This window comes from Paraburkholderia sp. CNPSo 3076, from assembly GCF_026343935.1.
GTDB classification, from domain to species: Bacteria; Pseudomonadota; Gammaproteobacteria; order Burkholderiales; family Burkholderiaceae; genus Paraburkholderia; species Paraburkholderia nodosa.
Window position 1 is genome coordinate 226,943 of record NZ_JAPMAL010000005.1, and the last position, 52,827, is coordinate 279,769.

The window sequence follows — 52,827 nt, forward strand, 5'->3', positions numbered from 1 at the left end:
ACGCTCACCACGAGGCCGGCAATGAGCATCATGCGCGACGGTAAATCCCACCACGGCGGCGTCAACCGCACCGTCCTTGCCGGCTTGTTGGGAATCAGGTTGAGCGCGAGAGCGATGGCCAGAATGGCGAAGAGATAAAGACCGTTGGCAGGCAGCGCGCTCCATTGCAGCACGAGGGCCACGAGAGCGAACGTCGCGCCTGCACCCGCCAGCGCCAACTTCCACCCGCGCGTCGCGAGCCGGCAATAGACGACGCAAAATGCCGCCTGCGCAGCTGTTGCGACGAGGGAACCCGCCGTGGCTTGCGCGGCGAACGCCGCTCCGTGCTCGAGCGCGAGAAAAACCGAGACCGGCCCCGAGGTGAGCGGCAGCCCCACGAGCAAGCCGCCAACCGCTTCGCCCCAACGGCGAGCAGCGAGACTGGCGGCCAACAGCAACAACGGCGTAAAGACGAGTTTGAAAAGCAGAAGATCCATGAGGAGCGACGCAATGCGGAGAATGCCAACTGTCAGGAATGCGCCGCGGGCATAGCACTGGTTACGTTACGTCCTGCGGCTTTATGCCCATATTGAATGCCGTCAACGTGTCTGACAAACCATTTGTCGTCATATAATGTGTGAGCAAAACTCACACGTGCGTCACGCACCCAGCTCCATGTTCGACCGCCTTCCCCCGCTGCAAACCCTGCGCGCCTTCGAAGCCACCGGGCGGCTCCTCAGCATGACGCTGGCGGCGCAGGAACTGCACGTCACGCATGGCGCGGTGAGCCGGCACATCAAGACGCTCGAAAACCATCTGGGCGTGGCGCTGTTCCAGCGGCTCACGCGGCGCATCGTTCTGACCGAGGCAGGCGCCGAGTTCCTGCTGGCCGTGAACCGCGCGCTCGCTGAATTGACCAAGGAGTCCGAGCGCCTGCGCACGCACGACAGCGTCACGCGTCTGAAGATCAATGCCAGCGTGTCCTTCGCGAACCGCTGGCTCGCGCCGCGCCTGCATCGCCTCAAGACACGCCATCCGGAACTCGACGTCCACCTCGACGTGACCGACAAATACGTCGATCTCAACGACTCGGATGTCGATGTGGCGATTCGCTACGGCAGCGGACGCTATCCGCGCGTGCTGGCCGAGCGCATTCTGGACGAGACCGTGACGCCGGTTTGCAGTGCTGACTATCGGGCGAAGATCGGCGGCATGGCATCGGTAGAGAGCCTCGCGCGCTGCACCTTGCTGCACGAGGGCGGCATGCTCGCGAACTGGGAGCAATGGCTGGCGCTGGCGGGGTTGAGCGGCGTGCGCAGCGATCGCGGCACGGCCTACAGCCATGGGAGCCTCGCAATCGAGGCGGCAATCCGCGGAGAAGGCGTCGCGCTGGGGCGCAGCGTGATCGTGGCGGACGATATCGCGGCCGGCCGGCTGGTCGCGCCGTTCCCGCAGTTGCGTCTCGAGTCCGAGCGCGGCCATGACCTCGTCTACCGCATCGGCAGCCGCGACGACCCCAAGGTGCGTGCCGTGCGCGACTGGCTCGCCGACGAAATCCGCCTCTTTCTCGCCCAGGCCGGTTGAGGGCAACGCGGGCGCAAGGCGCGATCCGGTCAGTAGCCGAGCGCCACCTTGGCGAGCATGCCGCACGCCACGCACACCAGAATGCCAGCGAAGCCCATCTGCGTATGCCGCGAGGAAACGCGGTGAGAAACGTGACGCCCCAGCATCATGCCGGCGACGGTCGCGACGCTGAACCACAGTGTGAGGTCGAGCCGCAGCGGCACGCCGTGCAGCACCGTCGCCACCACGCCGCCGGAGCCCACGAGCGCGATGACCATCAACGACGTCGCGACGATGCCGTGCATGGAGATGTTCGTGAGCTTGCGCAGCATGGGCACGATGATGAAGCCGCCGCCCACGCCGAGCAGGCCCGTCATCAGTCCCGTCAACGCGCCGGTAGACGCCAGCGCGAGCGCCGTCGCCTTCGACCACACGAGGCGGCCGGTGTCGGGATTGACGCGGCCCACGCAAAGCGGCGACGCTTCGGGCAGCGCGCGCTTTTTCCCGATGGTCTGACGCAGCAGCCGCCCGGCTACGAACAGCATCACGCCGGCGAAAAGCGCGAACAGCAGGCGTTGCGGCATGGCTTGAGCGAGGCGCACGCCGAGCCACGTGGTCGGCACGCCCGCGAGCGCCATGCAGAACGCCGCGCGATAGCGCACGAGACGGTTGCGGAAGGCTTCGAGCGCGCCGATGCCCGCGCTGCTCGCCACGGCGATCAAGGCGACCGGCGTGGCCTGCTGCATGGGCCAGCCCATTCCCACCACGATGGCCGGCACGGCGAGAATGCCGCCGCCGGCGCCCGTGAGTCCCAGCAACGCGCCGATCATGGCGCCGAGTACGAGTGAAACGATCATCGGGTTTCGATGTTCATCGTGACCTTGACCGCCGGGATCAAGCGGGCACAGCGGCCGCTGCGGCCGGCAGACACGGCGCCACAGCACGACGAATGCAGTCCACCGCGAAATCGACGTCTTCCGGCTTCGTGAAGCGCCCGAGGCTTAAGCGCACCGTGCGGTTTGCCGCCTCTTCGCCAACCCCGATGGCCGTGAGCACGTGCGAAGGCGTACCCGCAGCCGAGTTACAGGCCGAAGTCGACGAGATCGCGAGGTCGCCGGTCAGCAGGAACGGGAAGAAGCCCGGCAGATCGATCGTGAGGCTCAGCGTATGGGGAATGCGCGTGGCGCGCGCGGCGTTGAGCGTGACGCCCGGCAACGCGAGCACCTCGGCCAGCAGGCGCTCGCCGAGGTGCGCAATGCGCTCGCTGTCCGCTTGCAGCGCCTCGCGCGCAATCACGCACGCCACGCCCATGCCGACGATCTGATGCGTGGCCAGCGTGCCCGAGCGCAGGCCGCGCTCGTGGCCGCCGCCGTGCATCTGCGGCGCGATGCGCTCGAACGCCTCGTGACTCACATAGATCGCGCCGATGCCCTTCGGCCCATACACCTTGTGCGCCGACATCGAAAGGAGGTCGATGCCCATTGCTTTCACGTCGATGGGCGTCTTGCCGAGCGCCTGCGCCGCATCGACGTGCAGCAGCGCGCCGGCGGCATGGACCACGCGCGCAATCGCTGCGACGTCCGTGAGTGTGCCCAGTTCGTTGTTGACCAGCATGAACGACACGAGACCGGTGTCGGGCGTGAGCGCGGCGGCCACGGCCTGAGCCGTGATTTCGCCGTGCGCGTCCGGCGCGAGCCGCGTGACGGCCATGCCGCGCGCTTCGAGGCTCGTCATCGTGTCGAGAATGGCCTTGTGCTCGAGCTGGCTCGTGATGAGATGGCGCTTTTGCGTCGCGCGCTCCGCATAGCCCTTGAGCGCGAGATTGTTCGACTCGGTCGCGCCGGACGTCCAGACGATCTCGCCGGCCTCGGCGCCGATGAGCGCCGCCACGTCCTTGCGCGCCTGCTCGACGAGCCGCCGCGCCCGCTGGCCCGCGCCGTGCGAGCTGGAGGCAGGATTGCCGAAGTCGCCTTCCATGCCCAGACAGCCGAACATCGCCTCGATCACCCGCGGGTCCGCCGGGGTGGTCGCGGCATAGTCAAAGTAACGCAAATCGCCCTTCTCGCTCATCTTCGTTTCTCGCACACCGGAATGTCGAAAATGCTACGCGTCGGGCGCTAAAAAATGGTTCCAAAATTAAGCGGATTCTCCAAAGGACGGAGTATCCATTTCTCCTCGACCGGCCTGTCGCGAAATGAAATTCTCGACACGCGCGGCGATGCAGCGTGGCGACTCGGAGCCGATCGCACCCTCAATCGGGCATGCACACTCACGCAAGGTGGGCGACAGCGTAAGCGAGTACCGTGTCCACTGCACGCCACGCGAGTGAGAAAAACACCCGAAAAATGCGTGTCCGATGCCGTCCCGCCTCCCGCCCACCTCCGCGAGGTTCGCCATGCCGCTTTCCCGTCGCCACTTCCTCGAACTGAGCCTCGCCGCGGGCAGCACCGCCTGGTACGCGCCGCGCGGTGCGATGGCTGCGGAGATGCAGGCCATGCCCGAAGACCCGCAAGCGATGCAAACGGCCCAGCGCGGCGGGCTCTACGCGAGCCTGCGCGACTCCAACGCCACGCAGCTGCCGCCCGAAGCATTCACACAGCGCTTCTTCTACTCGAGCGCGCCGCGCGCCACGCCGCAAGGCGCGTGGACCACGGCCGCGCCCTTGCCGCTGCCGCGCAGCGAAATGGCATGGGCGACGAGCGAGGGCGAGCGCATGCATGTGATCGGCGGCTATGGCGCGGGCCAGGTCGCGCGCCCCTATCACCACGTATTCGACGCGGCGCGCGGCGCCTGGCGCAACGCCGCGCCCGTTCCGCGCGGCGCGAATCATATCGGCGTGGCGGCGCTCGACGGCGTGGTCTATGCGATGGGCGGCTTTGTCGAGCAGAACCGCATTGCCGTGCCCGACTGCTATGCCTATGTCGTGGCCGACGACCGCTGGCACGCGATTCACCCGCTTTCGCGCGGCTCGCGCGGCGCGATCTCCGTCGTGGCGCACGACGGCATGCTGCACACGATCGGCGGCCGCGACACGCGCTCGGTGGACTGGCACGAGGCGTACGACCCGCAGAGCGACGGCTGGAAGACGCTCGCGCCCATTCCCGGGCCGCGCGACCACACGGCGGCCGTCTCGCTCGCGGGCTGGATACTCGTGGCCGGCGGGCGCATGGATACGTTCGACTTCAACACCGGCATGCACGTGGCCTACGACGCGGAGCGCGACGCCTGGGAAGAACGCACGCCCATGCCCACACCGCGCTCCGGTCACGGTGGCGCGGCGTGGCGGGAACGGTTCTTCTGCATGGGGGGAGAAGGCACGCGGCGCGTATTCGGGCAGAACGAGGGCTACGATCCGGCCACCGATTCATGGCAGGCCTATGCGCCTATGCTCACGCCGCGTCATGGCATGGGCGCGGCGGTCGTGGGCGATGCGATTCACGTCGCGGGCGGCGGCCCCATGAATGGCGGCATGTTTCAGACTTCGGTGCACGAAGTGTTTTCGCTTTGAGCCTGGGCGTGCTCCGCCTTCGGCAGGCAGCGCCGGCTCACCCTTCGGGCATGGCAATGTCCGCGCGAATCAGCTCATCCGCGAGCGCGAGGGCCTGTTGCCTTGCCAGTGGCCCCGTGGCGCACGGCCCCGGACGCGGACAGCCGTCGAACGGATAGATGAGCCGCCCATCGGTCCTGCGGCGAATACGCAGCAATCCGTAGTAGCGGCCCGCGCCGTCGATCTGCTCGCCGCAGAAGACTTCGTAGTCTTCCGCGGTGGTCGGGCGGCGCACGGCCTCTTTCGGCCTTTTCTCTGGCATGTCGGCACTCCGCGTATTCCTGGGGCGAGGTATGCACATATCCAGCAAGCGCCGCGCCTGCGAGGGGCGTCGCACGGAGGTCGGCGATAACGGGCACAATACGCGCCTACGCCGCCGCGCCGGACGCTATGTTCGTGATCCGAACACGCTTTCCGAACCTGCAGCTCGATCGCTCCCGCGCCGCCGCACCGGAATCCGCCCTTTTCAAGCTGTCATGACCCACGATCTGCCCGAACGTCCAGCCGCCGCCCCCCCGGCGAACTCGCCGCGCTTCCTGCTGTTCCTGATCTGCCTGTTCGCCTCCGCCGGACAGCTCGCCATCGACATCTACGTGCCCGCGCTGCCGGCCATGGCGCGCTACTTCGCGACGTCGCCGCAGGCGATCCAGTCGAGCGTGTCCGTTTATCTCGCCGCCTACGCGCTCGGCCAGCTCATCTTCGGGCCGATTTCCGACGCCCTCGGGCGCAAGCGCGTGCTGGCCTTCGGCCTTGTGATCTATACGGTCGGCTGTCTGCTCTCGCTCGCCGCGCCGAATCTGGAAACTTTCGTGCTGGCGCGCTGCCTGCAGGGCTTCGGCATCGCCGCGACCAATCTGCTCGCGAAAGCCATCATCACCGACTCGTTCGTGGGCACCGCGCTCATGCACGCGTTCACCTACATGTCGATTACATGGGGGCTCGCGCCGATCATCGCGCCGGTGATCGGCGCGCATCTGCAGGAGCTGTTCGGCTGGAAGGCCTGCCTCGTGTTCCTGCTCGTGTATTCGCTGGTGATGTGGGCGCTGCTGTGGCGCTTTCGCGAGACCTTGCGGCAACCGGTGCATCTGGAACCGCGCACGCTCATCGCGAACGCGGGCAAGGTGCTCGCGAGCCCGGTGTTCCAGAGCTGCTTTCTGGCCCAGGGCCTGTGCTACAGCATCCTGCTCGTCTTCAACGTCGTCGGGCCGTTCATGGTGCAGAACACGCTGCACAGGCCGCCCACGTTCTTCGGCTACCTCGCGCTCGGCATCGGCCTGATGTATTTCCTGGGCGGCCTCTCGAACCGGCTCCACGGCCCGCGTCTGCCCAGCCCGGAACAACGTCTGCGTGTGGGCGCGCGCGTGATGGCGGGCGCGGCCATCGCCATGCTCGTGCTCGCGCTCACGGTGGGCCTGCGCGTGTGGACGCTTGCCACGCCGGTACTCGTGATGGGTCTGTGCGCGGGCGCGATGTATCCCACACTGATGGCCAAGGGCAATTCGCTCTTCCCGCATATTGCGGGCTTGACGAGCGCGATTCTCGGCTGCGCGCTGCTGCTCGTTTCCTCGGCGATGATGGGGCTCGCCGGCTTCGTCTCCGTGCACGTGCTCACGCCGCTCGCGGTGTTCTTCGTGCTGCTCGCGCTCACCGTCGTCGTGATGGTGACGAAGCTGCTGCGCCACCTCGCGCAGAGTCAGGCTGCCGCCGCCGCGCTCGCACCGCGCAGCGGCGAGGCGGCGTAAGCCGCTACCAGTCAAGCCATTAGCGGAGCGCGCGCGCCACGTCCTGCAACTGCGTGAAGGCGCGGTAACGCGCTTCGTGCAGCGCCGCGATCTCGCCCGTGGCCGGTGCGTAGACCTTGCTGATCTGCGACATCGCGGCCATCGCCTCGCGCACGTTGTCGTATAGCCCGCCAGCCACGGCGCCCAGCATGGCCGCGCCCAGCAATACGGGCTCCTCGGCGTGGGTGGCCAGCACGGGCTTGCCCGTTGCGTCCGCAAGCAGTTGGCGCACGAGGTCGAGCCGCCCCGCGCCGCCGCTGATCACGACCTGCTCGATCGGCGCGCCCGCCTGGGCCTGCACCTCGATGATCTGCCGCAGCCCATAGCCGATGCTGCCAATGCCCGCGACATAGAGCGCGACGAGGCTCTCCATGTCCGTCTCCATGCTGAGTCCCGCGATGACGGCCCGCGCGTGCGGATCGGCAAACGGCGCGCGGTTGCCGAGGAATTCCGGCACGACGTGCAGGCCCTGATCGTGCGCGAGTCGCACCGCGCCCGACTCACCCTGCCCGGCCTGAACCGCCAGCCCGGCAAGCATCGTCGGCAGCGACTGGCCTTCGCTCGCCGCGCGGCTCGCGGCTTGCGTGGCGAGCGGATGCATCGTGAGCAAGCGCTCGATCGCCGCGCCCGCCACCGACTGCCCGCCTTCGTTGAGCCACGCCCCGGGCACCATCGCCGCGTAGTACGGCCCCCACACGCCGGGCACGAACACGGGGTCGCGCGTGGTCGTCATCGTGCATGACGAGGTGCCGAACACATACGCGAGGCACGCCTCGGGCTGCCCTTGCGCGCCGACCGTGCCGATGCCGCCCGCGTGCGCGTCGATCACGCCCGTCGCGACGGCGGTGCCCGCGCGCAGGCCGAGCTGCGCGGCGGCCTCTGGCGTGAGCCCGCTGCCAAGCCGCGTGCCCGGCTCGACCATCGTGCGGCCGATGCGCGCGAAACCTTCGTCGGCAAGCACGCCAAGGCCTACAGTGCGAAAGTAGCTCTCGTCCCAGCGCTGCTCGTGCGCGAGATAGGTCCACTTGCACGTCACGGTGCAGGTCGAGCGCGAAAGATCGCCCGTGGCGCGCCACGTGAGGAAGTCGGTCAGGTCGAAGAACTGCCAGGCCGCGGCGAACACCTCGGGCCGGTTTTCCAGCAGCCACAGCAGCTTGGGCGTTTCCATCTCGGGAGAGATCTTGCCGCCCACGAAGCGCAGCACATCGTGGCCCGTGGCGTTGATGCGCTCGGCCTGCTCCACGGCGCGATGGTCCATCCACACGATGATGTCGCGCCCGGCCACTTCGGAAGGCCCAACGGGCAGCGGCGTGCCGCCCTCGCCCTGCACGACGAGCGAACAGGTGGCGTCGAAGCCGATGCCGGCAATCTGCTCCGGCGCGATCGCGGCCTGCGCGAGCGCCTCCTTCACGGCCTGGCACACGGCGTCCCAGATCTGCGTGCTCGATTGCTCGACGATCGCGCCGCTCTCGTGAAACACGGTGATGTCGTGTTTCGCCGACGCGACCATGCGTCCGGCGGAATCGAAAATGCCGGCGCGGGCGCTGCCCGTGCCCACATCGACGCCGACGGTATGGCGCGCGCCGCCGGCCTGGTTATTTGAGGTCATGGCTCGTTGACTGTGTGGTTAGGGCCTGTTCACGCTAATAACAAGCCCTAAAGATCGACACTGTTCGGCAGGATCACGAGGTCGCGAATGGTGACGTTGCGCGGCCGCGTGAGCATGAATACCACGCAATCGGCGACTTCCTTCGGCTGCATGAGACTGCCCTGGGCCAGCGCTTCGTCCATCTTCGCCTTGGGCCAGTCGTCGAGCAAGGCCGTGACCACGGGGCCAGGCAGCACCGCGCCCACACGCACGCCGTGCTTCGCGACCTGGCGGCGCACGGTGTGCGTAAAGGCCTGCACCGCGAACTTCGAGGCCGTGTAAATGGGCTCCCACACCACCGGCACGACGCCCGCCACCGAACTCGTGAAAACGATATCGCCCGCCTTCTGCGCGATCATGTGCGGCAGCACCGCATGCACCGAGCGAAACGCGGCGTTGATGTTCAGGTTGAGCATGCGGTCCCACTCGTCGGGATTGCCGTTCGCCACCTCGCCGCCGATATACGCGCCCGCGTTGGCATGGAAGATGTCGAGGCCGCCTGCGAGATCGAGGATCCTGGGCAGCATGGCCGCATAGTCCGCCGGGTTGAGCAGGTCCATGGCGAGCGGCAGCGCGTTGGGCCCCAGTTCCGCGCAACATTTCGCGAGCCGGTCCTCTGCGCGGTCGATCAGCACGACTTTCGCGCCTTCGTCCACGAACGCGCGCGCGCACGCGAAGCCGATGCCGGACGCCGCGCCCGTAATGGCGGCGACCTTTCCCTTGATCGATTCAGACATGGGTGACGTTCTCCTTGAATCAGGTGCCGACGCCTCAGGCGCGGCCATGCGAAACACGCGACTGGCGGGCGAGCGAATCGACGATCACCGCAATGGCCAGCACGGCGCCGGTAATCATGAAGCGCAGCGACGACGACAGGTTCAGCAGCGTCAGGCCGCTCGCAATCGACTGGATCACGATGATGCCGAGCACTGCCGACCATGCGCTGCCGCGCCCGCCGAACAGGCTCGTGCCGCCGATCACGGCTGCCGCGATGGCGTTGAGGTTGACGTCGCCGGTGCCGGCCTGCTGGCTCGCCGAAGCGAGGCGCGCCGCGGTCAGCACGCCGCCGATCGCGGCCAGGCTCGCGCACAGCACGAAGGCGCTCGTATAGATCGCGCCGACCTTGATACCCGCGCGCCGCGCGGCTTCGTGATTGCCGCCCACGGCATGCATCGAACGGCCCCAGCGCGTGCGTGTGAGCGCGTACTGCATGACGACCGCGAGACCCAGAAAGAGGCCGAACATCAGCGGCACGCCACGCCCCCGGTTGAGATAGGCCACGACAATTTCGAGGAACACGGTCAGCGCCGCCGCGCGCCCGAGCAGGCCTGCGACTGAAGGCGCCGAAAGCCTGGCCGCATGGCGGCGCGCGCGCGTGCGCATGCCGAGCAGCAGGAGCACGATACCGGGCAGCAGGGCAATCACGTGCGAGACGATCGGCGGGATCACCATCAGTTGCCCGAAATTCACCATCGCCGAGCCGTAGGGCAAATTGATGGAGCCCGTCGAGCCTAGCACGTAGAGCTGCATGCCGAGGATGGCGAGCAGGCCCGCGAGCGTCGAGACGAAACTTGGCATGCCTATCCAGTTGAGCAGCAGCGCGTACAGTGCGCCGATCACCGCGCCCACCGCAATCGCGGCGAGAATGGCCAGCAGAACGGGCCAGCCGTCGTTGACCCACAACGTGCCGACAAGCGCCGAAGCGAAGCCGCTCATCGAGCCCACCGAGAGATCGATCTGCCCGAGCAGCAGCACGCAGACAATGCCAAGCGAAATGACGCCGACCGTCGAGCAGTCGAACAGCATGTTCACGAGGTTGCCGGCGGAAAGAAACACGGGGTTCAGGCTCGTGAACACCGTCCAGATGATCACGAGCCCCGCGATGACCGGGAGCGAACCCAGGTCGCCCGAGCGCACGCGGTCGACGAACGCCGACACACTCTCGCCGACGCCGCTCGCATGCTTCACGCGCACGTCGCTGCGGTCGAGCAGCGTGGATGGCTTCGACTCGGGCTTCGATTCGGACTTCGAGGCGTCCGGGGTTTCAGGCTGCGGAGCGCCATGGATGGTCTTGCTCATGATCGTTCCTTTCACTGGACGTCCTGTTGCGCCTGGCGGCGGCCCGCGCGGCGCGACACCGCGTTTTCCGTCGCCCCGGTGATCGCCGCCACGAGTTCGGCGTTGGATGAGTCGGGATAGAAAATCCCGTTGTTACGGCCGAGGCGCAGCACGACGATGCGGTCGGCCACGGCGCGCACGTCTTCCATATTGTGGCTGATCATGATGACGGCGTGCCCGCGCTCGCGCACGCGCTCGATCAGGTTCAGCACCTCGGCGGTCTGGGCCACGCCGAGCGCGGCGGTCGGTTCGTCGAGCATGATGAGCTTCGGGTCGAGCAGCAGCGAACGCGCGATCGCCACGGTCTGGCGCTGGCCGCCCGAGAGCGAGGCGACCACGTCGCGCACGCTGGGAATGCGCGCCGAAAGCTCGTTGAGGAGCGTCCAGGCCTTCACTTCCATCGTGACCTCGTCGAGCCTGTACGGGCTCAACTCGCGGCCGAGGAAGATGTTCGCCACGACGTCGAGGTTCTCGCACAGCGCGAGGTCCTGGAACACCGTCGCGATCCCCAGGTCGAGCGCCGTGCCCGGATCGGACAGGTTCACCGGCTGGCCGCGAAACGTGATCGTTCCGGCGCTCGGCTGGTGCACGCCAGCAAGAATCTTCACGAGCGTCGATTTGCCCGCGCCGTTGTCGCCGACGAGGGCGACCACCTCGCCCGCATGCACGTCGAGCTCGATATCCGTGAGGGCCGAAACCGCACCGAAGTGCTTCGAGATGCCGCGCAGGCTCAGCACCAGCTCGCCGGGCGCGCCGCTTGTCGTAGCTCGGTCCGTGGCTCGGTCCGTGGCGCGGTTCGTTGATTCATCAGTCATGAAATGGGTACCTCTTCGTTGCTCTCAGGGCCCGACGCGCGCCGGGCCCAGCCATGCATATCAGCCGCCGATGCCGAGCTTCTTGCAGCCGTCGGCGTAACGGCCCGTGCACAGGTCCGTCGCTTTCGCGAAGCCCTTGTCCACCACCTCGGCCTTGATGTTCTTCTGCGTGATGACGACCGGCTTGAACAGTTGCGTGGGCGTCTTGAAGAGCGTCGTCTCGCCCTTCACGGGCTTGCCGTCGAGGAAGCCCACGGCCACCTTGGCCGCCGCGCCCGCCACGATCTCGCTGGGCTTGAGGATCGTGTTGTACTGGTCGCCCGCGATGATGAGCTGCAGGCCCGCGGTGGTCGCGTCGTTACCGGTGACCGGCGAAACCGGATTCACGCCCGCCGCCTTGAAGGCCGCGATGGTGCCGCCCGCCGTGCCGTCGTTGGCGGCCACGACGCCCACGATCTGCGGCCCGAAGCGCGTGATCTGCCCGCTCACCCATTGCTGCGCCTTGGGCGGCGCCCACTCCGGCGTGTCGTACTCGGAGAGCGTCTTGTAGCCGCTGCCTTGCAGCCCTTCGTGAATGCCCTTCTTGATGAGCCCAGCGGCGGCGTCGGTCGGCGAGCCGTTCACTTCGAGCACGCCGCCCTTGCTCCCCGCCACGCCCGACGCCTTCAGTTGCTGCACGAGCGACTGCGCAATGGACCTGCCGATTTCCTCGTTGTCGAACGACACGTAGTAATCGGCAGGCGTTGACGGCACGGGCCGGTCGTACGCAATGACCTTGATGCCCTGGCTCTGCGCCATATGCACGAGCGAAGCCGCCGCCGTGGAGTCCACCGGGTCGAGCACGATGACCTTCGCGCCCTGGGCGATCACCGAATTGAACTGTTGCTGCTGCTGCGAGGCATCGGCATTCGCGTTCTGGTAGAGCACCTTGCAGTCAGGACAGAGCTTGCCCATCTCGGCCTTGAAACCGGGGAAGTCGTGCTGCTCGTAGCGCGTGGAGGCCTGGTCGGGCATCAGGAACGCGACCGTGCCGCTCGGCGCGGCGTAAGCCGACGTGATGCCCGCGAGGGAAAGACTGAGCGCGGCGGCGCCGATCAGTTGGGTGTGAAGTCGGGTCATTGGGTGTCTCCGTTTTTTGGTTGAATGCCTGCTAGGGTTGCCGGTGCTGTCGTGCTGCCTTGTGAACGTGTGAGTTCGTCCTCCGCAATACCTGACATGCGCACTGCGTTTGAATGTCTCTTGCTGGGCGATCCGCTAGCCGATCGCAGGCGCGCCGTACAAGGCTTCGCTCTTGCTGGCCGCGCTCGCGGCATTGAGCCGCTGATAAGACCGCCAGCGCGACGGCGACATTTCCTTGATCAACAGGAACTGGCGGTTGAAATTCGAGAGGTTGTTGAAGCCCACCTGATAGCAGATGTCGGTAATGTTCAGTTCACCTGACATCAGCAGCTGGCACGCCAGATTGATGCGCAGCTGGTTCACGTAGCGCACGAACGACACGCCCGTATGGCGACGGAAATAGCGCGAGAACGCGCTTACGCTCTGCCCGGCGAGTTCCGCCAGCTCCGTTTCGCGCAGCTCCTGGGAGAGATTCTTGCCGATGAAGGCGAGCACGTGATTGATGCGCGTGCCCGCATAGCGGGCCGGGTCGGCGCGATACGCCTCGCTTGCGAGCGCCGCGGGCTCCTCGCTTTGCACGAGCAGATCGAGCAGGTCGATGAAGAGCGTGACACGCCGCATGCCCTGTGCGCCCAGCATCTCGCGCAGGATCGGCTCGGCGGCCGCGCCCGTTTCCTGCGTGAACAGGAGCCCCCAGCGCGACGCGTCGAGCAGCGCCTCCACGCGCCTGAATTCGGGAAACGCATCGATCGCGCGGGCGATGAAATCCGCATCGAACTGGAGGACGAGACAACGTTCGTCCACCGGCTCGTCGTGCGGCACGCTGCTCACCCAGTTGTGCGGCAGGTTCGGTCCGATCATCACGAGATTGCCGGGCGCGAAGCTGCCGATGAAATCGCCCACGAAATACTTGCCTGTGGTCGCGGTGATGAGGTGGATCTCGTACTCGGGATGGAAGTGCCAGCGCACCGTCCGATAGGGGTAGCCGTGCGACCAGACCTTGAACGACTCGTCGCGCGGCACCGCGACCAGTTCGAGGTCAGGCTGGGAATGTGTGGCGCAAGGCGCGCTCGCGCGCGCCGTGGCTGCCCCAAAGGTTTGCATCTCGACTCCTCCTGCACGGTTTTTTTCTTGTTCTGCGACGGCTGCTCGCGCATACGCTGGACCTACCCTCGGACCGCGCGCCGCCATGACTGAAAATTACCCGCCGCGGCACGCCTCCACCACTGAAAATCAGACCGCAGGCTGATACTTTCTTGCATTCGGGTTAGTCCTGGGCCGATTCCAGTGTGCCGGAAGTCAACTTTTGTGCATAGCAACAGCCCTCGCTGGCGAACCGCGAAGCAGCTCAACCACCACAAAAACGGCAAATGTTGCTGCCACTCGATCAAGCGCGAAGCCCAAGGAACGGTCAAAAATCGCCACTGCACCGGCGCGACGGGTACTCGTGATGCGCAGGCAGGGAAAGTCCCGATGCGAAATCGTCCTATGACATCGGAAACAGAAATTGACGGGACTAACTTGATCGCTCAAGCGCGCCATTCGGGCCGCGGTTCCTGACAAGAGGACGTCTTATGCGATTCGCCGAAACTTGGCATTCCCCCACGCCGGGCCGGTCCCTATGGGACGACACGTCAACTCCCGACCACGACCAGCACGCCGCCCCCACCGGCAGCGCGCACACGCTGCCACGCCGCGCCATCACCGCCGCCGCGCTGGGCAATGCAACCGAGTGGTTCGACTATGGCATCTACGCCTATGGGCTCGCCTATATCTCCGCGGCGCTGTTTCCGGGCAGCACGGCAAGCGCCACGCTGTTCGCGCTCGGCACCTTTGCCATTTCATTTCTGATTCGCCCGCTCGGCGGCCTGTTCTGGGGACCGCTCGGCGACCGCTTCGGGCGCAAGAAAGTGCTCGCGCTGACCGTGCTGCTGATGTCGGGCGCCACGCTGCTCGTGGGCCTTCTGCCAACCTATGCGAAAGCCGGCTGGCTCGCACCCGCGGCGCTCATCGTATTGCGCATGATCCAGGGCTTCTCCACCGGCGGTGAATATGGCGGCGCGGCGACCTTCATGGCCGAATACGCGCCCGACGCGCGGCGCGGCTTCTGCGGGAGTTTCCTCGAGTTCGCCACGCTGGCCGGCTTTTCGCTGGGCGCATTGCTGATGCTCGCGGCGTCGCTCTCGCTCGGCAACGACGCGATGCATGCGTGGGGCTGGCGTCTGCCGTTCCTCGTCGCGGCGCCACTGGGCTTGATCGGCTTCTATCTGCGTTCGCGCATCGAAGACACGCCGGTATTCCGCGAGATGGAAGAGAAGTTCGAGCAACAGGAGCGGGAGCGCCCGGCCATTTCGCTGAGCACGCTGCTGCGCGAGCACCGCGTGCCGCTCGTCCTGCTCGGCGGGCTCGTGGTCGCGCTCAATGTCGTGAACTACGTGCTGCTCGCGTACATGCCCACGTACATGCACAAGGAGCTGGGCGTGAGCGAGAACATGTCGCTGCTCATTCCGCTCATCGGCATGCTCGCGATGATGGCCCTGCTGCCGTTCGCGGGCCGGCTCTCCGATCACGTGGGCCGCAAGACGCTCTGGTGGTTCTCGCTGGTCGGGCTGTTCGTTGCCGCCGTGCCGATGTTCCTGCTGATGCGCCACGGCGTGGCCGGCGCGCTGATCGGCTTCGCCGTGCTCGGCCTGCTCTATGCGCCCCAGCTCGCGACCATCTCGGCGATGTTCCCCGCCATGTTCCCGACGCAGGTGCGTTATGCGGGGATGGCGATTGCCTACAACGTCTCGACCTCGCTGTTCGGCGGCACCGCGCCGATCGTGAGCGACTGGCTCGTGGACAAGACCGGCAGCCCGCTCGTTCCGGCGTACTACATGATGGCCGCGTGCGCGGTGGGCGCCATCGCACTCTTCTTCGTGATCGAGACGAAGGGCTGTTCGCTGCGCGGACAACAGGTGCCCGGCAAGGCGCAGCAGTAACGGCATGGCGGGCCGCTCGCGCCCGTCATGCTCCGCCTGCAATGCCCGACCGTGTGTCGGGCATTTTTCCTTGCAGCGACTAACGTTTGAAAATGACCTTCGTCGTCGCGGGGTCGATCGGCGAGGACGAATGCTGGTGGAAGATCTTCCAGCCGTCGCCCGTTTGCCTGAGCGTCGCGCTCACGCGATTGTCCATCGAGCGCAATTCCTCGCCGTCCGCCGCCACCGCTTTGTAGCTCACGAAGGCGTGGACCACGGCAAGGTCCTGCGAGACGGTGGTCTGCGCCTCGCTGAAATCCACGATCACGCGCTCGGCGCCCAGCGAGCCGAACCAGCCCTCCACCATGGTGCGCCATGACGCGATGCCTTCGTACGTCCAGGCGCCCCACATATCGAAGGCCAGGATGTCCGGGTCGTAGAGCGCGACGAACGCATCGACGTCTTTGGCCAGTACCGCGGCTTTGTATTGGTGCAGCACCTGCAGGATCGGATCGGCGGCTTTGTCCACTGTGTTGTCTCCTGAACCCGGTTGCGTTGGCGAATGAACGGCTGCTTATTAAAGCAACGCTGCTCGGCCTCTGTCCAGTGAATTTGCCGCCGTGCCTTTCAGGTGCGCGAAGCGTTAGCGAGCACTCGGGCGGCCTTGCCCTGCGGACGCAGCAGCAAATAAAAGGCGGCGCCATGCGTAATCGCCAGCAGCGGCACGACGATCACGGGAATCACGTACGTCGCGCCCAATATTCCCGCGTGGACAGGCACACCGGCCTGGATGGCGTGGTAGTAGGCGAAAGCCAGATCCACCGCGCCCACGAGATTGAACGCCACGACGAAGAACCAGAACACCGGGCGCTTTCTCGCCGCGAGTAGCGCCAGCATGGCCAGCGCACCTGTTGCGAGGTCCCCATAGGCCGTGGGCACGGCGAAGCTCGCGGGCAGATCGGGACTCACGACGCCCGGCAGCATGAAGACCAGCCCGAAGAAGCGGAAGCTGTGCAGCGTGGCGATCGCGCGTTGCGCGTCGAATGGGTCCATCGACTTGAGCCGGGGCCAGACGTACACGGTAAAGCAAAGGAGCCAGGCGACATACCCTAGCGCGAGATGCAAGCGAAAGATCGATTCCGGTGACATGTTGCCTCCTGCAAGGTGCTTTGCGATGAGTGGATGAAACGAAGGGAGATCATGCAGCGCGACGCCGGAACACCTGGCGCAGCGAAAGCGCATGCAGCAGGATCGAACTGGGCACGACGAACGCGGGCGTCAGTACATACGGCCAGGTGCCCGCGTTGAGGCTCGGCATATCCGGCGCGATCAGCTGGAATCGTCCGGGCGCCGTGATCATCCCCAGCGTCACGGCGACGGCGAAATCGGCGAGCCCGAAAAGGTTCCAGGCGATGGCTGCCTTGCGCCCCCGCGCCGTGCCGCTTGCCACCGCGATGGCCGCCGGCACGGCGAACAGGCCGGTCAGCAAGTCGCCGGTACCCGCCGGCAGCGCGTCCACGCCGGCTATCGCGCCGTGCAGCCACGCAGCGATCGCCCAACTGCCGAACACGCGGTAAAACTGCAGCGCAATGAGCCAGGCCGCCGGCATCGCGTCGAGCACTTGCCCTACCCGCTTCGACAGCAGCAGTAGCGGCGTGCCGACAATCACCGGAAGGAATATCGCCAACGGTAGCCACGGCAACGGCGGCGGTACGGCGCTCAGCCGAAAGACGCCATGGATCGCCGCGCTCCAGACGACTGCAAACCAAAGCGCATGCGCCATGAGAATCGCAAGCCAGGTCGCGCGGCGTTGGCTCAGCGTCAGGTCGGTGCGTTCGAGGCCGAGCCACAATCCGAGCGCCATGAACATCTGGGCGATGAGCTGGTGCGCCGTGGTTTGAAACCCGCTGCCCGGAATCGCCGGCAGCCAGTACATCACGGCGATCCACAGCAACGTGAGCGGTGCGACCCAGCGCAGGCTGCGCCAGGCCGGGCGCGGCGGGATGATGCCAACGGGAACGGCGGGCGTGCTCATCAATGGTTCTCCAGATGAATGCCGGACTTCGCGTGGATCCTGCCTGCGTGCGACGCGGTTTGCGCGCGTCATCGGCCGGCACGTTAGGTGTACCATCGTTTCCCGCGAGCGACTATTCATCACAATGTTGATGCGCTATGAAGCAGAACTTCACAGTCAGGCAAGGTGCGCTCGATGGCGTGGAGGCGTTCCTGAGCGTTGCCAGGCACCGCAGTTTTCGCAAGGCGGCAGCGGACCTCGGGGTGACGCCTTCGGCCATCAGCCAGGCAGTGCGTGTGCTCGAAGAGCGCATTGGCGCGGCGCTTTTCGTGCGCACCACGCGCAGCGTCGGCCTGACCGAAGCCGGCGAACGGTTTCTTTCGCGCGCAAAGCCCGCCTTCGAGGAACTGGTCGCCGCGAGCGAAGTCGCGCGCGACCTCGGCCAGCGCCCCACGGGCTTGTTGCGGCTCTCCGTGCCGCGCGCGGTCGTCCCGCTGCTGCTCGAGCCACTGCTCGCTTCGTTCTGCCAGGCTTATCCCGAAGTGGAGGTGGAAATCGCCGTGAGCAAGGAAGTGGTCGATCTCGCGGCGGAAGGCTTCGATGCCGGCATCCGGCTCGGTCAACTCGTCGCCGCCGACATGGTGGCGGTGCCGCTGACGCCGCCGTTCCGGCTCGTTGTCGTCGGTAGTCCTGCCTATTTTTCCGCCAACAAACGGCCCCGCCACACAGAGGATCTGCGCGAGCACGCCTGCTTGCGCTGGCGGCGCTCCAACGGCGCGCTGGCCTCATGGTCTTTCGACGACCACGGGCACGCCATGGAGATCGCCGTCTCCGGACCGCTGATCGCCAGCGATTTCCCGACCATGATGGGCGCGGCGCTGGAAGGCATAGGCCTCGCGCAGCTACCCGAGCCGATGGTTTCCGAGGCGGTGAAAGCGGGCAAACTCGTGCGCGTGCTCGACGCCTGCGCGCCGATGCTGCCGGGCGTGTTTCTCTGCTATCCGAGCCGCCGCCAGATCATGCCCAAGCTGCGCGCATTCATCGACCACGTGAAGAGCCGCAAGGCGGGTGCGGTTCAAACCAGGGGGCGTTGAACCCACCCGCGGTACTTCGACGTCAAGCGATGCTCTCCCACGCGCCCGAGCGCGCCGAGCAGAACACGGCGTCGATCACGCGCATGTTCGCGCAGGCGTCTTCCAGCGCGATCGCCTGCGGCGTGCCGGTCAGTATCGCCTCGGCGAAAACCGTCGCTGCCACGCCGTATTGATCGCATACCGGCAATTCCAGCCAGCGATCGGCCTCTCCCTGCTTGCTCAACAGCAGCCGCGTCGGTCGGTCATTCGGTGCATTGAATGGAATCTCGACCTCGACGCGCCCGGTCGTGCCATGAAACTGCATGCGCTGGTAAGGATGAATCTGGGTGGAATAAAAGAAGCTCGCTTGCACGCCATCGAAATCCATCAGAACGGAGCCAAGGCGGTCCACTTCGAACGACGCGTCGCGCTCCATCAGCGCGACCACGCGCTTCGGCTCACGCCCGAGAATGAGGCGCGACGTCGTGATGGGATAACAGCCGATATCCAGCAAGCCGCCGCCGCCCATTTCGCTATGGTTACGAATGTCCTGCGCATTGGTGTTGTAGTAGGTAAAGCCGCCGGTCACCGCCCGCAATTCGCCTATCGCGCCCTCTTCGATCAACGCCCGCACCTTGAGCCACTGCGGATGCGTGCGCACCATGAAGGCTTCCTGGATGTACCGCCCGCTCTTGTCGCGCGCGGCGATCAATCGTTGCGCCTGTTGCGCATCGAGCCCGACCGGCTTTTCGCATAACACATGCTTGCCCGCCTCGACGGCCTTGATCGCCCACTCCACGTGAAGGTGATTGGGCAACGGTATATAGACCGCGTCGATTTCCGGGTCTGCCAGTAGCGCCTCGTAACTGTCGTACGCGTGCGCGAGTCCATATTTCGCCGCGGCAGCCTGGGCCTTCTCCGCTGAACGCGAAGCAACCGCTTTAACGCGGCACTTCGGTGCGTGGTGCATGGGCACGACGACCTTATCGTTGATCTTCGACGTACCCAGGATGCCCCAGACGATTTCATCCTTTGCCATGACGTTCCCTCTGGATTCGATTATGTGATGCCCGGAATGGACTGAATGGAACTCACTCTTAACGAGCGCTGTAAACGAGCACTGCACCGCGAACCGCGAACGCTCGAATGCAGGAGTCTACACCCGCGAAAACCCTCACTTCACTCGTTCGCAAACGCGTCTTGCAACAACTGATAACAACTGACGGCAAGATGAAAGCATGCCGTCACGAGAGATTCGCCTTCCAGCCCCACATTGCTCGGGCTGTGCGCAGGTCCCCACAAATGCAATACAAAAAACGAGGTGAAAGATGGAGAATACGAGCCGGTGGTCGCGGTTAGGCGCAGTCGTTGGCGCGGGTGCGATGGCACTTGCGGGTGTGCACACAACGGCTTACGCAGGCGACATGAAGGATGTGAAGCACGTCCTGCTCATCAGTTTCGACGGCCTGCATGAACAGGATGTGGCTCGTTGCATCGGCAGCAATGCCTGCCCCAACCTCGCGCTGCTCGCGAAGTCGGGCGTGACCTACACGAACGCCCATACGCCGCATCTGTCCGACTCGTTCCCGGGCCTTACGGCACTGGTGACGGGCGGATCGCCGAAGAGCGCGGGCCTCTTCTATGACGTGTCATATGACCGTACCCTCTACGCACCGCTCGATTCGCAGTGCAAGGGCCCGCAAGGCTGGAACGTCGTATTCGATGAAACGACCGGCATCGACGGAGAGAACGGCGGCGCGCTGATCCACCTCGACGGCGGCGGCGCGTTCAATCCGCAAGCCATTCCCTACGCGAAGGTCAACGGCGTTTGCACGCCCGTGTACCCGCACAATTACATCAAGACGAACACCGTCTTCGAAGTCATCAAGCAGAACATCCACGGCGCGCGCACCGCGTGGGCGGACAAGCATGCCTGGGGCTACGACTGGGTCAACGGGCCTTCGGGCAAGGGCGTGGACGATCTGGCGCGCACCGAGATCAATTCGATCGATCCGAAGACCGGCATGTATTATCTGGACACCTACACGCATACCGAAGTCTTCGACAACATCCACGTGCAGGCGCTGATCAACGAGATCGACGGCCTCGACTCGACGGGCAAGACGAGCGCGCCGGTGCCCACGATGTTCGGCGCGAACTTCCAGACGCTTAGCGTCGCGCAGAAGTCGCCGGTGGCGAAACAAGGCGGTTATCTCGACGCGGACTTCACGCCCGGCCCGCAGGTCGCCGCGGCCATCACGTATCTGGACAACTCGCTCGGGCGCGTGGTGCAGGAACTGAAGCAGCGCAACCTGTACTCGTCGACGCTCATCATCGTGACGGCCAAGCACGGCCAGTCGCCGACCGATCACTCGAAGCTGGTGAAGAACGGCGACACGCTCACGAAGCTGCTCGAAGCCAATAACTACCTGGACCCGAACGGCAACTTCGGCCAGAACAGCACGAAGACGGGCAACCTGAACGACGGCTCGGGCCTCCCGGGCACCGGCATGGTGCAGACCGACGACGTGGGCCTGATCTGGCTGCGCGATCAGAGCCAGAAGGACGCCGTGGTGAAGACGCTGCAGGCGAACCTGAGCTGTAACGCGCCGGGCATTTGCGCGGACGGTCCGCAGGCGTACATCCTCACCGGCGACCGCCTTGCCGACTGGTTCGGCAATCCGTCGAACGGCCGCACGCCGGACATCATCGTGCAGCCGAACCCGGGCGTGATCTATACGTCGAGCACGGCGAAGGACGAAGAGCACGGCGGCAACGCCCCCGACGACAGCCATCTGGGTCTCGTCGTCTCGTTCCCCGGCATTCACCACGCCGGCCGCACGGACGACCACTACGTCTTCACGACCCAGGTCGCACCGACGATCCTGAGCGCGCTCGACCTGGATCCGCATCTGCTGCATGCGGTCCAGCTCGAAGGCACGCATCGCCTGCCGGGGCTGGGTCTCGACGAGAAGTAAGGAGAAGTTGGAAGCCGCGCAAGGCGCGGCTCGCTGCGGCAGTCATCGGAAGTTCGATGGCTGCCGCGTCAGCGGCCCGCTCAAACCGTCTGCAGCCCCTCGATATCGCAGATGCGGATCAGCTTACCCTGCGCGTCGATCAGGCCGCGCTTCTGGAAGCGCGACAGGATCCGGCTCACGGTTTCGAGCGTGATGCCCAGGTAGCTGCCCATGTCCTCGCGCGACATGCGCAGACGGAACTCCGCCTGCGAATAGCCGCGCTGCCAGTTGCGCGACGAAACGTCTAGCAGGAAGGCGGCCACACGTTCTTCGGCGGTGAGCGAGCCCAGCACCATCATCTGCGAAGCTTCCTGGTTGAACTGGTCGCCCATGAGCCGGTGCAGCCGGTCCTGCATCGTGCCGCTTTCGCGGCACAAGCCCTTGAGCGCCGCGTAGGGAAGCGTGCAAATCGAACTGTCTTCGAGCGCAACGGCGCTGAACGCGTGCACGTCGGTGGCGATGCCGTCGAGCCCCAGCGCGTCGCCCGCGAGACGCAGCCCGGTGATCTGCTCGCGGCCGTCGCGGTTGACGATCAGCGTCTTGAGCGAGCCGGAGCGCACCGCGTACAAGCTGTCGAAGCGGTCGCCCGAGCGATACAGCGCCTCGCCGCGGCGCACCTTGCGCGCCCCGCAGATCAGCGCCTCGAGCTTCGGCAGGTCTTCTGCCGGCAGACCTTGCGGCATGCAAAGATGGCGCATGGAGCACCCCGAACAGCGTGCGCTGGGTGGCGTTCCAGCGAGAGGAGCGCGGCTGCTTTGGCGCACGACGATAGCCGATCCTGCGACGGGTGAGAGCATCGAACGACTCCTTCTTTAACATTTTTTAAGATTTCGACGCATTGTCACACCATGCGCGTGCGTCAACGTGGTGGCAAAATGCCGCGCACCAGAACCGCAGCCCTTTGAGCCTTGTCAGGCAGCGGTTTTACGGCCTCTTGCGCGAGCGCAAGAGGCCGAAAAGCAACACCTGCGCAAGCCCGGCGGGAACAAAAAAGCCGCCGTACTCGCGTACGGCGGCTCGTGGCGTGAACCGTCAATCGTTGACACGCGCTCTGGGGCTCACCCCGCTACCAGACTGCGCTCGGCCACCTCGTCCACGGCCTGCTTGACGATCCCGACGATCTCGTCGGCCTCCGCGCGCGTCATGACGAGCGGCGGCGCAAAGCCCAGGATGTCGCCATGCGGCATGGCGCGCGCGATCACGCCGCGCTGCAGCGCCGCCGCCGACACCTTCGGCCCGATCTTCAGCGCCGCGTCGAACGGCTTGCGCGCTTCCTTGTCGGCCATGAACTCCAGCGCCGCGAGCATGCCCACGCTGCGCACCTCGCCCACGAGCGGATGCGCGCCGAACGCCTCGCGCAGCTTCGCGCCGAAGTACGAACCGACCTGAGCCGCATTCTCCACGAGCTTTTCACGCTCGAGGATCGCCAGATTGGCGAGCGCGGCCGCGGCACACACCGGGTGCCCCGAATAGGTCCAGCCGTGCCCCATCGGCCCGTGCTCCTGCGAGCCGCGCGCGATCACGTCCCAGACCTTCTCGCCCACGATCACGCCGGAAAGCGGCGCATACGCGCTCGTGAGGCCCTTCGCGACCGTGATGAGATCCGGTTCGATGCCGAAGTGCTGCGCGCCCATCTTCGAGCCCAGACGCCCGAAGCCGCACACCACCTCGTCGGAGATCAGCAGGATGTCGTGCTTGCGCAGCACCGCCTGGATGGCAGGCCAGTAGCCTTTGGGCGGCTCGATGATGCCGCCCGTGCCCATCACCGGCTCGGCGATGAACGCGGCGACCGTGTCCGCGCCTTCGCGCGCGATCAGCTTTTCGAGCTCCTCCACACAGTACGCGACGAACTGCGCCTCGTTCATGCCCGCGGGCGCCTTGCGATACCAGTGCGGGCAGACCGTATGCTTCACGCGGTCGATCGGCAAATCGAAATGCTGATGGAAGCTCGGCAGGCCGGTGAGGCTGCCCGTGACGATGCCCGAGCCGTGATAGCCGCGATCGCGCGAGATGATCTTCTTCTTGTTCGGGCGGCCCAGCACGTTGTTGTAGTACCAGACGATCTTGACCTGCGTTTCGTTCGCATCCGAACCGGACATGCCGTAGTACACCTTCTTCATGCCGGCAGGCGCCCAGTCGATGATGCGCGACGACAGCTCGATGATCGCGTCCGACGAATGGCCCACATAAGTGTGGTAGTACGCGAGCTGCTTCGCCTGCTCGTACATGGCGTCGGCGACTTCGGTACGGCCATAGCCGATATTCACGCAGTAGAGACCCGCGAAGGCATCGATATACTGCTTGCCCTGGTGGTCCTCGATGCGGATGCCCTTACCGCCGCGTACGATCTTGCCCGGCAGCGCGCCGCTCTCGTGGTCGTAGGCGTGCGTGGACGGGTGCATGAAGTGCGCGCGGTCCTGCTCGAAGAGTGCGTCGATGCGTTGAGTCATGTTGTCCTCCTGATTCCGGTTCAGGCCATGGCCGCGAGCGGCAGGCCGAGGTTGCCAAGACAAAAATATTTGGTTTCCACGAAGGGCTCGAAGCCCTCCGCGCCACCTTCGCGGCCAAGGCCCGAGGCCTTCATGCCGCCGAATGGAATGGGCGCGCCCGTGAACTTCACACCGTTCACCGAGACCATCGCGAAGTCGAGCCGCCGCACCAACTGGAAAATCGTATCCATGCGCGTCGCGCACACGTAGGCCGCGAGGCCATATTCCGTGTCGTTCGCCTTGGCGATCACTTCGTCGAGCGTGTCGAACGGGCAGACCGCCGAAATGGGCGCGAAGTTTTCCTCGTCGTACACGCGCATGCCGGGCGCGGCATCCGCGATCACGGTGGGCTCGTAGTACCAGCCGCCCAGCGCATGCGGCTGGCCGCCCGCCACGATGCGCGCGCCCTTCTCGCGTGCATCCGCCACGCGCGCGGCCGTGCTGTCGAACGCGGCCTGGTGCATGAGCGGGCCCACGTCCACCTCTTTCTCGAATGCGGGGCCGGTCTTGAGTGCGCGCACCGCTGCCGCATAGCGCTCGACGAACGCTTCGTAAAGCGGCCGCGCCACGAAAATACGGTTCGCCGCGCAGCAGTCCTGGCCCGAGGTCTGGAATTTCGCGCCCACGGCAATCCTTACCGACTGCTCGAGATCGGCGTCTTCCGTGACGATGAACGGTGCGTTGCCGCCCAGTTCCAGCGCGACCTTCTTGATGCCCGCGCGCGCCGCCGCCTGCGTGACGAGCGAGCCCACTCGCGTGGATCCCGTAAAGCTCACGGCACGCACGCGCGTGTCGCTCACCAGCGTTTCCATTGCCATTTGCGGCTCGCCGAGCACCACGTTGTAGACGCCCGCCGGAAAGCCGGCCTCCTCCGCGAGTTGCGCCAAGGCGAGCGCCGAATACGGCGTTTCGTGCGCGGGTTTCACGACGACCGTGCAGCCTGCGGCGAGCGCAGCGGCGGCCTTGCGCGTGATCATCGCCACCGGAAAATTCCATGGCGTGATGAGCGCCGCGACCCCTACCGGTTCCATCACCGTGCCCAGATGTGCACCGTCGATATGGGTGGGAATCGTACGGCCTGCCAGGCGTTTCGCCTCATGCGCATACCATTCGACAAAGCTCGCCGCATAGCGGATTTCGCCGCGCGATTCGGCCAGCGGCTTGCCCTGCTCCAGCGAGAGCAGCGCCGCCAGATCCTCCTGATGCCGCACGATCCGCTCGTGCCAGCGCATGAGCGCCGCGCTGCGCTGCGTTTGCGAGACCCACCGCCACGATTCGAAGGCGCGCTGTGCGGCGTCGACTGCACCGGTGATCTGTGCGCGGACGAGCATGGGCACGTGGCCGATCACCGACTGGTCCGCAGGGTTCTGCACGGCCGAGGTGGCCGCGCTGTCGCTATGCACCCAGCGGCCGTCCACGTAGCACAGCGATTTAAACAGAATGGGGTGTCCTGGCAGCATCTCGTCTACTCCTTGTCAGGTCTGTCGATATGCAATCCATTCTGGGGCCGACAGCATCGCGATTTTTTTGGTTCTCAGCCCCGCGCACTTGCGCTTTTTTCGGAACCGCCGCGCGCGGGCGCGAAAAATTCACGCGCTCTCCAGGGCCCACGCAGGCGCGTGGCTGGGCGCGCACTTCACCACCTTCGTCACGATGTAGGTGAAGTAGCGTTCGATCCCGAGATCCTCCATCAGCAGTGCATCGATAAAGCGCTGGTAATGGTCGATGTCGCGCGCCATCACGTGCAGCACGTAGTCCACCCCGCCGCCCGTGGCGTAGCACTGCATGACTTCCTCGGCCGCGCTCACGCGCTTTTCGAAGCGCCGCATGTCGGGCGCGGTATGGCGCGATAGCGCCACTTCGACGACGATACGGCTGCCACGCATCGCGCCTACCCAGTCCACCTCGGCGTGATAGCCGCGTATCACGCCGCTTTCCTCGAGCTTGCGCACGCGCTCCCAGGCCGGTGAAATCGAAAGATTGACCTCTTCGGCGAGCTTCGATTTCGTGATGCGGCCATCGCGCTCGAGGATGCGCAGGATGGCGAGGTCGTAACGGTCAAGCTTGATCACGGCGCGCTCATGCCGCCACGGGCAGGTTGCGTTCGACGACGTCGGCGACCACGGCCACGGTGTCGCCCGCCTGCACGAGACCAGGGAAATGACGCGCCGCCAGCAGCCCCCCGCATTGCGCGCGATATTCCACGGCGCGCGCGCCGGTGCGGTCGATGTCGTGCACGCGCGCGAGCACCTCGCCCGCCTCGACGGTATCGCCGAGATCGCGGCACATCTCCAGCATGCCGCGATGCTCGCTCGTGGTGTAGCAGGTGCCGTCGGGCATGTCGAGCAAGGTGGTCGTGCGCGAGCCGACGCTGCGCTCGATGGCCTTGCGCTCGATGACTCCGGCGTGCGCAAGAAAACCGCGCACGCCGCGATCCGCAATCGCCACGCTGTGCGCGGTGGAAGTGCCGCCGCCGCCCAGTTCGGTCGAAACGAACACCTTGCCCGCTTCCTCCACGGCGCTGTCGAACAGGCCGACGCTGTCGAGTTCCAGCATGCGCATGGAGTACGGCGCGCCGAACGCACGCATCGCACGCTCGCAACGCGCCTGCTGATCGCCGTCGGGCAGCACGTGAATCGCCGCAAACGGCACGAAGTCGAGCGTGCGCCCGCCCGCGTGAATATCGAGCACGTAATCGGCGCGCGCCAGCAACTCACGCTGGAAGTAATCGGCGATCTTTTCGGTCACGCTGCCGTCGGGGCGCCCCGGGAAGCTGCGGTTCAGATTGCCCGCGTCGACAGGCGAGGTGCGCGTGCCCGCACGAAACGCGGGATAGTTCATGTATGGCACGATGATCACGCGGCCGTTCACGTCCGCGGCCTGCAGCGAGCCCGCCAGCTTGGCGAGCGCGATCGGCCCTTCGTATTCGTCGCCGTGATTGCCACCCGTGAGCAGCACGGTCGGCCCCTCGCCGTGCTTGACGACGGTGAGCGGAATCATGATCGCCCCCCACGCGGAATCGTCGCGCGAATAAGGCAGCCTCAAAAAGCCGTGTTGCACGCCATTGGCGTCGTAATCGACGGTCGGCGTAATCGGTGACGCACGCATCGGCCCTACTCCTTCACGAACAGTTTGCGCGGCGTGGTGCAGAACGTTTCGACGCCGGTTTCGGTAATGAGGATGCTTTCGGTGATTTCGAGGCCCCAGTCGTCGAGCCACAGGCCCGGCATGAAGTGAAACGTCATGCCGGGTTCGAGGACCGTGCGGTCGCCCGGGCGCAGGCTCATGGTGCGCTCGCCCCAGTCGGGCGGAAAGCTCGCGCCGATGGGATAGCCGCAGCGGCTGTTCTTCTCGATGCCCGATTTGCGCAGCACCGCAAAGAACGCATTGGCGATGTCTTCGCACACGTTGCCGGGCTTCGCGGCGGCGAGCCCTGCCTCGATGCCTTCCACAACGGCCTTCTCCGCATCGAGAAAGTGCTTTGGCGGCTTGCCGAGATAGACGGTGCGCGACTGCGGGCAGTGATAGCGGTGGCAGCAGCCCGCGATCTCGAAGAACGTGCCCGCGTTCGCCATGAATGCCGAGTCGTCCCACGTGAGGTGTGGGGCGGCGGCATCGGCGCCGGTGGGCAGGAGCGGCACTATGGCGGGATAGTCGCCGCCGTGTCCTTCCACGCCCGTAATGCCCGCGTCATAGATCTGCGCAACCAGGTCGCACTTCCTCATGCCCGGCTCGACCACGTCGAGAATGCGCGCGTGCATTTTCTCGACAATGCGCGCCGCAACTCGCATGTACTCGATCTCGCGCAGCGACTTCACCGCGCGCTGCCAGTTCACGAGCGCGGTGGCATCCACCCAGCGCGCCTTGGGCAAATGGCGCTGGAGCGACGCGTAGGCCGCCGCACTGAAGTAGTAGTTGTCCATCTCCACGCCAATGCGCAGCGTGTCCCAGCCGCGCGCGGCGATGACTTCCGTGCTCAGGTAGTCCATGGGGTGACGCACGGGCGACTGAACGTAATGATCAGGATAGCCAATGATATTGCCGTGCGACATGAACGCCGTGCGCTTCGCGCCGTTCGCGTCCTGGCCGCGACCGAACCAGACGGGTTCGCCGTCCATGGTCAGCAGCACGCATTGATGGACATAGAACGACCAGCCGTCGTAGCCAGTCAGCCAGTTCATGTTGGTCGGGTCCGTGACGATCAGCAGATCGATGCCTTCGTCCTGCATCGCGCGGCGCGTCTTCGCAATGCGCGCGTCGTATTCGCTGCGTGCGAACACGAGGCGCGGCGCCACCTCACTCTTTTCAGTTGCTGCGGACATCTTTCCCTCTCAAGGCGTGACTGCGTTGTGAAACACCGCGCCCGCACCGGCTGCGCGGGCGCGCTGCAAGGCAAGAACGGCAATGGCGGTGTCCTGCGCCCCGGTGCCGGTGAGGTCGCAGATCGTGATGTCGTTTGCGTCTGCGCGGCCCTCGCGGCGGCCCGCGATGACTTCGCCCAGCTCCGCGAAGCCGCGATCGGGCGCGACCTTGTGCGCCTCGATCGCGTGCCTGAGTTCGCCGAGGACGCGCGTTTGCTGCAAGCGGTCGCAGACATAACGCGCAGATTCGAACACCGAGGGCGCGAGTTCGTTCTTGTACTCGGCGTCGGAGCCCATGGCCGTGAGGTGCAAACCGGCTGGCAGGTCCGCCGCATGAACGAGCGGGGCGCGGCTGGGGGTGGTCGTCACGGCCACGTCGGCCTGCGCGAGCGCGTCGTGCACCGAAGCGGCAACCCGCGCGCGTACGCCGTGGCGGCGTTCGGCGTCGGCGGCGAAGTCGTAAGCCCGCGCCGCATCGCGGGCCCAGACGCTCACGCTGTCGATCTTGCGCACCAGCATGAGCGCGTCGAGTTGCAGGCGCGCCTGCTCGCCCGCCCCGATGATCGCCGCATGGCGCGCGTCGGGACGCGCCAGCCAGCGCGCGGCTACTGCGCCCGCCGCAGCGGTGCGCACGGCAGTCAGATAACCGTTGTCGAGCAGCACGGCTTCGGTAAGACCTGTGCGCGCCGACAGCACCAGCATCAGCCCGTTCAGGCTCGGCAGGCCGAGCGAGGGATTGTCGAAGAAGCCGGGGCTGATCTTGATGGCGAACTGTTCGAAGCGCGGTAGATACGCCGTCTTCACATCGACCTCGCCATGCCGCTCGGGCAGCGCGAGGTTCAGAATGGGCGGCATGACAACGGCTTCGGTTGCGAGCGCAACGAACGCGGATTCGACCTGATCGACAGCCGCAAGATCGAGCGGGACCAGTTCGCGCAGTTGCCCGGCGCCCAGCAACGTAACCGGCGGCAACTCAGGTGGCAATTCGGGTGACAACTCGGAATGCATTTCAAACCTCCGTCACGAGACGGCGGTGCACCGTCATGTCGATGTTCGCGCCGCTCACCACGACCACGATCGGGCCTTGGCTGCGCTCAATGTGCCCGTCGAGCAACGCCGCCATGCCCACCGCGCCCGCGCCTTCCACCACGAGACGCTCTTCGCGGTACGCATGGGCCACGCCGCGCGCGATTGAGGGTTCGCCGAGCAGGATGACGTCGTCAGCCAGCGCTCGGGTCAGCGCAAAGGTGTGGCGATTGTCGAGACCAATGCCGCCGCCCAGCGAGTCGGCCAATGTTTCGCTTTCCTCAACGTCGACGGGATGGCCCGCCGTGAGACTCGCGTGCATGGCCGCGCCGCGCGCCATCGAAATGCCAATGGCGTGCACGTCCGGCCGGATCTGCTTCGCCGCGAACGCCACGCCGCTGAAGAGTCCGCCGCCCGACAGCGGCACCACGAGGGTCGCGGTATCGGGCAGCGCTTCGAGAATTTCGAGGCCGATGGTGGCCTGGCCGGCGATCACGCGCAGGTCGTCGAACGGCGGCACGAACGCATAGTCTTCTTCGCGCATGAGGCGGAGCGCTTCGATCTGCGCCTCGTCCTGGCTCTTGCCCGCGATCACCACGCGCGCGCCCAGCGCGGCCACGGCTTCGACCTTGTTGGGCGGCACGAGCGACGACATGCACACGGCCGACTCCATGCCGAGCGCGTGGGCCGCATAGGCGAGCGCACGGCCATGATTGCCGGTGGATGCGGTGACGACGCGCTTCACGCCTGACTCGGCGAGATGCGCCACCGAATTGGTCGCGCCGCGCAACTTGAAGCTGCCCGTGGGCTGCACGGTTTCGAGCTTGAAGTAAACCGGCACGCCCACGCGCGCCGACAAGGCGGGAGACGCCACGAGCGGGGTGTGCGCTACGCGGCCCGCGAGGCGCTGGCGCGCGCGGTAGACATCGGCAAGCGAGAGTGACGAAAGCGAAAGCGACGACATGAAATGCACGTTCCTTCCAGTGAATCTGTGCAATCCAGTCTAATGAGCCAAAACGGGCTTTCTAATGTCCTGGTACAATCCGCGCCCATCGCGGCATACGAAAAACGCCTAGCTGAAATCGTGCACGTGCGGATACTGCTCGAACACGCCCGCCATGGTCTGCAGCGCGTTGCGGCAGGCGGCGTCCGAAGCTTCCGCGCCAAGGCTGATGCGCACCGCATTGGGACGTTGCGTGCCGCCCACGAGAAATGGGTCCGGCGAGGTCACGGCAATCTTGCGATTGCGCAACTCGCGCACGAGGCGGTCCGCCTGCCAGTGGTCGGGCACGCGCAGCCAGGCGGAAAGCGCGTTGGGATGCGCGCCGAGCACATAGTCGCCCAAGGCCGCGCGCACCATCGCCTGGCGCGCCGCGAGCCGCTCGCGCTGCAGTTCCACGAGGCGGCGCGCGGTGCCGTCCATGATCCAGCGCGTGGCGATTTCCGCAATCGGCGAAGTCGCCATCCAGCTGCTCACGCGCAACACGCTTTCCACGCGCAGCGCAAGCCGGCGCGGCATGGCGAGATAGCCCGTGCGCAGTCCGGTGAGCACCGATTTGGTCATGCTCGTGCAATAGAACGCCAGTTCGGGAATCAGGCTCGCGACAGGCGTGTTGGCTTTCGCGGGCAGCGCGCCATACACATCGTCCTCGATCACGTACACGCCATAACGCTGGGCAATACGCGCAATCGCGCGGCGGCGCGAATCGGGCAAGACGGCCATGGTGGGATTGTTGAAAGTCGGCGTGCACACGAGCGCACTCACGCGCTCGCTGTCGCACATCTCCTCGAAATGCTCGGGACGGATGCCGTATTCGTCGATTTCGAGCCCCTTGAGCGTGAAACCCAGCACGTTTGCCGAGCCGATCACACCGTGGTCCGTGAGGCTTTCGCAGAGCACGGTGTCGCCGGGGCCGACCGTGGACGCGAGCGCGAGGAAAATGCCGTGCGCCGCGCCATTGGTGATGAGGAGCGATTCGGGTTTCACCGGCATGTTGAGCGAGGCGAGCCACGCCGCGCCCGCCTGGCGATGATGCTCGAAGCCCGCGATGGGACGAAACGAGCGGATCCACGGTTGATCGTCCAGCGTCGCGAGCGTGGCGCACACGTCGCGCCACGCGGCGTCGTGCTGCGGCGTGTGGACGATGCGCGCAATGGAAAAGTCGACGATCTCGCGCTCGGCCGTGTCGAGAATATAGTTCGACATCGACTCGGTCACGCGCGCGGCGACGAAGCTGCCGCGCCCCACCTCGCAGCGAATCAGGCCCTGTCTTTCGAGTTCCTTGTAGGCATTGGTGACCGTCTGCACGCTGACGCCCAGTTCCGCTGCCACCTCGCGCTGCGGCGCGAGGCGAACGCCGGAAACGAGCGCGCCGCGCTCGATGTCCTGTGCAATCGCCTTGACCAGCCGTTTGTATTTGGACTCCGCGCCGTGCGCGGCCCCGACCGCGTCACGCCACTCGCCCGAAATCGTCGCCCACGCCATCTCGATCCGCTCCTCGGTAAGCGTTCATGGTCGCTCAGAAACGGGGCGGAAAATAATTGTCTCAGGACAATTGCGGGTAAAAAAGGACAATCAGGTCCGGAAAATCGACACCGCCTGCGACAGCCGGTGTGCCTGCCCCGAGAGCCGACCCCTCGCGCACCTGCCCGACCGATGCGTCGATCAGCACCTTGATTTCGCGCGCCGCGCTCGCGCTCGCGCTGCGCAAGCGAACACTGCCCTCGATCATGCCCGTGATCTCGACCGTTCTGAATGGCCGACATCGTATCCACTATCGCCGCCACCGCCGCGCCGCCATCGGCCGCCGCCGTGCTGGCCGCGGAAACGAGCTGGCGAGCCTGGTTGGCATCCGACGATCCGCTTTCACTTCGCGTCGAGTTGTTTCCACATAGAAGCCGTAATGCGCTGGCGCGCCTTTCCGTAGTCGCGCCACGGATCGACACGCAGCGCTTCGAGCCGCTCGCGCACGTTCGCGACGTTCCAATGGTCGCCACTGGTGAGCGTGTGCAGTTCGTCCCAGTCCACCGGCACCGAGACGCCGAGACCGGGCCGCGCCCGTGGCGCATACGCCACGGCCGTGCTCGCGCCGCGGTTGTTGCGCAGGTAGTCGACGAAAATGCGGCCCTTGCGGTTTTGCGGCCCCATCTTCGCGCTGAAGCGCTCGGGCAGCGTCGCCGCCATGTGGCTCGCCACCGCGCGCGCGAAGTCCTTCGCCTCGGCCCAGCCGCCATGGCGCGTGAGCGGCACGACCAGGTGCAGGCCCCGCCCGCCGCTCGTCTTGCACCATGCCCGCAGGCCCAGCGCGTCGAGCAGCTCGCGCGTGAGCTGCGCGGCCTCGAGCATGCGCGCCCATGCGAGCGAGGGATCGGGGTCCAGGTCGAAGACGATGCGGTCTGGCTTTTCGATGCTCGCCGCGAGCGCATTCCAGGTGTGCAGTTCGATCGTGTCCATCTGCGCCGCGCCGACCAGCGCCTCGATGGAATCGAGCGTGAGCAGCGGCGCATGGCCCGGATCGAGGCCGGCGTGCTGCGTGGCATGGGAATCTGCAGCGCGTTGGCGTGCTTCTGGAAGAAAAGCTCGCCGCCCACGCCCTTGGGCGCGCGCGCGAGGGCCACGGGCCGCCCCTTGACGTGCGGCAGCAGCCACGTGGAAATCGCTTCGAAGTACTCAACGAGATCGATCTTGCGCAGTCCGCTTTGCGCGTCGATCACGCGTTCGGGATGCGTGATGCGCACGCCGGCGACCTCGGCTTCGTCGTGCGCGGCGCGGCGCGTGCGGCTCGCCGTCTTTGGCGCGCTCGTTGAGGCTTGCTTTGCGACCTTCTTTGCACGCTCGCTGCCTGCCGCGAGCACCGGCGACGACTGCCCTTCGCGCACGATGTCCTTCGCGGGCTTGTCCGCGCGCAATCCGACGAACGACGCCTGGCGCACCACGCCCGCGCTCGTCCAGGTCTTGAAGCGCACCTCCGCCACGAGTTCGGGCCGCACCCAGTGCACGCCCGCTCGACGCTCGGCCGCCGGCACCGCAGCGAACGGCGAGGTTTTGCACTCGCGCGCACGCAGTTCGCCCGCAATCGCGTCGAGCCGCGCTGCGTCGAAACCCGTTCCCACCTTGCCGGCATATTGCAGCGCGCCATCATCGCCATGCACGCCGATCAGCAGCGCGCCGAACCCCTCGCGGCTGCCCTTCGGTTCCGTATAGCCGCCGATCACGAATTCCTGGCGCCGAGAGCAGCGCAGCTTGAGCCACGCGGCGCTGCGCGTGGACGTGTAAGGGCTGTCGCGCCGCTTGGCAACGAGCCCTTCGAGATTCGCCTCGCAGGCGGCTTCGAGCAATGCCTGCGGCTCGCCTTCGAAGGCCTCCGAAAAACGCAGCGCGTCGTGAGGCTTCTGGGCAAGCAGCGCCGAGAGCTTGTCGCGCCGCGCCTCGAGCGCCACGTCGCGCAAGTCCGCGCCGTCGAGCCAGGGCAGATCGAAGAGCCAGAACGTGATGTCGCCGGCGCGCCCCGCGTCGAACGCGTTCTGCAGCGCCTGGAAGTTGGGCACGCCGGCTGAGTCGAGCACCACGGCCTCGCCGTCCAGCCACGCCGATTCGACCTTCAGCGCGCGCAGCGCTTCCACCTGGCGCGGGAACTTCGCCGTCCAGTCGTTGCCGGCGCGAGTGAAGATACGCACATCGCCCTTGCCGCGCGCGTGCCGGTCGATGCGCGCCAGCACGCGGTAGCCGTCGAATTTCAATTCGTAGAGCCAGGTGTCGCCGTGGGGTGGGGCATCGGCGGGCGTCGCGAGTTCAGGGGCGAGTGTGTCCGGCAGCGGTGCGCGCACCGCGCCTTCCAGTGCCGTCGCTGCCCCCTGCTTCGCGGCCCCGTTGCCCGACCGCGGGCGCTTTTTCGACGCTTTCGATGCCTTCGACGCTTTCGACGCGGCAGGTTTGTCCTCGATGACATGGAATTCGTCTTCGGGCACGGCCTCGTCGTCACGCTGCTTGATGAGCAGCCAGCTCTCCCGTTTGCCGTCGTGCATGGGGCTGCGCACGAGCGCCCAGCCGCCGTGCAGCCGCTCGCCCTCCAGCGTGAACTTGAGTTTGCCTTGCGCATAGCCTTCGCGCGCGCCGCGCAAGCCGCCCTCGGGACGCCACACGCCGTGGTCCCAGATCGCCACCGTGCCTGCGCCATAGCTGCCTTCGGGAATATGCCCTTCGAACGAGCCATATTCGAGCGGATGATCCTCCACATGCACGGCGAGCCGTTTCACCGTCGGGTCGAGGCTCGGGCCCTTGGGAATGGCCCACGATTTGAGCGTGCCGTCCAGTTCGAGGCGAAAGTCGTAATGCAGCCGCCGCGCGTCGTGACGCTGGATCACGAACGCCCCTTCACCGTCTCGGGGTCGCGCGCTGTGGCGAGCGGCCCTGCCGCGCGGCTCCGGCGTTTCATCGAAGCGGCGTTTCTGTTCGTAGACTTCGAGCTTGTGCTTCATCGTTTGCCCCTTGTTGCGCTCTCTGAGCCGCGGTCGCGTTCATCACGCCGCGCGCCGTCCGCGCTTCGGCGCCGGTTTCCCGTGCGGCGCACTCGCGCCGCTTTCGCCGCGCTTGCCGAGACTGCGCTTGAGCAGTTCGGAAAGGTCGACGATATCCGCGCCACGCCGCTCAGGCGCGGGCGCCTCGACCTGAGCGAGTTCGTGCGCCTTGCCTTCGCGCGCCTTGCGTCCGGCCAGTTCGAGAATCGCGTCGCGGTAGGTGTCGCGATACGTTTCGGGGTCCCAGTCCGTGCTCATGTCGTCGATGAGCTTGCGCGCCATTTGCAACTCATGCGTGCTCACGCCAGCGGCTTTTGCACGCTTGGGCAGGCTCTTCACCGCATCGAACTCGCGCACCTCGGTGGCCCACCGCAGCGTTTGCAGCGCAAGCGCGGGGCCCGCCGCCACAAGCGCCGCGAGATGCTGCCGGCTGTGCAGCACGACGCTCGCAATGCCGATCTTGCCGCTCGCCGCAAGTGCGTCGCGCAGCAGCGCATAGGTCTTGCCCGCGCGCTTGTCGGGCGCGAGCCAGTACGGCGTGTCGAGGTAGAGAAAGGAGACCTGCGCTGCCTCCACGAACGCGAGCAAGTCGACCGTCTGCGTCGATTCAGGGCTCGAGGCCTTGATCTCCTCCTCGGACATCACCACGTAGGCACCTTTCTTATACTCGTAGCCGCGCACGATGTCGTCGTGCTGGATCGGCTTGCCCGTGCGTTTGTTGATCTGCTGGTAGCCGACCGGGTCCAGCGTGCGCCGATCGAGCAGATTGAAGCCGGTACGCTCGCTTTGCGTAGCCGGGAACACTTCGACCGGCACATACACGAGCCCGAAAGTGACGGCACCTTTCCATATCGCGCGTGGCATGATCGCATCCTCCTCGCCTTCCAGATCGTGCGGCTTTCAAGCAAACGCAGTGCCCGCCGCGCTTTGCCGCCCTCCCCGGCGTGCGCGCCCTTCAAAGGGGACGCAACAAAACGCCTTGGTTCCTCGCGGATTTCGTCTACGGGAATACGCGATGCTTCCTTATGAAGACAATGGGCTCCGCCGGCGTTCGCACCTTGCACCAAGGATGCGAATGCAGGCGCGGCGGACGACTACAGCGGAGGCAGCATGCAAGCCGACGGCGCTCCTGCGCTCACGGTCGAGGAAACGTTGATCACCGAGGCTCTGGTGAACCGCCCGAACCGACTGCCCGACTACCAGGGCGAGTGCCGTGCGCTTGCCGCGCTCATGCAGGAAATGGCGAGCAATCCCTCAGGTGTACTGCCTATGCTCGCGCGATTCGCCCTCACGCTTTGCCGCGCCGAGTCGGCCGGCGTGAGCGTGCCCGAGCGCGACGGCCCCACGGCCCGGTTCCGCTGGCGCGCGGTGGCTGGCGAACTGTCCGGCGACGTGGACCGCACGCTTCCCGGCGACGACTGCGCCAGCGGCGTGACGCAGGGGCGCAACACCATGCTCCTGTTCGACCGGCCTGCACGCTGCTTTGCTTCGTACCGCGCGATTGATCCGCCCATCCGCGAAGCGTTGCACGTGCCGTGGCGCGTCAACGGCACGGTGGTCGGCACGGTCTGGGCCGTGACGCACGGCCAGGAAAGACATTTCGACGCCGAGGACGCGCGCCTGCTGCAAAGCCTCGCCTCCAGCGCAAGCGCCGCGCACCAGTTGACTAGCGCGCTGAGCGACGCCCAGGACGCTGGCCGCAATCTTGCGCATCAGGTGGCCGAACGCACGCGCACGCTGCAGAACATCAACACGAAGCTCCACGACGAAGCCGGGCAGCGCAAGCAGGTCGAAGACGCGCTGCGTGAGAGCGAAGCGCGCCTGCAGGCCGCCATTTCCATCGAAACCGTGGGCGTGCTGTTCTTCGACCTCGACGGCACCATGGCCGACGCCAACGGCGCATTCGAGCAGATGAGCGGCTATAGCCGCGAGGATTTGCGCGCCGCGGCGCACTGGGACAGGCTCGTGCCGCTCGAATTTCTCGGCGTCACGACGCGCGCGGTCACCGACCTCGCCACCACCGGACGCACACAGCCCTACGAGCGGCAGTTGATCCGCAAGGACGGCACGCGCTGGTGGGGCCTTTTCGCGCCCACCCGGCTTTCGGGCACGGGCATGGCCTCGAAGTGCGCCGAATTCGCGCTGGACATTACGGAACGCAAGCGCGCGGAAACCGAATGCGTGGACAGCGAGGAGCGCTTTCGCGCATTGGTGGAAGGCTTGGCGCAGGCGGTGTGGGAAGCCGATGCCCAAGGTCAGGCCGAGTCGGTCTCGCCGGGCTGGTCGGAATACACCGGCCAGCCCGGCGAAGAATGGCTCGGCGAAGGCTGGGCCAACGCCGTTCATCCCGACGACCGCGCCTACGCGTTGAGCCAATGGAAGGACGCGATTGCGGCGCAGCGTGTGGTGAACGCGGAATTCCGCTTGCACGTCGCTACGGGCGGCTGGCGCTGGACCAACGTGCGCGCCGCGCCGATCTGGAATCCGGACGGCACGGTGCGCAAGTGGGTGGGCATGAATATCGACGTGGACGACCGCCGCAGCGCCCAGGAAGCCCTGCGCGAGAGCGAGGCGCGCTTTCGTGCGCTAGCCGAAGCGTCGCCCGCGCTGATCTGGCAAATCGACACGCAGGGCAACACGGTCTATCTGAACCAGCGCTATCTCACGGCGATCGGCCTCACGCCAGGACAACTGCTCGAAACCGGCTGGCACACCATCGTGCATCCGCGTGATCTGCCCGGCTTTCTTTCGCGCTTACAGACCGCGCAGCACGACCATTGCGCGTTCCAGAGCCGGCTGCGCGTGAAAATCAAGGACGCGGGCTGGCACTGGTTCGAAACCTGCTGTGCGCCGTGGTTTTCCGCGAGCGGCGAGTTTCGCGGCCACGTGTGTGTCTCGATCGACGTGACCGAAGCCGTGAACGCCGAAGACGCGCTCAAGGAAGCCGACCGGCGCAAGGACGAATTCCTCGCGACGCTCGCGCACGAACTGCGCAATCCGCTCGCGCCCATTGCCAATGCGCTGCACCTCATCCGGCGCAGTGCGTTTCCCGCGGACTCCGCGCCGATACTCGACATGCTCGATCGCCAGGTGCATCACATGGTGCGGCTGATCGACGACCTGATGGAAGTGTCGCGCATCACGCGCGGCAAGATCGGCCTCGTGAAGGCGCCCGTGGCGCTCGCGGAAATCATCGAGAATGCTATCGAAACGAGCCGTCCCGCGATCGATCAGGCGCACCATGAACTGAGCATCACGCTGCCCGACACGCCGCTCGTTCTCGACGCCGACCGCGTGCGGCTTACGCAGGTCTTCGCGAACATGCTCAACAATGCGGCGCGCTATACCGACACGGGCGGCCAGATCCGGCTCGACGCTATGCGCGAAAGCGAGTGGGTCGTCGTCACGCTGAGCGATACGGGCATCGGCATGTCGGCCGAGCAGATTGGTCAGGTATTCGAAATGTTCACGCAGGTCAGCCGCCCTGCCGACCGCAACCAGGGCGGTCTTGGCATTGGCCTCACCATGGTGCGCCATCTCGTGCGCATGCATGGCGGCACGGTCGAGGCGGCGAGCGCCGGCCCCGGCAAAGGCAGCACCTTCACGGTGCGCTTGCCGCTCTCGCAGCAAATGCCCGCCGAAGCGCGCGAGACCCCGGCGACCGTGGCGCGCGCCGCGAAGCCGCTCGCGGGCAAGCGCATTCTCGTGGTCGACGACAACCGCGACGCCGCCGATTCGCTCGCCATGGTGCTCTCGGCCGAAGGCGCGCAAGTTCGCGTGGTCTACGACGGCGCCGCCGCGCTCGGCGCACTGGAGCAGTCGGTGCCACATGCGGTCGTGCTCGACATCGGTATGCCCGGCATGGACGGCTACGAAATCGCGCGGCAGATTCGTCAAAGCCCGAGCTACGTCGGCCTGCAGATCATCGCGCTAACGGGTTGGGGCCAGCACGCCGACCGGCTGCGCTCGCGCATGAGCGGTATCGACTCGCATCTCACGAAGCCGGTCGCATTCCACGCGCTGTTCGAGTTGCTGATCGCGCGGTGAAAGGCCCCGGCCCCGCGCGCCCTTCACACGCCATTGCCCCCGAGCGTCTTGAGGCTCTTCCACTGGCCCTGCTGCACCTCGAAGAGCGTATAAGGCGGCTTGATGAGGTCGCCGTGCGGATCGAACGCGATATTGCCCGTCACACCCACCACCGTCACCTTGGGGAAGCTCGCGACGATCTTCGCGCGGTCGAGCGAATCGGCGTCGCGAATCGCCTTGAGCATGGCGAGCGCGGCGTCATAGGCGAACGGCGCATACAGTTCGACATCCTGATTGAAGCGTGCCTTGTAGCGCTTTGCGAATGCCTGCGCGGAAGGCAGCTTGTCGAGCGCCGGCCCCGGCTCGAGGTCCTGCGTGCCCTCGCCCGCCGGGCCCGCGATCTGCAGGAAGGCATTGCTCTTCAGCGCGCCCGCGCCGAAGAGGCGCGCCGGCATGCCGAGCGTGCGCATCTGCTTGGCGAGCATCGCGCCCTGTTCGTCGAGGCCGCCAAAGAAAATCACGTCGACGTTCTTCTGCTTGAGCGACGTGAGAATGGCGCGAAAATCGACGGCCTTGTCGTTGGTGAACTCGCGATCGACGATATTGCCGTTGGCCCCCTTCGCGCCTTTCTCGAACGCGTCGGCGAGCCCCTGGCCGAAGGCCGTGCGGTCGTCGATGATGCCGATGCGCTTCGCCTTCAACTGCTCCACCGCGAACTTTCCGGCGATCACGCCGCCTATCCCGTCGTTGCCCATGGTGCGAAACACGTTCGCGTAGCCCTGCTGGGTCAGCGCCGGGTTCGTGGAACCCGGCGTGATCATCGCGACGTTCGCGTTGTGATAAACCGTCGAAGCGGGAATGCTGCAGCCCGAGTTGTAGTGGCCGATTACGCCGACCACGCCGTCGTCCACCAGCTTTTGCGCCACCTGCACGGCCACGTGCGGATCGGCCTGGTCGTCCTGCACGTCGAGCACGTACTTCACCGGCTTGCCCCCAATCACGGGATGTTTGGCGTTCTCCTCGTCGATCGCGAGCTGCGCGCCGTACTGCAAGTCCTTGCCGACGCGCGCCACCGGGCCGGTGAGCGGCCCCGCGAAGCCGATCTTCACAACCTCGGGTTCGGCCGCCTGCGCGGGGCCGTGCAAGCCCATCAGCCCGAGGGCCATCGTTAGTACGAGAGTGCGACGGTTCATGATGCTCATCCTCGCTGGGAGACAGTTGCGTTAGGTGTTACGTGGCTGTTGGCTGGAAAGTGGCTCGAAACAGAGGCTAAAAAACGGCGCGGACTATAAGGCGCGAGATCGAGGGGAGGCGCACGCTTTGCAACGAGGTCGGCAACCACGCTGCCCGTCACGCCGCCGAGCGTCACGCCCAGATGCTGGTGCCCGAACGCGTAGATCACGCGCGGCGAGCGGCTCGACGCACCCACCACGGGCAGCGCGTCGGGCAGGCTCGGCCTGAAGCCAAGCCAGTCGCTGTCCGGCTCCGGTAGTCCGGGCAGCGCCTCCTGCGCGGAGCGCGTCAACAGGCGCAGCAGGTCCGCGTTCTTGCCTGCTCCGATGGCCGCCAGCTCGACGGTGCCCGCCGCGCGAATGCCGCCGTCCATCGGCGTCATGTAGAAGCCGCGCTCGGCCCAGCCGCACGGGCGCGAAATCCGGTTAGCGGTGCCAGGAAAGCGTACGTGATAGCCGCGCTCCACGCCTAGCGGCACCGCGTCGCCGCATTGGCGCGCGAGACGCCCCGAAAACGCGCCCGCGCACACAATGGCGTGTTCCGCGTCATGCGCCTCGCCCGCCGAGTCGATCAGCTTCACCGAACTTGCCGCAGGCTTCAGCGTCTCGACGGCCACGCGCCGGTGCACAAGACCGCGCTGCGTTAACATCGCATGCAAGGCCTGCAGAAAACCACGCGGATCGCTCAGAAACCAGCTGCCCTTGAAAAGCGTGCCTTGAGAGAAGAGCGGCGCGAGGCCGGGCTCCAGTTGTGCGATCTCGCTGCGCGCGAGCGTTTCGAACGCTACGCCGAGTGAGCGCCGCAGTTTGAGCGCTGGCTGCGCGGCCTCGAACGACGCCGCGCTCGAATACAGGTAAAGGCATTCGCGTTCGCGCACGAAGGCCGCGAGCGCATCGACGGTCAGCATCTCGCGGTAGCCCTCGAATGCGCGCGAGAGCAGTTGCGCGAGGGCGTTCACGCTGCCCTCGTAGCGGCGCGGCGTGGCGCTCAGCAGGAAACGCGTGAGCCATGGCGCGAGCGCCGGCACGTCGCCCCAACGGATGCGCAGCGGGCTCGTTGACGAGAACAGAAAGCGCGGGATGTTGCGGAACACGTCCGGGTTGTTCACGGGTATGCACGCATAGTTCGCGAACGTGCCCGCGTTGCCGTATGAAGCGCCCTCGCCCGGCCCCTGCGCGTCGTACAGCGTCACGCTGTGCCCGTCGCGCATGAGCCAGTACGCGCACGACAACCCCACGAAACCCGCGCCGATGACAGCCACTTGCGCCATTACTTCTTCCAGTTGGTTGCGGGCTCACGGAAATCCTGCGCGTGAGTCCTCTTGCGTGTGAGCAGGTAAGCCGCCGACACCACCGCCAGGCTCGCGAGGCTCGCCATGAGCTGGCCAGAGAGCGCGCGGTCGAAGCCCATCGCGCAGAGCACGCCGGCAATGGCCGCCACCACGGCCCACGAAAGCCAGGGAAAGAGCCACATCCTGAACGTGAGCCGTTCGGGCTGCGTTGCCTCCAGGCGCCGGCGAATCACGATCTGCGAAACCGCGATGGAGAGATACACGAACAGCATGACCGCGCCCGATGCACTGACAAGATAGAGGAACACGCCCTGTGGCGAAACGATCGCCGCGACGATGGCCACGTAGCCGACGATACTGCTCGCGAGCACGGCCAGGCGCGGCACGCGGCTCTTCGAGAGCGTGAGCAGCGCGCGCGGGGCGTCGCGGCGCTCGGCGAGCCGGAACACGATGCGCGACGACACATAGAGCCCGGAGTTCAGCGCCGACAGCACGGCCACCAGGACGATTGCATTCATGATGTCCGCGGCGCCCGGGATATGCATGGTTTCGAGCGCGGCCACAAACGGCGAGTAACCCACCTTGATGCTCGCCCACGGCACGATGCACGCGATCACGAAGAGCGAGCCGACATAGAACGTGATGACGCGCAGGATGACCGAGCGTGTCATCGACGCCACGTTGCGGCCCGGATCGTCGGATTCGGCCGCGGCAATGGTCGCGATCTCCGCACCGCCCACCGCGAAGATCACCGTGGGCACGCCCGCGAAGATCGACATCGCGCCGAACGGCATGAACCCGTGATCGCCGCTCAGGTTGTTCACGGTCTGGTGCCACGAGCTGAACCCGAACAGGTAGCTCGCGCCCACCACGATGAACACGATGATCGCCGCCACCTTGATCGACGCAAACCAGTACTCGAATTCTCCATACGATTTCACCGAGAGCAGGTTGACGACCGTCATGAGCGAAAGGAGCACGAGCCCGATCACCCAGACCGGTGCGGGAATCCAGCGCTGAAGGATGCCCGCGCCCGCCACTGCCTCCACGGCAACCACGATCACCCAGAAGTACCAGTAGAGCCAGCCGTTCGTGAATCCGGCCCAGTCGCCAAGACCAATGCGCGTGAACTCCGTGAACGAGCCGACGCCCGGATGCGCGAGCGCCATCTCGCCGAGCATGCGCATGACGAACAGCACGACGATGCCCGCCAGCAGATAGCTCAGGCAGGCAGCAGGCCCCATCGCGCTGATGGTGGCGCTGCTGCCGACGAAGAGCCCCGCGCCGATGATCCCGCCGAGCGAAATCATCGTGACGTGCCGCTTGCGCAGCGAATGGCCAAGGGGTGTGGATGTTCCGCCTGAAGCGGGTGTGGGTTGCCGGGTTGCCACGAGCCTGTCCTCCTGTAATACAGTGCGTGTTGCGCCGAACTGCTGACCGAACAAAACCTTGGATTCATACTCACACAATAATTTTTTGTGTGCAATTAAAAAGGCTTTGTGTGGAGACCAGGAAATTCCCTGGTGAGTGATCTTTCGGCCCGGGGCAAAGACAATTAAACTCCCGCCAGATATCGTATTATTGGGTTGAAGATGCGATGATGGCGCTGCTGGCGCATCAGACAGCAGCAAGGCAACGTGGCAGACGATCGAGTTTTGTATGGAGTTACTACTTGCATGAAAGCCGACGATTACCAGACAAAATCGGATGACGATATCCAGACAAAAGGTCGTCAAGCCACGTATCTGGAGGTCTCCCGCAATCTCGAGGAGCAGGTGCGCAGCGGTCAATACCCACCCGGCAGCCGCCTGCCGCCGCAGCGCGATCTGGCTGTGGAACTGGGCATCAACGTCTCCACCGTCTCGCGCGCGTACAAGGAGTTGCAGGCGCGCGGGCTGATCGTGGCGAGCAAGCGGCGCGGCTCGATCGTCACCGGCGGGGCCATGCCTGCTGTCAGCGCCGCGGCGCAGCGCGGCAGCCAGGCGAGCGGCGCTGATGCGAGCGGCGTGGTGGACCTCACCGTCAACCGGCCGGCGACCGGAGAATTTCTCGCGCAGCTCGCCCGCACGATGGCATCGATCTCGCGCGACCCGCGCTTTGCGGAAACCCAGGAATACCAGCCGCCGCAGGGCGCCGAATGGGCGCGCGCGGCGGGCGCGCAGTGGATCGCCGCGCCTGGCTTCACGCCCTCGCCCGAGAATCTCGTCGTGACGAGCGGCGCGCAGCACGGCCTCTATGCGGTCCTGAGCAGCCTGATGGGACACGAAGGGGTGATCCTCTCCGACAAGCTGACCTACTACGGCCTCAAGGCGCTCGCGCCTGTGTTCCAGTTCGAGCTGGTCGGGATCCCGAGCGACGCCGAAGGACTCCTGCCCGACCAGCTCGAAGACGCGTGCCGCCGCATGCCAGTGAAGGCGATCTTCACCGTGCCGAACCTGCAGAATCCCGGCGTGGTCACGATGAGCCTGGAGCGGCGCCTCGCGCTCGTGGAGATCGCGCGGCGTCATCACGTCGCCATCATCGAGGACGACGTGTACGGGCCGTTGCTGCGCAAGCGCTTGCCCACCATCGCGAGTCTGTGCCCCGAGCTGACCTTCCACGTGGCCTCCACCTCGAAGGTGCTCGCGCCGGGACTGCGCATCGGCTATCTGCTCACGCCGCCGCACGGTGCGCCGCTCGCTGCCGAAGCCGTGCGCACAACGGCCTGGATGCCCGCGCCGCTCACCACGCTCATCACCACGCGCTGGATCGAGGACGGCACCGCGCACCTCATCCTTGAAGCGCAGCGTGCGGAACTGCAGGCACGGCAGGAACTCGCGCTCGAGATCCTGCCTCGCGATCTGCTCAACAGCGACCCGGCGTGCATGTTCGTCTGGCTGCGCGTGCCGGCGCCATGGCGTTCCGACGACTTCGCCGCCAACGCGCTCGCGCGCGGCGTGAACACCATGCCGGCCTCGGCGTTCGCAGTGGACCGCTCGACGCTCGAGCACGGCGTGCGCATCAACCTCGCGTGCGCAACCTCGCGGGAGCAACTGGCGCGAGCGCTGAAGGTCCTCGCGCGCACGCTGCAGGACCGCCCGCGCGCCCTCTTTGGCACGATCTAGGCCGCACCCGGATTTTCCCCAATGGGCTGGTGTCGATGGGCTCGCCTCTGGCGCGAGCCCATCGAGCATGCGCACGACCCTGCGCAATTTCTTCCGCTGCGAGTGCGACTCGCGCAGCCCGAATCGGTCATAACGTCCGCGATGTTAGGCAACGACGTTGCACGCCGTCCGCGCTCTGGTGGACTTCGCATCCATCTGCATGACGTGCGCACACATTCGGCTGGCGGGAAGCAAATCAGGTACTAGAATGCATTGGTGCAGTGATGCAAAGGCAGTCTGTTCGGCAGGTACGTTCGACAGTTTGATGTTTCGAGTTCGTCATTGGAGGCATGCTCATGACGTGCCTGAACGAAAAGATTGTCGGTGCAGCCTTTTTTATGCTGAGCGGTTATGCATTCGCTCAGAGCACCGGTGTGAACATTCCCGAAACCATGACGGTCGCCAATATCCCGTCCATGCCGATGGAAGTGGTTCCAGCGCTGCCACCGGAACCCCAGGCGTACCTCCACCGGTACGAAATGGAATATCAGGCGAATCAGTCAAAGCCTTTTTATGCGCAAGTCGAAAGTTTTTATAGCGCGCCGGCGACACAGGAACAATACCATTACGACTTCGTAAAGTCGGTGCAGGGGAGCCGTTACGGTACGCAGCAGCAGGCTGCACGGACAACTGCCGAGTATCTGCAGATGGGCCCTTCCACCGCGCCGCAAATCTCGATTCTGCAGGTGCCGGACAGCACGCTGAACATCGGCGCGCAGCCTCAGCGCAGGCTCTCGCTGACCGTCGACGAATGGGTGTTTTCCGCCACCGCACGCGTCGCCATTCTTCATTCGCATAGCACAGGCGCAACGGTTACGGTTCGGCGCGGTTTCTAAATCCGCGTATTGATTTTAGCCGTCGAGTCGAAAGTCATTAAACGGACCATGTAGCTGGTTTTATCACGGCTCACCTGTGCATACGTCACCCGCTTTTGTATGAGCAGGCGACACGTCGCCTGCATTTCGGGAACGGCGCATGCTACAACGCATCGCGTGCCTTAGCCGCCCTACCCGATGAATCCTCCCAACACGACCGAGACGACCGACAAGCCTCCCATCATCGAAACCACGCTCCCCGCGCGCCTCGATCGCTTGCCGTGGGGGCGCTTTCACGTGCTCATCGTCATAGCGCTGGGCGTCACCTGGCTGCTCGACGGTCTCGAAGTCACGCTGGCCGGTGCGGTAGCGAGTGCGCTAAAAACAAGCCCGGTGCTGCATCTCGACAACGCGCAGGTGGGTCTGGCCGGCAGCGCGTATATCGCGGGCGCGGTGTGCGGCGCGCTCGGCTTCGGCTGGCTCACGGACCGGCTGGGCCGCCGCAAGCTTTTTTTCATCACCCTCGCCGTGTATCTGCTGGCCACCGCCGCGACGGCGTTCTCGTGGAGCTTCGCGAGCTTCGTGGCGTTTCGTGCGATCACGGGCGCGGGCATCGGCGGCGAGTACGCGGCCATCAATTCGACGATCCAGGAGTTCACGCCCGCGCGCGTGCGCGGCTGGACCGACCTCAGCATCAACGGCACGTTCTGGGTGGGCGCGGCCATCGGCGCGGCGGGCTCGCTCGTGCTGCTCGACCCGCACCTGCTGCCCGCCGACTGGGGCTGGCGCGTGTGCTTTTTCATCGGCGCGGTACTCGCGCTCATCATCTTGCCCATGCGCCGCTGGATTCCGGAAAGCCCGCGGTGGCTCCTCACGCACGGCGAGCACGACGAGGCGAAGCGCATCGTCGAGGGCATCGAAACGCGCTTTCGCGATGCGGGCCATACCCTGGAAGGCCCGCCTGATGACCCGCTGCGTCTGCATGCGCGCAGCCATACGCCGCTGAGCGCGGTGTTTCATGCCATATTCGTGCGCCACCGCCGTCGCGCGCTGGTGGGTCTTTCGCTCATGACGGCACAGGCCTTCTTCTACAACGCGATTTTCTTTACCTACGCGCTCGTGCTCACTGAGTTCTATCACGTGCCGGGCGGCGACGTGGGCCTCTATCTGCTGCCGTTCGCGCTCGGCAACTTCCTCGGGCCGATCATGCTGGGGCGGCTCTTCGACGTGATTGGCCGGCGCACGATGATCGCCGCGACCTATGCACTCTCGGGCGTGCTGCTCACGGTGAGCGGCTGGCTGTTCGAACAGGGCATGCTCACGGCGACAATGCAAACCGTCGCGTGGATGGTGATTTTCTTTTTCGCCTCGGCAGCCGCGAGTTCTGCCTATCTGACTGTGAGCGAGTCGTTCCCGCTGGAAATTCGGGCGCTCGCCATCGCCGTGTTCTATGCGTTCGGCACTGCACTGGGCGGCATCATCGGCCCGGCGTTCTTCGGACGACTGATCGATACGCACCAGCGCAGCGAGGTGTTCACGGGCTACGTGGTCGGATCGGCGCTCATGCTCGCGGCTGCACTCGTCGCCGCGATCTGGGGCGTGGACGCGGAGCGCAAGTCGCTCGAACATGTGGCCGCGCCGCTTTCGGCTGTCGGGGAGGAGTAACCTGGCTGCGTTACTGCGTTGCCTTCTGTGAAGGTACGTCGCGGTCCAGCGCCTCGAGTTCGACGAACAGCTCGGGCAATGACTTCTTCATCTCAGGAATATCGGACGACACCCGGCTATCGCTAATCTCACTGTGAGGCTTTCCGGTACGAGTCGTCTGTGGCGAGCAGAAGCTGGTCGACGAGTTCGAGCTTCAGCGGCCTATCGGCGTCGAGCTTCGTTTTCTCGATCACGTATTTCCAGCCGTTGCCGTTACCCGGGTTCCGGAAGTACGCGACGATGGCCACGTACTTCGTGTCGGCTTTCATCGGCTGCGAGAGACTCGCCGACGCCCCCGGGTTCAACGCAGCGGCCATGCTGTCCTGCAGGTCCTGCGCGAGTACCGTGCGGTCGTTTTTCAGGAGATCGTCATACGATGCGCCATCGAACAGCTTGCGGTCCCTGAGCTGGTAGATGCGTACCGCGACCGAAGTCGGCCGGCCGGCATCGTCCGGATTCAGGGCCGCGCGCGCGGACAGATCGACGTTGAGTACCTTGACCTGTTTGTGAAACACGGCGTGCCAGGCACTCGACGACGTGTCCGACACGGCCTGCCAGGCGCCGCAGGCCGACAGCAGAAAGGTAGATGCCACAGTGGCAATGGTCAGGCGGATAAACATCATGGTTTCCCCGGTTATGTGCGTTTCGGAGTCAGGTAAGGATTGGGCGCAGGTGCGGGGAACGCTTCGGTCACACCAAGCGCAATGGTAATCGTGCGCTCTTCCACGGCAGGCAGCACCGTGGTCCAGCCAAGACGCGGTGCTGGCGGGGCCGATGCCGTCCTGATCGTGCCAATCGTGCCGATGACCGGCAAAGGCGCGATCCGCGAGGACACCTGCATGCGCAGATGAACGTCGGCTTTCACGCCCACGTAAAGGCGCACGAATGCCAGCAGTTCACGGTTCAGCCACGCCTCCGGCAAGAGGTCGTGTGCCTGTTGTGCGTTGGCGGGACGCAGCGTCACCCGAACAGCACGACTGCGATAGGCAAGGCGACGACCGAGCACGTAGCCCCCGCCCAGCCCCCCGTGAGCGCCGTTCTCCGATTCCTGTGCCGGAGGACGTGAGGTCAATGGCCTCGGCTGGCCGGGACGGGTGAGCGCCGGGAAAAACTCGTCGGCGCGCACTTCCACGCCCGGCACGGCCAGCGCAATCACTCCCGCGAGGCCTTCTGGCGTGCGGGTCTTGAGGCATAGCAGTCCCAGCAGCGCCAGCATGCGGCAATCAGGCAGCCCCGCGCGCCCGGGTTTGTCGCCCCAGCCAAATCCGACCAGGCTCAGCAGGTTGCGTGAATGGGCATCGGACCCGCCCGGCCGGAAGCTCTCCGGATAGCGATACTTCTTCCATGCGCGGTACAGCATCGTGACGAAGCGGTGATCGAACCGGTCGAGAAACGACTCGACCACCTCATGCCCCTCCTCGCGCAGGACAATGTCGTCGATCATGTGCGGCGGTACCGCCGCATCGACGCCATACAGACCCATGAAGGTCGTGCGCACGGTGGGCCGCACCGACCGCGCGGTTTCATCTGCCGCGTCGCCGAAGTCGACGGCGGCGACTTCGCCCGCAGGAAATCCGACGCGCGGCCACGACCCGAAGCGCACGGGTTCATGCTCGGGCGTATCGCGCGTGCCCAGGCCCGGTCGGTCCGGCGCGCTCACCTCGAGCAGGCGGCACACCTGCATGAAGTTCATCCGGGGCGCGCGGGCCAGCAGCGACGCAACCAGGGGCTCAAAATTGGGAAAATCCTCTGGCTTCATAGCGGGGAACGTTCTGCCTTGCTGCGCGGCCACACCGTGCGGGTCTGCGATGGCAGACTCACGATCGAGAGCTTCGTGAACAGGTTGATTTCCGCGTACAGTGCGAAGAACCGGTGCAGCAGTTCGCCGAACAGCATCACGTCGCCCTCGCCCGCGAATGCATGGGAATCGAGCGTGACCTCGATCAGCACGCCGCGCTCGACCGAGCCGCCCGACACCTCCTCGAGCAACTCCTCCGAAACCCAGAGAATGCCGTTAAGGCGTCGCCGGTTCAGTTCGTCATCGGTCCAGTCGTAGAGGCCGAGCGCGCCGCGCAGCACCTCCGCGTCCATCAGCGACAGGAAGTTGGGCGCAAGATGAGATAAAACCCGCCACTGGAACCGGTCATCCGTCGGGGGATAGAGCGGCAGCGTGGGCGCGACCAGGTTGCGCACGCCGGCGACGTTCGGCGTGCTCGCGGCGAGTTCGCTGAGACTCGCCTCGCGCAGCCCCTTGCGCGGCAGCATCCCGTTGGTGCCGGTCACGCGCAGCGAGAGGCTTTCCTCCGGCAACGCCTCCATCGTCTCCCAGGCGTGTCCACCCAGGACGACCCACGTCTCATGTAGTCCCGACATGCCGGGGCGCACCCGCGCGTGGAAATACCGCTCCGGCGCCTCGTGACGCAGCATGCCGCCGCGATGCCGGAACGTGGCAAACGGGACGTATTCGTAGCGCTCTGCCGTCACATGGTCGAAGGCCTCGATCGCATCGACCGCATACGTTTCGACGTGTTCACCCCGATGGCCCGCCGGCACGACACGGTATTCCGTCTCGTGGTGGTTGATCTCGATGGGCTCGGCGTCGAGTTCGAAGAGATTGATGACCGGCGAGCAGAACAGTCGCACGTTGTCACGGCTGAAACGCTGGTCCGACGGGTAGGATTCCTTGAGGATGAATTCCAGCTCGAAGCGGGTTGTTCCCGCGGGCAACCTGGCCACGTCGAGTCCACACAGGTCGACGAAAAGGAACTTTTCCCTGAAAGAAAAATATTCGAGCAGGAGCTGGTAGCCCGAGAACGCCGCGTCGGCCTTGGGCCACAGCCGCTCTTCCGGGGAAAAGCCCGCTGGCTCGATCGTGACGCCAGACAGCGGCAGCGCTTCGCCGTCGCGCACTTCCGGAATGCGCCACAGGATCGAATCGATCTGGCGCGTGAGCGCAAGATGCATCGAAAACGCCACTGGCAGATCGGCGTTCAGGTGCAGGCGCACGCGCGAAAGATCGGTTTCCTCACGCCGCGCTGAACCGTGGACCTCGAAGCCGAGCCGGATGACCGAGCGGCCGTCATTGCGCACCGACGGTCCGGCATGCGTGATGGTGAGCGGCTGCAGCGTCACGGACTGGGTGGTCCGGTAAAGGCACTGCACGGTGCGCGGCGTCGTACCCTCGGCGCCCGCGGCGAGCGGCACACTGATGGGCGCGGAACGCACCGGCACATCCGCTGGCACCACTTCAGTCCTCTGGAGTTTCTCCCGCAGCGGAATCAGCTCGACGACCGACAGCGACGGCATCATTCGCAGATAATGTGGCCACAGCAGGCTCACGAGCCCTTCGGTGAGTTCTGGCAGTTCGTCGTCGAGCTTCTGCTGCAGGCGCCCGGTCAGAAAGGCAAAGCCCTCGTGCAGACGCTCGACGTACGGATCGCGATCGCCCACGCGATCGAGGTTGAGCAGGCGCGCCCGGTCGGGATGCGCCTTCGCGAACTCCTTGCCGGATTCGTGCAGATAGCGCATCTGGGCTTCGTAGTAGCGCAGAATCGGATTGTCCATCGCAATACTTCCTGTTTTTAATTCGCAGTGCAAATCAGATCGAAATCCTGCCCTTCCCTCATCTACAGGATTCTGGTGCCGGTCAGTGTCGGGCTCGCATGCATCAGGCCACGCTTCCCGATGGCCGCCGCACGGATCCCGCGCGCCTTATTGGGCCAGCGCCAGTGCGCGTGCCGGGTCGAGTACCGTCATCTCGCCCTGCAGTTCGCCAATGCGACGCGCGAGCGCTGGCTTGTCGGCATCCTTGCGGTTGCTCGCCGCCTTCAACGCCCGCAGCAGTTGATGCTTGACCTCGAAGACGAGCGCAGGATCCCAGCGCACGAGCGGCAGCGATTTCGCGGACATGTCCAGTTCGACCAGCAGGGCAAGTACGGTTTCGGCACGCCCGGCATGGTCGGCCACGCGCGCCATCACGAGCCGCTGCAGGAAGCGGTGGCGGTAGGTCTTGAGTCCAGGCAGGGATTCCAGCCACGCGAACGCCGCCTCGATACCGTCGCGCCCGGCCAGGTCTCTTGCCTGCGCCTCGATCTCGGGCCAGTCGCCTGAGGCTTCGTTCTCGCTGCCGGCCGAGACCGGCAGCGGCGCGACACCCTCACCCGCTTCGAGATCGCGGACTACGGCATGCCGCGCAATCCACTCGAGCGTCGTATCGTCGGCGAACGGCGTGCCGTCGCTGAACGACAGCCGCTCTAGCCCGGGCAGCCGTTCGAGAAAGAGCGCAAAGTCCGCGCGGAGCAGTTCGCGCCATGCACCGTACGGTGCTCCCACGTGATCGAGGGCGACGTGCTGGAAGTACTGCAGATCGAACCAGAGATGATTGACGCCTTCCATAAACGCGCCCTCGACCCGCTCGAGCAGTTCGTGCCACTGCTTCTGCAACATGAGCCGCTTCATCTGCTGACGCAGCTCTGCGCGCGGCGCAGTGAGCCGCGTATGCGATGCGGCATCGGCTGGCGGCACATCGTGGAGCGTGTCCCAGCGGATGCTGCGCACGAGCCGCACCGAGGGCAGGTAGCCGTTCTCCTGATCGCGCAGCCACCCGGCCATCGTGCGGGCCTGCTCGAGCAGGTCCCGCGTCGAGGCAATCGGGCCAGACGGGGCGCCTGCCATGGCCGGCGGCGATGATCCAGTCGATTCGGCCTCAACACTTCGAGCCTCGCTGTCCCTGCGCTCAAAACGCGACACCAGGGGCTGCAGATTCGGGCGGGCAACTTCGGGCCATGTGAGCGTTAGCGTTACCAAGATGTCGAGCGCCGCAAGCGCGCGCTCGAGGTCCGCCGGCGCAAACTCGCCACGGGCTTCGAGCAGCTCCAGCACGCGCGCGGTGGCAAGCATTTCAAGGGCGCCCTTCTTCGCTTCGGCGCGCGCGGGCAGCACGGCAACGCCGAACCGGTCGACAAGCGCGGCGGCCAGTTCCAGTCCGTCGGCAAAGCCCGCGGTGCCATGCTGCCGCAACCGCGCGAACGCGTAGTAACCCGCGAGACGCAGGTCCTTGCCGGTCTCCTTCAGTAGCTGCTCGCACCACCTGGCAATCAGGCTCTCGTCGATGCCCGAGAGCTTGCCCGCCTCATCCCGGAGCGCAAAGAACGCATCCTCGTAGCCGGGATCGCGGCCGACGCCCGCTTCGCCTGGGAACGGCTGCACCCACGGCGCCCACACGTCAAGCCGCGCGCGCGCCAGTTCGCCCGCGTCCTCGCGCGCCGGAAAGAGGCTCCTGAACAGTTCTCCCAGCATCATTGCGCCTCCGGCACAATGCCTTGCGGCAGGGGCGTTGCAGCGTGGTTCGCGGCCGCGATGGCTGCGGGTGGCAGCGGCGGAGGACCGCTGACAGTCGCCTTCGGCCCAGCCTTTGCGCTACCGGTCAGAAAGATGCGCGCGGGCAATGCAAAGTGCCGCAGCTGCAGGACGTCAAGCGGTCCGGCGCCGGCCTCGCTGCGCAGCTGGGCCCTGAGCGCAATGCCCTGGCTTGCATCCGGCGTCCACGTGAGCAGCCAGCGCGCGTTATCCTGCCGGGAGACCTTCGC

42 protein-coding genes and 2 pseudogenes (1 of these 44 running past the window's edge) are annotated in these 52,827 nt (G+C 65.8%); 10 read left to right on the forward strand and 34 right to left on the reverse strand.

The annotated features are described in order from the left end of the window. Window positions 1-476, reverse strand: the 5' portion of a protein-coding gene (locus M3A49_RS08300) for a hypothetical protein (protein ID WP_254357168.1). It extends 328 nt beyond the left edge of the window; the window shows 476 of its 804 coding nt (coding positions 1-476); its start codon is at window positions 474-476; its stop codon lies off the left edge, out of view. Between the two features lie 178 nt (window positions 477-654). On the opposite strand from M3A49_RS08300, the gene gcvA reads away from it, so the two are divergent. Then, on the forward strand, window positions 655-1,563 hold the full coding sequence (gene gcvA, locus M3A49_RS08305; RefSeq protein ID WP_266228260.1) for a transcriptional regulator GcvA: 909 nt from the start codon (window positions 655-657) through the stop codon (window positions 1,561-1,563). Window positions 1,564-1,592: 29 nt separating this feature from the next. On the opposite strand, the gene M3A49_RS08310 is transcribed toward gcvA, so the two are convergent. Continuing rightward, window positions 1,593-2,399 carry a sulfite exporter TauE/SafE family protein gene (locus tag M3A49_RS08310; RefSeq protein ID WP_254357166.1) on the reverse strand — a complete coding sequence of 269 codons (807 nt, stop codon included), beginning with the start codon at window positions 2,397-2,399 and terminating at the stop codon, window positions 1,593-1,595. 40 nt (window positions 2,400-2,439) lie between these two features. After that, window positions 2,440-3,612: pseudogene (locus M3A49_RS08315) on the reverse strand (cysteine desulfurase family protein); the annotation flags it as partial. Window positions 3,613-3,937: 325 nt separating this feature from the next. Between M3A49_RS08315 and M3A49_RS08320 the strand changes: the two are divergent. Continuing rightward, window positions 3,938-5,050 (forward strand): Kelch repeat-containing protein, encoded by a 1,113-nt coding sequence (locus M3A49_RS08320; RefSeq protein WP_266228261.1) that lies wholly within the window; start codon window positions 3,938-3,940, stop codon window positions 5,048-5,050. 37 nt (window positions 5,051-5,087) lie between these two features. Here the strand turns inward: M3A49_RS08320 and M3A49_RS08325 are convergent, their stop codons facing one another. Beyond that, window positions 5,088-5,351 carry a DUF6723 family protein gene (locus M3A49_RS08325; RefSeq protein WP_266228263.1) on the reverse strand — a complete coding sequence of 88 codons (264 nt, stop codon included), beginning with the start codon at window positions 5,349-5,351 and terminating at the stop codon, window positions 5,088-5,090. 214 nt (window positions 5,352-5,565) lie between these two features. Here M3A49_RS08325 and M3A49_RS08330 point away from each other — a divergent pair, with 214 nt between their 5' ends. Next, complete coding sequence (locus tag M3A49_RS08330) at window positions 5,566-6,831, forward strand: multidrug effflux MFS transporter (RefSeq protein WP_266228264.1); 1,266 nt, start codon at window positions 5,566-5,568, stop codon at window positions 6,829-6,831. A 19-nt stretch (window positions 6,832-6,850) separates the two neighbouring features. Here M3A49_RS08330 and M3A49_RS08335 read toward each other — a convergent pair whose 3' ends face one another. The 6 genes from M3A49_RS08335 to M3A49_RS08360 form a co-directional block, all read right to left on the reverse strand. Next, on the reverse strand, window positions 6,851-8,479 hold the full coding sequence (locus M3A49_RS08335; protein ID WP_266228265.1) for an FGGY-family carbohydrate kinase: 1,629 nt from the start codon (window positions 8,477-8,479) through the stop codon (window positions 6,851-6,853). A 47-nt stretch (window positions 8,480-8,526) separates the two neighbouring features. Then, window positions 8,527-9,255, reverse strand: a complete 729-nt coding sequence (locus tag M3A49_RS08340; RefSeq protein ID WP_266228266.1) for an SDR family oxidoreductase — start codon at window positions 9,253-9,255, stop codon at window positions 8,527-8,529. Window positions 9,256-9,289: 34 nt separating this feature from the next. Then, the gene (locus M3A49_RS08345; protein ID WP_266228267.1) at window positions 9,290-10,597 is read right to left on the reverse strand and encodes a sugar ABC transporter permease; all 1,308 of its coding nucleotides are present in this window, start codon (window positions 10,595-10,597) and stop codon (window positions 9,290-9,292) included. 11 nt (window positions 10,598-10,608) lie between these two features. Further along, window positions 10,609-11,451 carry an ATP-binding cassette domain-containing protein gene (locus tag M3A49_RS08350; protein WP_416338933.1) on the reverse strand — a complete coding sequence of 281 codons (843 nt, stop codon included), beginning with the start codon at window positions 11,449-11,451 and terminating at the stop codon, window positions 10,609-10,611. Between the two features lie 60 nt (window positions 11,452-11,511). Beyond that, the gene (locus M3A49_RS08355) at window positions 11,512-12,570 is read right to left on the reverse strand and encodes a sugar ABC transporter substrate-binding protein (RefSeq protein ID WP_266228268.1); all 1,059 of its coding nucleotides are present in this window, start codon (window positions 12,568-12,570) and stop codon (window positions 11,512-11,514) included. Between the two features lie 135 nt (window positions 12,571-12,705). Continuing rightward, entirely contained in the window at window positions 12,706-13,674 is a 969-nt protein-coding gene (locus M3A49_RS08360) for an AraC family transcriptional regulator (RefSeq protein WP_266228269.1), read from the reverse strand. Between the two features lie 470 nt (window positions 13,675-14,144). Between M3A49_RS08360 and M3A49_RS08365 the strand changes: the two genes are divergently transcribed. Continuing rightward, window positions 14,145-15,551 carry an MFS transporter gene (locus tag M3A49_RS08365; RefSeq protein WP_266228270.1) on the forward strand — a complete coding sequence of 469 codons (1,407 nt, stop codon included), beginning with the start codon at window positions 14,145-14,147 and terminating at the stop codon, window positions 15,549-15,551. A 79-nt stretch (window positions 15,552-15,630) separates the two neighbouring features. On the opposite strand, the gene M3A49_RS08370 is transcribed toward M3A49_RS08365, so the two are convergent. The 3 genes from M3A49_RS08370 to M3A49_RS08380 form a co-directional block, all read right to left on the reverse strand. Beyond that, on the reverse strand, window positions 15,631-16,059 hold the full coding sequence (locus M3A49_RS08370) for a YybH family protein (protein ID WP_266228271.1): 429 nt from the start codon (window positions 16,057-16,059) through the stop codon (window positions 15,631-15,633). Between the two features lie 98 nt (window positions 16,060-16,157). After that, complete coding sequence (locus M3A49_RS08375; protein WP_266228272.1) at window positions 16,158-16,679, reverse strand: hypothetical protein; 522 nt, start codon at window positions 16,677-16,679, stop codon at window positions 16,158-16,160. A 49-nt stretch (window positions 16,680-16,728) separates the two neighbouring features. Further along, window positions 16,729-17,565, reverse strand: a complete 837-nt coding sequence (locus tag M3A49_RS08380) for an MFS transporter (RefSeq protein WP_254357155.1) — start codon at window positions 17,563-17,565, stop codon at window positions 16,729-16,731. A gap of 137 nt (window positions 17,566-17,702) precedes the next feature. On the opposite strand from M3A49_RS08380, the gene M3A49_RS08385 reads away from it, so the two are divergent. After that, window positions 17,703-18,638, forward strand: a complete 936-nt coding sequence (locus M3A49_RS08385) for a LysR family transcriptional regulator (RefSeq protein ID WP_254357154.1) — start codon at window positions 17,703-17,705, stop codon at window positions 18,636-18,638. A gap of 22 nt (window positions 18,639-18,660) precedes the next feature. Here M3A49_RS08385 and M3A49_RS08390 read toward each other — a convergent pair whose 3' ends face one another. Next, window positions 18,661-19,656 carry a Gfo/Idh/MocA family protein gene (locus M3A49_RS08390; protein WP_266228273.1) on the reverse strand — a complete coding sequence of 332 codons (996 nt, stop codon included), beginning with the start codon at window positions 19,654-19,656 and terminating at the stop codon, window positions 18,661-18,663. A gap of 289 nt (window positions 19,657-19,945) precedes the next feature. Here M3A49_RS08390 and M3A49_RS08395 point away from each other — a divergent pair, with 289 nt between their 5' ends. Next, window positions 19,946-21,595: an alkaline phosphatase family protein gene (locus M3A49_RS08395; RefSeq protein WP_254357152.1), complete on the forward strand. Its 1,650-nt coding sequence runs from the start codon at window positions 19,946-19,948 to the stop codon at window positions 21,593-21,595. 80 nt (window positions 21,596-21,675) lie between these two features. On the opposite strand, the gene M3A49_RS08400 is transcribed toward M3A49_RS08395, so the two are convergent. The 12 genes and pseudogenes from M3A49_RS08400 to M3A49_RS08455 form a co-directional block, all read right to left on the reverse strand. After that, the gene (locus M3A49_RS08400; protein WP_081771625.1) at window positions 21,676-22,431 is read right to left on the reverse strand and encodes a helix-turn-helix domain-containing protein; all 756 of its coding nucleotides are present in this window, start codon (window positions 22,429-22,431) and stop codon (window positions 21,676-21,678) included. A 261-nt stretch (window positions 22,432-22,692) separates the two neighbouring features. After that, window positions 22,693-24,084, reverse strand: a complete 1,392-nt coding sequence (locus M3A49_RS08405; protein ID WP_266228274.1) for an aspartate aminotransferase family protein — start codon at window positions 24,082-24,084, stop codon at window positions 22,693-22,695. Window positions 24,085-24,104: 20 nt separating this feature from the next. Continuing rightward, window positions 24,105-25,583, reverse strand: a complete 1,479-nt coding sequence (locus M3A49_RS08410) for an NAD-dependent succinate-semialdehyde dehydrogenase (protein WP_266228275.1) — start codon at window positions 25,581-25,583, stop codon at window positions 24,105-24,107. 129 nt (window positions 25,584-25,712) lie between these two features. Continuing rightward, the gene (locus M3A49_RS08415; RefSeq protein WP_266228276.1) at window positions 25,713-26,195 is read right to left on the reverse strand and encodes an Lrp/AsnC family transcriptional regulator; all 483 of its coding nucleotides are present in this window, start codon (window positions 26,193-26,195) and stop codon (window positions 25,713-25,715) included. 7 nt (window positions 26,196-26,202) lie between these two features. Next, complete coding sequence (gene doeB, locus M3A49_RS08420) at window positions 26,203-27,231, reverse strand: N(2)-acetyl-L-2,4-diaminobutanoate deacetylase DoeB (RefSeq protein WP_266228278.1); 1,029 nt, start codon at window positions 27,229-27,231, stop codon at window positions 26,203-26,205. A gap of 5 nt (window positions 27,232-27,236) precedes the next feature. Next, complete coding sequence (gene doeA / locus M3A49_RS08425) at window positions 27,237-28,445, reverse strand: ectoine hydrolase DoeA (RefSeq protein WP_266228279.1); 1,209 nt, start codon at window positions 28,443-28,445, stop codon at window positions 27,237-27,239. Window positions 28,446-28,454: 9 nt separating this feature from the next. Further along, the gene (locus M3A49_RS08430; protein ID WP_266228280.1) at window positions 28,455-29,492 is read right to left on the reverse strand and encodes a cyclodeaminase; all 1,038 of its coding nucleotides are present in this window, start codon (window positions 29,490-29,492) and stop codon (window positions 28,455-28,457) included. 1 nt (window position 29,493) lies between these two features. Next, window positions 29,494-30,474 (reverse strand): hydroxyectoine utilization dehydratase EutB, encoded by a 981-nt coding sequence (gene eutB, locus M3A49_RS08435; protein WP_266228282.1) that lies wholly within the window; start codon window positions 30,472-30,474, stop codon window positions 29,494-29,496. A 108-nt stretch (window positions 30,475-30,582) separates the two neighbouring features. Further along, window positions 30,583-31,995: a PLP-dependent aminotransferase family protein gene (locus M3A49_RS08440; RefSeq protein ID WP_266228283.1), complete on the reverse strand. Its 1,413-nt coding sequence runs from the start codon at window positions 31,993-31,995 to the stop codon at window positions 30,583-30,585. Window positions 31,996-32,056: 61 nt separating this feature from the next. Continuing rightward, complete coding sequence (locus tag M3A49_RS08445; protein WP_266228284.1) at window positions 32,057-32,242, reverse strand: hypothetical protein; 186 nt, start codon at window positions 32,240-32,242, stop codon at window positions 32,057-32,059. 134 nt (window positions 32,243-32,376) lie between these two features. Further along, window positions 32,377-34,988 (reverse strand): annotated as a pseudogene (gene ligD, locus M3A49_RS08450) (DNA ligase D). Between the two features lie 42 nt (window positions 34,989-35,030). Continuing rightward, the gene (locus M3A49_RS08455) at window positions 35,031-35,891 is read right to left on the reverse strand and encodes a Ku protein (RefSeq protein WP_323183123.1); all 861 of its coding nucleotides are present in this window, start codon (window positions 35,889-35,891) and stop codon (window positions 35,031-35,033) included. Between the two features lie 246 nt (window positions 35,892-36,137). On the opposite strand from M3A49_RS08455, the gene M3A49_RS08460 reads away from it, so the two are divergent. Further along, window positions 36,138-39,074, forward strand: coding sequence for a PAS domain S-box protein (locus tag M3A49_RS08460; RefSeq protein WP_266228285.1), 2,937 nt, complete (start codon window positions 36,138-36,140; stop codon window positions 39,072-39,074). Between the two features lie 23 nt (window positions 39,075-39,097). Here M3A49_RS08460 and M3A49_RS08465 read toward each other — a convergent pair whose 3' ends face one another. Genes M3A49_RS08465 through M3A49_RS08475 form a run of 3 tightly spaced genes read right to left on the reverse strand, consistent with a single transcriptional unit; the run spans window position 39,098 to window position 42,887 of the window. Beyond that, window positions 39,098-40,246, reverse strand: coding sequence for a branched-chain amino acid ABC transporter substrate-binding protein (locus M3A49_RS08465; RefSeq protein WP_266228286.1), 1,149 nt, complete (start codon window positions 40,244-40,246; stop codon window positions 39,098-39,100). 5 nt (window positions 40,247-40,251) lie between these two features. After that, the gene (locus tag M3A49_RS08470; RefSeq protein WP_266228287.1) at window positions 40,252-41,556 is read right to left on the reverse strand and encodes an NAD(P)/FAD-dependent oxidoreductase; all 1,305 of its coding nucleotides are present in this window, start codon (window positions 41,554-41,556) and stop codon (window positions 40,252-40,254) included. After that, on the reverse strand, window positions 41,556-42,887 hold the full coding sequence (locus M3A49_RS08475; protein ID WP_266228302.1) for an amino acid permease: 1,332 nt from the start codon (window positions 42,885-42,887) through the stop codon (window positions 41,556-41,558). The genes M3A49_RS08470 and M3A49_RS08475 overlap by 1 nt, the downstream gene beginning before the upstream one ends. A 366-nt stretch (window positions 42,888-43,253) precedes the next feature. On the opposite strand from M3A49_RS08475, the gene M3A49_RS08480 reads away from it, so the two are divergent. The 3 genes from M3A49_RS08480 to M3A49_RS08490 all read left to right on the forward strand — a co-directional run bounded on the left by M3A49_RS08480 (window position 43,254) and on the right by M3A49_RS08490 (window position 47,200). Beyond that, the gene (locus tag M3A49_RS08480; protein ID WP_266228288.1) at window positions 43,254-44,681 is read left to right on the forward strand and encodes a PLP-dependent aminotransferase family protein; all 1,428 of its coding nucleotides are present in this window, start codon (window positions 43,254-43,256) and stop codon (window positions 44,679-44,681) included. Window positions 44,682-45,016: 335 nt separating this feature from the next. Further along, entirely contained in the window at window positions 45,017-45,556 is a 540-nt protein-coding gene (locus M3A49_RS08485; protein WP_266228289.1) for a hypothetical protein, read from the forward strand. 177 nt (window positions 45,557-45,733) lie between these two features. Continuing rightward, complete coding sequence (locus M3A49_RS08490) at window positions 45,734-47,200, forward strand: MFS transporter (protein ID WP_266228290.1); 1,467 nt, start codon at window positions 45,734-45,736, stop codon at window positions 47,198-47,200. A gap of 128 nt (window positions 47,201-47,328) precedes the next feature. On the opposite strand, the gene tssJ is transcribed toward M3A49_RS08490, so the two are convergent. The 5 genes from tssJ to M3A49_RS08515 all read right to left on the reverse strand — a co-directional run. After that, window positions 47,329-47,859, reverse strand: coding sequence for a type VI secretion system lipoprotein TssJ (tssJ, locus tag M3A49_RS08495; protein ID WP_266228303.1), 531 nt, complete (start codon window positions 47,857-47,859; stop codon window positions 47,329-47,331). Window positions 47,860-47,873: 14 nt separating this feature from the next. Continuing rightward, window positions 47,874-48,998, reverse strand: a complete 1,125-nt coding sequence (gene tssG, locus M3A49_RS08500) for a type VI secretion system baseplate subunit TssG (RefSeq protein ID WP_266228291.1) — start codon at window positions 48,996-48,998, stop codon at window positions 47,874-47,876. Continuing rightward, window positions 48,995-50,803, reverse strand: coding sequence for a type VI secretion system baseplate subunit TssF (gene tssF / locus M3A49_RS08505; protein ID WP_416338934.1), 1,809 nt, complete (start codon window positions 50,801-50,803; stop codon window positions 48,995-48,997). Before tssF ends, tssG begins: the two co-directional genes overlap by 4 nt. A gap of 147 nt (window positions 50,804-50,950) precedes the next feature. Beyond that, the gene (gene tssA, locus M3A49_RS08510) at window positions 50,951-52,540 is read right to left on the reverse strand and encodes a type VI secretion system protein TssA (protein WP_266228292.1); all 1,590 of its coding nucleotides are present in this window, start codon (window positions 52,538-52,540) and stop codon (window positions 50,951-50,953) included. After that, on the reverse strand, window positions 52,537-52,827 hold a 291-nt coding region (locus tag M3A49_RS08515), incomplete at its 5' end, for a hypothetical protein (RefSeq protein WP_266228293.1). The genes tssA and M3A49_RS08515, both read right to left, overlap by 4 nt.

Coding starts and splice junctions, on each gene's coding strand:
- gcvA (WP_266228260.1), top strand. CDS start 655: ATGTTCGACCGCCTTCCCCCGCTGCAAACCCTGCGCGCCTTCGAAGCC.
- M3A49_RS08310 (WP_254357166.1), bottom strand. CDS start 2,399: ATGATCGTTTCACTCGTACTCGGCGCCATGATCGGCGCGTTGCTGGGA.
- M3A49_RS08320 (WP_266228261.1), top strand. CDS start 3,938: ATGCCGCTTTCCCGTCGCCACTTCCTCGAACTGAGCCTCGCCGCGGGC.
- M3A49_RS08325 (WP_266228263.1), bottom strand. CDS start 5,351: ATGCCAGAGAAAAGGCCGAAAGAGGCCGTGCGCCGCCCGACCACCGCG.
- M3A49_RS08330 (WP_266228264.1), top strand. CDS start 5,566: ATGACCCACGATCTGCCCGAACGTCCAGCCGCCGCCCCCCCGGCGAAC.
- M3A49_RS08335 (WP_266228265.1), bottom strand. CDS start 8,479: ATGACCTCAAATAACCAGGCCGGCGGCGCGCGCCATACCGTCGGCGTC.
- M3A49_RS08340 (WP_266228266.1), bottom strand. CDS start 9,255: ATGTCTGAATCGATCAAGGGAAAGGTCGCCGCCATTACGGGCGCGGCG.
- M3A49_RS08345 (WP_266228267.1), bottom strand. CDS start 10,597: ATGAGCAAGACCATCCATGGCGCTCCGCAGCCTGAAACCCCGGACGCC.
- M3A49_RS08350 (WP_416338933.1), bottom strand. CDS start 11,451: ATGACTGATGAATCAACGAACCGCGCCACGGACCGAGCCACGGACCGA.
- M3A49_RS08355 (WP_266228268.1), bottom strand. CDS start 12,570: ATGACCCGACTTCACACCCAACTGATCGGCGCCGCCGCGCTCAGTCTT.
- M3A49_RS08360 (WP_266228269.1), bottom strand. CDS start 13,674: ATGCAAACCTTTGGGGCAGCCACGGCGCGCGCGAGCGCGCCTTGCGCC.
- M3A49_RS08365 (WP_266228270.1), top strand. CDS start 14,145: ATGCGATTCGCCGAAACTTGGCATTCCCCCACGCCGGGCCGGTCCCTA.
- M3A49_RS08375 (WP_266228272.1), bottom strand. CDS start 16,679: ATGTCACCGGAATCGATCTTTCGCTTGCATCTCGCGCTAGGGTATGTC.
- M3A49_RS08380 (WP_254357155.1), bottom strand. CDS start 17,565: ATGAGCACGCCCGCCGTTCCCGTTGGCATCATCCCGCCGCGCCCGGCC.
- M3A49_RS08385 (WP_254357154.1), top strand. CDS start 17,703: ATGAAGCAGAACTTCACAGTCAGGCAAGGTGCGCTCGATGGCGTGGAG.
- M3A49_RS08390 (WP_266228273.1), bottom strand. CDS start 19,656: ATGGCAAAGGATGAAATCGTCTGGGGCATCCTGGGTACGTCGAAGATC.
- M3A49_RS08395 (WP_254357152.1), top strand. CDS start 19,946: ATGGAGAATACGAGCCGGTGGTCGCGGTTAGGCGCAGTCGTTGGCGCG.
- M3A49_RS08400 (WP_081771625.1), bottom strand. CDS start 22,431: ATGCTCTCACCCGTCGCAGGATCGGCTATCGTCGTGCGCCAAAGCAGC.
- M3A49_RS08405 (WP_266228274.1), bottom strand. CDS start 24,084: ATGACTCAACGCATCGACGCACTCTTCGAGCAGGACCGCGCGCACTTC.
- M3A49_RS08410 (WP_266228275.1), bottom strand. CDS start 25,583: ATGCTGCCAGGACACCCCATTCTGTTTAAATCGCTGTGCTACGTGGAC.
- doeB (WP_266228278.1), bottom strand. CDS start 27,231: ATGCGTGCGTCACCGATTACGCCGACCGTCGATTACGACGCCAATGGC.
- doeA (WP_266228279.1), bottom strand. CDS start 28,445: ATGTCCGCAGCAACTGAAAAGAGTGAGGTGGCGCCGCGCCTCGTGTTC.
- M3A49_RS08430 (WP_266228280.1), bottom strand. CDS start 29,492: ATGCATTCCGAGTTGTCACCCGAATTGCCACCTGAGTTGCCGCCGGTT.
- eutB (WP_266228282.1), bottom strand. CDS start 30,474: ATGTCGTCGCTTTCGCTTTCGTCACTCTCGCTTGCCGATGTCTACCGC.
- M3A49_RS08440 (WP_266228283.1), bottom strand. CDS start 31,995: ATGGCGTGGGCGACGATTTCGGGCGAGTGGCGTGACGCGGTCGGGGCC.
- M3A49_RS08445 (WP_266228284.1), bottom strand. CDS start 32,242: ATGATCGAGGGCAGTGTTCGCTTGCGCAGCGCGAGCGCGAGCGCGGCG.
- M3A49_RS08455 (WP_323183123.1), bottom strand. CDS start 35,891: ATGCCACGCGCGATATGGAAAGGTGCCGTCACTTTCGGGCTCGTGTAT.
- M3A49_RS08460 (WP_266228285.1), top strand. CDS start 36,138: ATGCAAGCCGACGGCGCTCCTGCGCTCACGGTCGAGGAAACGTTGATC.
- M3A49_RS08465 (WP_266228286.1), bottom strand. CDS start 40,246: ATGAACCGTCGCACTCTCGTACTAACGATGGCCCTCGGGCTGATGGGC.
- M3A49_RS08470 (WP_266228287.1), bottom strand. CDS start 41,556: ATGGCGCAAGTGGCTGTCATCGGCGCGGGTTTCGTGGGGTTGTCGTGC.
- M3A49_RS08475 (WP_266228302.1), bottom strand. CDS start 42,887: ATGATTTCGCTCGGCGGGATCATCGGCGCGGGGCTCTTCGTCGGCAGC.
- M3A49_RS08480 (WP_266228288.1), top strand. CDS start 43,254: ATGAAAGCCGACGATTACCAGACAAAATCGGATGACGATATCCAGACA.
- M3A49_RS08485 (WP_266228289.1), top strand. CDS start 45,017: ATGACGTGCCTGAACGAAAAGATTGTCGGTGCAGCCTTTTTTATGCTG.
- M3A49_RS08490 (WP_266228290.1), top strand. CDS start 45,734: ATGAATCCTCCCAACACGACCGAGACGACCGACAAGCCTCCCATCATC.
- tssJ (WP_266228303.1), bottom strand. CDS start 47,859: ATGTTTATCCGCCTGACCATTGCCACTGTGGCATCTACCTTTCTGCTG.
- tssG (WP_266228291.1), bottom strand. CDS start 48,998: ATGAAGCCAGAGGATTTTCCCAATTTTGAGCCCCTGGTTGCGTCGCTG.
- tssF (WP_416338934.1), bottom strand. CDS start 50,803: ATGGACAATCCGATTCTGCGCTACTACGAAGCCCAGATGCGCTATCTG.
- tssA (WP_266228292.1), bottom strand. CDS start 52,540: ATGATGCTGGGAGAACTGTTCAGGAGCCTCTTTCCGGCGCGCGAGGAC.